Source organism: Streptomyces roseirectus (assembly GCF_014489635.1).
Lineage (GTDB): Bacteria > Actinomycetota > Actinomycetes > Streptomycetales > Streptomycetaceae > Streptomyces > Streptomyces roseirectus.
The window spans coordinates 6,136,524-6,193,455 of record NZ_CP060828.1; the positions used below are offsets into that span (position 1 = coordinate 6,136,524).

The 56,932-nt window shown below is 70.3% G+C and carries 56 protein-coding genes (1 of these 56 running past the window's edge); 22 read left to right on the forward strand and 34 right to left on the reverse strand.

Annotated features, from left to right (window positions below; all coding sequences use genetic code 11):
• From IAG44_RS26195 to IAG44_RS26215, 6 genes are all read right to left on the reverse strand, one after another.
• Positions 1–1,139 carry the 5' portion of an ABC transporter substrate-binding protein gene (locus IAG44_RS26195; RefSeq protein WP_187749523.1) on the reverse strand. Its footprint begins 163 nt before the window's first position, so only the first 1,139 of its 1,302 coding nucleotides appear in the window; its start codon is at positions 1,137–1,139; the stop codon falls past the left edge of the window.
• A 30-nt stretch (positions 1,140–1,169) separates the two neighbouring features.
• On the reverse strand, positions 1,170–2,261 hold the full coding sequence (locus IAG44_RS26200) for an LLM class flavin-dependent oxidoreductase (protein ID WP_187749524.1): 1,092 nt from the start codon (positions 2,259–2,261) through the stop codon (positions 1,170–1,172).
• A 140-nt stretch (positions 2,262–2,401) separates the two neighbouring features.
• Positions 2,402–2,476 carry a putative leader peptide gene (locus IAG44_RS44810; protein ID WP_355873567.1) on the reverse strand — a complete coding sequence of 25 codons (75 nt, stop codon included), beginning with the start codon at positions 2,474–2,476 and terminating at the stop codon, positions 2,402–2,404.
• Positions 2,477–2,616: 140 nt separating this feature from the next.
• Positions 2,617–4,035, reverse strand: coding sequence for a S28 family serine protease (locus IAG44_RS26205; protein ID WP_187749525.1), 1,419 nt, complete (start codon positions 4,033–4,035; stop codon positions 2,617–2,619).
• Between the two features lie 208 nt (positions 4,036–4,243).
• Positions 4,244–5,245 (reverse strand): LacI family DNA-binding transcriptional regulator, encoded by a 1,002-nt coding sequence (locus IAG44_RS26210; protein WP_187749526.1) that lies wholly within the window; start codon positions 5,243–5,245, stop codon positions 4,244–4,246.
• Between the two features lie 403 nt (positions 5,246–5,648).
• Positions 5,649–6,557 (reverse strand): LysR family transcriptional regulator, encoded by a 909-nt coding sequence (locus tag IAG44_RS26215; protein WP_187749527.1) that lies wholly within the window; start codon positions 6,555–6,557, stop codon positions 5,649–5,651.
• 90 nt (positions 6,558–6,647) lie between these two features.
• On the opposite strand from IAG44_RS26215, the gene IAG44_RS26220 reads away from it, so the two are divergent.
• The 3 genes from IAG44_RS26220 (at position 6,648) to IAG44_RS26230 (ending at position 9,692) form a co-directional block, all read left to right on the forward strand.
• Positions 6,648–7,616, forward strand: a complete 969-nt coding sequence (locus IAG44_RS26220) for an EamA family transporter (protein WP_187749528.1) — start codon at positions 6,648–6,650, stop codon at positions 7,614–7,616.
• Positions 7,617–7,722: 106 nt separating this feature from the next.
• Positions 7,723–9,036, forward strand: coding sequence for a 3-phosphoshikimate 1-carboxyvinyltransferase (locus IAG44_RS26225; protein ID WP_187749529.1), 1,314 nt, complete (start codon positions 7,723–7,725; stop codon positions 9,034–9,036).
• On the forward strand, positions 9,033–9,692 hold the full coding sequence (locus IAG44_RS26230; protein ID WP_187749530.1) for a GNAT family N-acetyltransferase: 660 nt from the start codon (positions 9,033–9,035) through the stop codon (positions 9,690–9,692). The genes IAG44_RS26225 and IAG44_RS26230 overlap by 4 nt, the downstream gene beginning before the upstream one ends.
• Here the strand turns inward: IAG44_RS26230 and IAG44_RS26235 are convergent.
• Both IAG44_RS26235 and IAG44_RS26240 read right to left on the reverse strand, forming a co-directional pair.
• Positions 9,647–10,024, reverse strand: coding sequence for a DUF6281 family protein (locus IAG44_RS26235; RefSeq protein ID WP_187749531.1), 378 nt, complete (start codon positions 10,022–10,024; stop codon positions 9,647–9,649). The genes IAG44_RS26230 and IAG44_RS26235 overlap by 46 nt on opposite strands.
• A 47-nt stretch (positions 10,025–10,071) precedes the next feature.
• Complete coding sequence (locus IAG44_RS26240; protein ID WP_187749532.1) at positions 10,072–11,007, reverse strand: LysR family transcriptional regulator; 936 nt, start codon at positions 11,005–11,007, stop codon at positions 10,072–10,074.
• A 50-nt stretch (positions 11,008–11,057) separates the two neighbouring features.
• On the opposite strand from IAG44_RS26240, the gene IAG44_RS26245 reads away from it, so the two are divergent.
• Complete coding sequence (locus IAG44_RS26245) at positions 11,058–11,624, forward strand: RBBP9/YdeN family alpha/beta hydrolase (RefSeq protein WP_187749533.1); 567 nt, start codon at positions 11,058–11,060, stop codon at positions 11,622–11,624.
• A 35-nt stretch (positions 11,625–11,659) separates the two neighbouring features.
• Here IAG44_RS26245 and IAG44_RS26250 read toward each other — a convergent pair whose 3' ends face one another.
• The 4 genes from IAG44_RS26250 to IAG44_RS26265 form a co-directional block, all read right to left on the reverse strand.
• Positions 11,660–12,964 carry an MFS transporter gene (locus tag IAG44_RS26250; RefSeq protein WP_187749534.1) on the reverse strand — a complete coding sequence of 435 codons (1,305 nt, stop codon included), beginning with the start codon at positions 12,962–12,964 and terminating at the stop codon, positions 11,660–11,662.
• Positions 12,965–13,247: 283 nt separating this feature from the next.
• The gene (locus IAG44_RS26255; protein ID WP_187749535.1) at positions 13,248–13,580 is read right to left on the reverse strand and encodes a hypothetical protein; all 333 of its coding nucleotides are present in this window, start codon (positions 13,578–13,580) and stop codon (positions 13,248–13,250) included.
• Complete coding sequence (locus IAG44_RS26260) at positions 13,577–14,116, reverse strand: DUF6232 family protein (protein WP_187749536.1); 540 nt, start codon at positions 14,114–14,116, stop codon at positions 13,577–13,579. The genes IAG44_RS26255 and IAG44_RS26260 overlap by 4 nt, the downstream gene beginning before the upstream one ends.
• 89 nt (positions 14,117–14,205) lie before the next feature.
• Positions 14,206–15,258, reverse strand: a complete 1,053-nt coding sequence (locus IAG44_RS26265) for a LacI family DNA-binding transcriptional regulator (RefSeq protein WP_187749537.1) — start codon at positions 15,256–15,258, stop codon at positions 14,206–14,208.
• Positions 15,259–15,534: 276 nt separating this feature from the next.
• On the opposite strand from IAG44_RS26265, the gene IAG44_RS26270 reads away from it, so the two are divergent.
• Genes IAG44_RS26270 through IAG44_RS26280 form a run of 3 tightly spaced genes read left to right on the forward strand, consistent with a single transcriptional unit; the run spans position 15,535 to position 18,670 of the window.
• The gene (locus IAG44_RS26270) at positions 15,535–16,686 is read left to right on the forward strand and encodes a Gfo/Idh/MocA family protein (protein ID WP_187749538.1); all 1,152 of its coding nucleotides are present in this window, start codon (positions 15,535–15,537) and stop codon (positions 16,684–16,686) included.
• Entirely contained in the window at positions 16,683–17,840 is a 1,158-nt protein-coding gene (locus IAG44_RS26275) for a dihydrodipicolinate synthase family protein (RefSeq protein ID WP_187749539.1), read from the forward strand. Before IAG44_RS26270 ends, IAG44_RS26275 begins: the two co-directional genes overlap by 4 nt.
• Positions 17,841–17,869: 29 nt before the next feature.
• Entirely contained in the window at positions 17,870–18,670 is an 801-nt protein-coding gene (locus IAG44_RS26280; protein ID WP_187752866.1) for a sugar phosphate isomerase/epimerase family protein, read from the forward strand.
• A 59-nt stretch (positions 18,671–18,729) separates the two neighbouring features.
• Here IAG44_RS26280 and IAG44_RS26285 read toward each other — a convergent pair whose 3' ends face one another.
• The 12 genes from IAG44_RS26285 to IAG44_RS26340 form a co-directional block, all read right to left on the reverse strand.
• A complete protein-coding gene (locus IAG44_RS26285) occupies positions 18,730–20,826 on the reverse strand; it encodes a M48 family metallopeptidase (protein WP_187749540.1) in 2,097 nt (698 codons plus the stop codon).
• A complete protein-coding gene (locus IAG44_RS26290) occupies positions 20,823–21,518 on the reverse strand; it encodes an RNA polymerase sigma factor (RefSeq protein ID WP_187749541.1) in 696 nt (231 codons plus the stop codon). Before IAG44_RS26290 ends, IAG44_RS26285 begins: the two co-directional genes overlap by 4 nt.
• Positions 21,515–21,784 carry a hypothetical protein gene (locus IAG44_RS26295; protein ID WP_187749542.1) on the reverse strand — a complete coding sequence of 90 codons (270 nt, stop codon included), beginning with the start codon at positions 21,782–21,784 and terminating at the stop codon, positions 21,515–21,517. Before IAG44_RS26295 ends, IAG44_RS26290 begins: the two co-directional genes overlap by 4 nt.
• A gap of 212 nt (positions 21,785–21,996) precedes the next feature.
• A complete protein-coding gene (gene rbsD / locus IAG44_RS26300) occupies positions 21,997–22,386 on the reverse strand; it encodes a D-ribose pyranase (RefSeq protein ID WP_187749543.1) in 390 nt (129 codons plus the stop codon).
• Positions 22,383–23,288, reverse strand: coding sequence for a ribokinase (locus tag IAG44_RS26305; RefSeq protein ID WP_187749544.1), 906 nt, complete (start codon positions 23,286–23,288; stop codon positions 22,383–22,385). Before IAG44_RS26305 ends, rbsD begins: the two co-directional genes overlap by 4 nt.
• A gap of 153 nt (positions 23,289–23,441) precedes the next feature.
• Entirely contained in the window at positions 23,442–25,391 is a 1,950-nt protein-coding gene (locus IAG44_RS26310) for an ABC transporter permease/substrate-binding protein (RefSeq protein WP_187749545.1), read from the reverse strand.
• On the reverse strand, positions 25,381–26,901 hold the full coding sequence (locus IAG44_RS26315) for a sugar ABC transporter ATP-binding protein (protein WP_187749546.1): 1,521 nt from the start codon (positions 26,899–26,901) through the stop codon (positions 25,381–25,383). Before IAG44_RS26315 ends, IAG44_RS26310 begins: the two co-directional genes overlap by 11 nt.
• Positions 26,898–27,914, reverse strand: coding sequence for a LacI family DNA-binding transcriptional regulator (locus tag IAG44_RS26320; RefSeq protein WP_187749547.1), 1,017 nt, complete (start codon positions 27,912–27,914; stop codon positions 26,898–26,900). Before IAG44_RS26320 ends, IAG44_RS26315 begins: the two co-directional genes overlap by 4 nt.
• A 119-nt stretch (positions 27,915–28,033) precedes the next feature.
• The gene (locus tag IAG44_RS26325; protein WP_187749548.1) at positions 28,034–28,504 is read right to left on the reverse strand and encodes a GNAT family N-acetyltransferase; all 471 of its coding nucleotides are present in this window, start codon (positions 28,502–28,504) and stop codon (positions 28,034–28,036) included.
• A 17-nt stretch (positions 28,505–28,521) separates the two neighbouring features.
• Positions 28,522–28,800, reverse strand: a complete 279-nt coding sequence (locus IAG44_RS26330) for a hypothetical protein (RefSeq protein ID WP_246562106.1) — start codon at positions 28,798–28,800, stop codon at positions 28,522–28,524.
• A gap of 595 nt (positions 28,801–29,395) precedes the next feature.
• On the reverse strand, positions 29,396–29,581 hold the full coding sequence (locus tag IAG44_RS26335; protein ID WP_187749549.1) for a hypothetical protein: 186 nt from the start codon (positions 29,579–29,581) through the stop codon (positions 29,396–29,398).
• A complete protein-coding gene (locus IAG44_RS26340; protein WP_187749550.1) occupies positions 29,578–30,000 on the reverse strand; it encodes a hypothetical protein in 423 nt (140 codons plus the stop codon). Before IAG44_RS26340 ends, IAG44_RS26335 begins: the two co-directional genes overlap by 4 nt.
• Before the next feature lie 165 nt (positions 30,001–30,165).
• Here IAG44_RS26340 and IAG44_RS26345 point away from each other — a divergent pair, with 165 nt between their 5' ends.
• The 3 genes from IAG44_RS26345 (at position 30,166) to IAG44_RS26355 (ending at position 31,855) form a co-directional block, all read left to right on the forward strand.
• Entirely contained in the window at positions 30,166–30,963 is a 798-nt protein-coding gene (locus IAG44_RS26345; RefSeq protein WP_187749551.1) for a helix-turn-helix domain-containing protein, read from the forward strand.
• Positions 30,960–31,121 carry a DUF397 domain-containing protein gene (locus tag IAG44_RS43785; protein WP_281404340.1) on the forward strand — a complete coding sequence of 54 codons (162 nt, stop codon included), beginning with the start codon at positions 30,960–30,962 and terminating at the stop codon, positions 31,119–31,121. The genes IAG44_RS26345 and IAG44_RS43785 overlap by 4 nt, the downstream gene beginning before the upstream one ends.
• 131 nt (positions 31,122–31,252) lie before the next feature.
• Entirely contained in the window at positions 31,253–31,855 is a 603-nt protein-coding gene (locus IAG44_RS26355; protein WP_187749552.1) for a 2'-5' RNA ligase family protein, read from the forward strand.
• 119 nt (positions 31,856–31,974) lie between these two features.
• Here the strand turns inward: IAG44_RS26355 and IAG44_RS26360 are convergent, their stop codons facing one another.
• Both IAG44_RS26360 and recD2 read right to left on the reverse strand, forming a co-directional pair.
• A complete protein-coding gene (locus IAG44_RS26360) occupies positions 31,975–33,264 on the reverse strand; it encodes a citrate synthase (protein WP_187749553.1) in 1,290 nt (429 codons plus the stop codon).
• 281 nt (positions 33,265–33,545) lie between these two features.
• Positions 33,546–35,798, reverse strand: a complete 2,253-nt coding sequence (gene recD2, locus IAG44_RS26365) for an SF1B family DNA helicase RecD2 (protein WP_187749554.1) — start codon at positions 35,796–35,798, stop codon at positions 33,546–33,548.
• Positions 35,799–36,358: 560 nt separating this feature from the next.
• On the opposite strand from recD2, the gene IAG44_RS26370 reads away from it, so the two are divergent.
• Both IAG44_RS26370 and IAG44_RS26375 read left to right on the forward strand, forming a co-directional pair.
• Entirely contained in the window at positions 36,359–37,588 is a 1,230-nt protein-coding gene (locus tag IAG44_RS26370) for a mannosyltransferase family protein (protein WP_187749555.1), read from the forward strand.
• Between the two features lie 76 nt (positions 37,589–37,664).
• Entirely contained in the window at positions 37,665–38,132 is a 468-nt protein-coding gene (locus IAG44_RS26375) for an NUDIX hydrolase (protein ID WP_187749556.1), read from the forward strand.
• Positions 38,133–38,836: 704 nt separating this feature from the next.
• On the opposite strand, the gene IAG44_RS26380 is transcribed toward IAG44_RS26375, so the two are convergent.
• From IAG44_RS26380 to IAG44_RS26390, 3 genes are all read right to left on the reverse strand, one after another.
• On the reverse strand, positions 38,837–41,071 hold the full coding sequence (locus IAG44_RS26380) for a heavy metal translocating P-type ATPase (protein ID WP_187749557.1): 2,235 nt from the start codon (positions 41,069–41,071) through the stop codon (positions 38,837–38,839).
• Between the two features lie 83 nt (positions 41,072–41,154).
• On the reverse strand, positions 41,155–41,385 hold the full coding sequence (locus IAG44_RS26385; RefSeq protein WP_187749558.1) for a heavy-metal-associated domain-containing protein: 231 nt from the start codon (positions 41,383–41,385) through the stop codon (positions 41,155–41,157).
• 90 nt (positions 41,386–41,475) lie between these two features.
• The gene (locus IAG44_RS26390) at positions 41,476–42,426 is read right to left on the reverse strand and encodes a PrsW family intramembrane metalloprotease (RefSeq protein WP_187749559.1); all 951 of its coding nucleotides are present in this window, start codon (positions 42,424–42,426) and stop codon (positions 41,476–41,478) included.
• Positions 42,427–42,569: 143 nt separating this feature from the next.
• Here IAG44_RS26390 and IAG44_RS26395 point away from each other — a divergent pair, with 143 nt between their 5' ends.
• On the forward strand, positions 42,570–43,613 hold the full coding sequence (locus IAG44_RS26395; protein ID WP_187749560.1) for a zinc-dependent alcohol dehydrogenase family protein: 1,044 nt from the start codon (positions 42,570–42,572) through the stop codon (positions 43,611–43,613).
• Here the strand turns inward: IAG44_RS26395 and IAG44_RS26400 are convergent.
• The 3 genes from IAG44_RS26400 to IAG44_RS26410 form a co-directional block, all read right to left on the reverse strand.
• Positions 43,594–44,184, reverse strand: coding sequence for a GNAT family N-acetyltransferase (locus tag IAG44_RS26400; RefSeq protein ID WP_187749561.1), 591 nt, complete (start codon positions 44,182–44,184; stop codon positions 43,594–43,596). The genes IAG44_RS26395 and IAG44_RS26400 overlap by 20 nt on opposite strands.
• Before the next feature lie 62 nt (positions 44,185–44,246).
• Positions 44,247–44,447, reverse strand: coding sequence for a helix-turn-helix transcriptional regulator (locus tag IAG44_RS26405; protein ID WP_187749562.1), 201 nt, complete (start codon positions 44,445–44,447; stop codon positions 44,247–44,249).
• A gap of 123 nt (positions 44,448–44,570) precedes the next feature.
• Positions 44,571–45,488 carry a sugar phosphate isomerase/epimerase family protein gene (locus tag IAG44_RS26410; protein ID WP_187749563.1) on the reverse strand — a complete coding sequence of 306 codons (918 nt, stop codon included), beginning with the start codon at positions 45,486–45,488 and terminating at the stop codon, positions 44,571–44,573.
• Between the two features lie 157 nt (positions 45,489–45,645).
• Between IAG44_RS26410 and iolC the strand changes: the two genes are divergently transcribed.
• The 5 genes from iolC to mmsA are packed head-to-tail and all read left to right on the forward strand — an operon-like array spanning position 45,646 to position 51,757.
• Entirely contained in the window at positions 45,646–46,647 is a 1,002-nt protein-coding gene (gene iolC, locus IAG44_RS26415; protein WP_187749564.1) for a 5-dehydro-2-deoxygluconokinase, read from the forward strand.
• Positions 46,644–47,534, forward strand: coding sequence for a Cgl0159 family (beta/alpha)8-fold protein (locus tag IAG44_RS26420; RefSeq protein WP_187749565.1), 891 nt, complete (start codon positions 46,644–46,646; stop codon positions 47,532–47,534). The genes iolC and IAG44_RS26420 overlap by 4 nt, the downstream gene beginning before the upstream one ends.
• 7 nt (positions 47,535–47,541) lie before the next feature.
• Positions 47,542–48,357: a 5-deoxy-glucuronate isomerase gene (iolB, locus tag IAG44_RS26425; protein WP_187749566.1), complete on the forward strand. Its 816-nt coding sequence runs from the start codon at positions 47,542–47,544 to the stop codon at positions 48,355–48,357.
• Positions 48,354–50,222: a 3D-(3,5/4)-trihydroxycyclohexane-1,2-dione acylhydrolase (decyclizing) gene (iolD, locus tag IAG44_RS26430; RefSeq protein ID WP_187749567.1), complete on the forward strand. Its 1,869-nt coding sequence runs from the start codon at positions 48,354–48,356 to the stop codon at positions 50,220–50,222. Before iolB ends, iolD begins: the two co-directional genes overlap by 4 nt.
• Before the next feature lie 32 nt (positions 50,223–50,254).
• Positions 50,255–51,757, forward strand: coding sequence for a CoA-acylating methylmalonate-semialdehyde dehydrogenase (mmsA, locus tag IAG44_RS26435; RefSeq protein ID WP_187749568.1), 1,503 nt, complete (start codon positions 50,255–50,257; stop codon positions 51,755–51,757).
• 69 nt (positions 51,758–51,826) lie between these two features.
• Here mmsA and IAG44_RS26440 read toward each other — a convergent pair whose 3' ends face one another.
• Entirely contained in the window at positions 51,827–52,135 is a 309-nt protein-coding gene (locus tag IAG44_RS26440) for a hypothetical protein (protein ID WP_187749569.1), read from the reverse strand.
• A 123-nt stretch (positions 52,136–52,258) separates the two neighbouring features.
• Here IAG44_RS26440 and IAG44_RS26445 point away from each other — a divergent pair, with 123 nt between their 5' ends.
• The gene (locus IAG44_RS26445; protein WP_187749570.1) at positions 52,259–53,107 is read left to right on the forward strand and encodes a DUF5753 domain-containing protein; all 849 of its coding nucleotides are present in this window, start codon (positions 52,259–52,261) and stop codon (positions 53,105–53,107) included.
• A complete protein-coding gene (locus IAG44_RS26450) occupies positions 53,086–53,295 on the forward strand; it encodes a DUF397 domain-containing protein (RefSeq protein WP_187749571.1) in 210 nt (69 codons plus the stop codon). Before IAG44_RS26445 ends, IAG44_RS26450 begins: the two co-directional genes overlap by 22 nt.
• A gap of 12 nt (positions 53,296–53,307) precedes the next feature.
• On the opposite strand, the gene IAG44_RS26455 is transcribed toward IAG44_RS26450, so the two are convergent.
• Positions 53,308–53,637, reverse strand: coding sequence for a helix-turn-helix domain-containing protein (locus tag IAG44_RS26455; RefSeq protein WP_187749572.1), 330 nt, complete (start codon positions 53,635–53,637; stop codon positions 53,308–53,310).
• 213 nt (positions 53,638–53,850) lie between these two features.
• Here IAG44_RS26455 and IAG44_RS26460 point away from each other — a divergent pair, with 213 nt between their 5' ends.
• Both IAG44_RS26460 and IAG44_RS26465 read left to right on the forward strand, forming a co-directional pair.
• Positions 53,851–56,583 carry a DNRLRE domain-containing protein gene (locus tag IAG44_RS26460; RefSeq protein WP_187749573.1) on the forward strand — a complete coding sequence of 911 codons (2,733 nt, stop codon included), beginning with the start codon at positions 53,851–53,853 and terminating at the stop codon, positions 56,581–56,583.
• A 31-nt stretch (positions 56,584–56,614) separates the two neighbouring features.
• Positions 56,615–56,779 (forward strand): hypothetical protein, encoded by a 165-nt coding sequence (locus IAG44_RS26465; protein ID WP_187749574.1) that lies wholly within the window; start codon positions 56,615–56,617, stop codon positions 56,777–56,779.
• Positions 56,780–56,932 lie beyond the last annotated feature (153 nt).

Consider the following 56,932-nt stretch of genomic DNA (forward strand, 5'->3'; position numbering starts at 1 on the left):
GACACGGCCTTCAGGTCGGCGTTGGTGTACTCGACGCCCTCGACGGTGACGTGCTGCCCGGTGCCGTTCGCGTAGACGGCCGCGTTCACCGGGTCGCTCAGGAACTCCAGGAACGCGTACGCCGCCGGCTGCGCCTTCGACGCGCTGTTCACGCCGAGGATGAACGTCGCGTTGAACACGCCCTCGTACTTCGCCTGTTGAGCCGTCGTCGTGATCGGCGCGACCAGGTCGAAGGGAAACTTCGCTCCCAGTGCCCGCACCCCGGCCATCTGGAAGGAGCCGGTCGCGAGCAGGCCCGCCTTGCCGGAGGCGAACAACTGCGTCACCGCGTCCGTCGTCGAACCGGTCGCGCGGTCCTGGAAGTACGGCGCCAACTGGGCGTACTGCTCAAGGGTCTTGAGGAACCAGTCGTCGGTCACCCGGTACACGCCCGACTCGATCTTCGTGAACATGTCGCCGCTCGGCGCGTTGTTCATGACCATCGTGTTGAGCAACTGCCCCGCGTTCGCGGTGTCCCCGCCCGGCCAGGCGATCGGCGTGAACCCCTTCGCCTTGAGGTCGTCGAGGAGTTGCAGGAAGCCGTTCCAGTCCTTCGGCGCGCTCGTGTGCCCCGCCCTGTCGAGCGCGTCGGTGTTGGCGAGCGGCATGTTGAACACCAACTGGTAGGGCAGGCCGTACTGTTGGCCCGCCTGCGCGCCCGGCGTCACCAGGCTCGCCCGGTACCTGCCGACCACGTCCGTGCCGGTGAGCGGCGCGTACACGCCCGCCTTCACGATCTGCTGGAACTGCGCTCCCCGGAACGCGGTGAACAGGTCACCCGTCTTCGAGCCCTGGATACGGCGCAGCGCCGTCGACTGGTAGTCGGCGGACGGGGAGATGTCCTGCTCGACAGCGGCGTCCGGATGCTTCTTCACGAACGCCTTCACCAGCTCGGCTATCACCGCCTTGTCCTCGGCCCGCCAGTGGGCGAAGGACACCGTGCCCTTGACGGCACCCGAAGTGGCCGGCGCCGAGGGGGAGTTGCCGGCCGCCGGCGAGGCGCCGCCCCCGCCCGGTCCGGCGCAGGCGGCGAGGCCCAGGCCCAGACCGGAGGCGGTGAACAGGCGCAGGGCGGCTCGTCTGTCGAGCGTACGGGACATGGCTCGGTTCTCTCTTCCGGTGAAGTCGGGTCAGGCAGTGGCGAGTTGGCGGGTGAGCAGCGGACGGACGCACTCCCCGAAGCGGATCGCCTCCTCCAGGTGCGGCTGCCCGGAGAGGATGAAGTGCTCGATGCCCAGCGCCGCGAACTCCTCGATGCGCTCGGCGACCTGCTCGTGGCTGCCGACCAGCGCGGTGCCCGCACCGGGCCGGACGAGCCCGAACCCGGCCCACAGGTTGGGGTGGATCTCCAGCCGGTCCGTGCGCCCGCCGCTGAGCGCGGCCATCGCCCGCTGCCCGGCCGACTCCGAGGCGCTGAACCGCTCGTGCGCGGCCCTGATCGCGGCCGGGTCGAGGCCGGCCAGGATCCGGTCGGCCTCCGCCCACGCCTCGGCGGCGGTGTCGCGGCTGATGACGTGCAGCCGGATGCCGTACGACAGCTCACGCCCCTCGGCCGCCGCCAACTCCCCCACCCGGGCGATCTTCTGGGCGACCGCCGCCGGAGGCTCACCCCAAGTGAGGTACGTGTCCGCGTACTTGGCGGCCACCGGGAGCGCCGCCTGCGACGATCCGCCGAAGAACACCGGGGGTCGCTGGGCCGGGGGCCTGCGCAGCTGTCCGCCCGCGACCCGGTAGTGGGCGCCCTCGTAGTCGTACACCTCGCCCGCCCAGGCCGTCCGCAGCAGGTCCAGGAACTCGGCGGTGCGGCCGTAGCGTTCGTCGTGCGAGAGGAAGTCGCCGTACGCGCGCTGCTCGTCGGCGTCGGAGCCGGTGACGACGTTGAGCAGCAGGCGTCCGCCGGACAGGCGCTGGTAGGTCGCCGTCATCTGGGCGGCCAGCGGGGGTGCGATGACGCCGGGGCGGAACGCGACCAGGAACTTGAGCCGGGTGGTCTGCGGGATCAGCGCGGCCGTGGTGAGCCACGCGTCCTCGCAGTCGCTCCCCGTAGGGGTCAGCACGGCCTCGAACCCGGCCGACTCGGCGGCGCGGGCGACCTGCGCGAGGTAGTCCAGCGTCGGCGGGCGGGTGGTCGTACGGGACTGGAGCGAGTCACGGGCGGTCACGCCGACCACGTCACGGTCGTCGCCCGTGGTGGGCAGGAACCAGTGCAGGCGCACGGTCATGGGGTCTCCAGGGGGGAGGGAGTTCACCAAAGCGGATGCAACGTTGAATCAACGCCCGGCGAAGGTGGCGCGCAAGGGTACGGAGCGGAAGAACCAGGGGAAATGGGCGTCAAGGAAGGACGCGGAAGGGATGTGCGGGGTCAGCTACACAGCGCGGTGGCGACCCTGAGCAGGTCGACGTGCGCGCGCTTCACGAGCTCGACACCGGAATCCATGGGCCGGGACTATACACACAGTCCGTACAGCGGACGACGGCCGACCGGAATGTGGGCCGGTCGGCCGTCGGGGTGGCTCTCAGGTACTACGGGTATGACGCGCGCCTGAGCCGCCTCAGGTACTACGGGTACTACGGGTACTACGGGCGCAGCGCCGGCTCCCGTTCGATGTCCCTGACATCCAGCTTCGCGTCGAACCTCGCCAGCGGCTTCGCCGCCGCCACGGCGCTCGCGGAGACACCGGCCCAGTCCAGGATGCGGGCGGTGGCGAACGCCTTCTCGTCGGGGACGAGACCGGCGACGTTCGCGCCGTGGTTCAGACCGGGGGCGGTCATCACGTACGAGTCCTTCGCGCCCTTGCCGACCCGGAACGGCTCCGCGCCCCAGGGGTCGTTCTGGCCGTACACGAACAGCATCCGGTGGGCGTGGTGGCGCACCCAGTTGTCCACGTCGGCCATCGCGTACCGGTCGAACCTCGGGATGCGGATGCTGTCCGGCACGAAGTTCGCCGGCGGCTGGTAGCCGTAGCGGATGTACTTCCGCTCGATGTGCGGGAAGTGGATGGTGGGCGCCCCGAGCTGCGAGGCCGCCTGGAAGTAGTACGGGGTGTACGGGGTGAGACCCTGGTCCGTGTAGAAGGAGAACCCGGAGATCGAGTCGACCGAGTTCCAGATCTCGTCGTCGGTCGCGTTCTTCGCGTCCGCCGGGACCGTGTCGCAGTCGGCGAGCAGGCTGTACTGCCAGAAGCCCCAGACGTAGTCGAGGACGACCGCCTCGTACGCCTTGTCGAGACTGCCGACGGTCGTGAAGGTGTAGCCGTTGTCGGCCGCGTACGCCGCGTACCGCTTCTCCAGCGTCTCCCGGCGCACCAGCGCCTCGCGCTGCACGCCGTTCAGCCGGTCGCGGCACTCCTTGGTGCCGACGGTCCGGAAGAACCGGTCGTACGCCGAATCCTCGTCGTTCACCACGTCGTTGGGCGCCACGTACGCGACGACGCCGTCCATGTCACGCGGGTAGAAACGCTCGTAGTAGGTGGCGGTCATGCCGCCCTTCGAACCGCCCGTGGAGATCCAGTTCTTGGGGTAGACCGGCTTCAACGCCTCGAAGATGCGGTGCTGGTCGCTGGCGGCCTGCCAGATCGTCAGCTTGCTCCAGTCGGCGGGCTCGGCCGGCCGGGACGGCGTGAAGTACCGGTATTCCATGGAGACTTGGTTGCCGTCCACGATCTGGGTGGGCTCGCGGCGGCCCGGGTTCGTGGAGACGTTGTAGCCGCCCGTGTAGAAGACGGTCGGCCGGCTCACGTCCTTGTGCAGCACCGTGATGCGCTGCTCGAAGGTGCCGGCGGAGGGGTGCCGGTGGTCGATCGGCTGGGTGTAGTTCAGCACGAAGAAGCGGTAACCGGGGTACGGCTTCTCCTGGACCAGACTCATGCCCGGGATCGACAGCAGCCGGTCCTTGATGTCGGTGGCCTCCGGTTCGGCGGCGGTCGCCGCCGTCGCCGTGCCCAGCGTGCTTATCAGCACCGTGAGCGCGAGCAGCCATCTGAGCGCCTTGCGCATGCGCGTGCACCCTTCCTGCGTACCTGTGAAGTTGATGTGTGCGGCGGAAGGTATCGGAGCAACGGCCTTGGCACCAGAGGGCCTAGGGGGAGCCACACCGTGAACTCGCGGCGAAAACAGGGGAGATGGGAGGGTTCGCGCCCACCGATTCCTGCCCGCCGCCCCTCACCCGCCCGCTCTCACCCGCCCGCTCGAACCCCGCCCGCCCTCACCCGCTCTCCCGCACCACCAGCCGGTACCCCGCCACCAGCAACGACGCCCGGTCCGCCCCCGCTATCCCGCTCAGCAGCGACGTCACGGCCAGCCGCGCCAGTTCGGACTTGTCGGGGGCGACGGTGGTCAGCGGGGGAGCGGTGTAGCGGGCCGCCTCGACGTCGTCGAAACCGATGACCGCGAGGTCTTCCGGAACCCGCACCCCCCGCTCCCGGGCCGCGTGCAGCGCCCCTTCGGCGAGCGCGTCCGCGAAACAGAAGACGGCGTCGGGGAGTTGGGGCAGCGCCAGCAGAGCGCGCAGCGCGGCGGCGCCCGACGCGCGGTCGTACGCGGGGACGGGCGGCGCCAGCGCCTCGTCGTACGGGACGGCGAACTCCGCCAACGCCCTTAGATAGCCCCGGAGTCGGGTCGCCGAGGTCGCCGCGTGCGGGGTGGTCTGGCGGCCGATGACGGCGATCCGGCGCCGCCCGCGCGCCAGCAGCCGGACGGTCGCCTCCCGCGCGGCGGCCGTGTTGTCGATGGTGACGTGCGGATGGGGAAGGTCGTGCAGCCGCTCGCCCAGCAGCACAAGCGGCTTGCTGCGCAAGGCCGTTGACGCCCGCACGTCGTCCAGTGCGAGCGGGCTGAGGATGACCCCGTCGACCATCGGGTCGGTGCGGCCCAGCGCGATCTCCAGCTCCGCCCCGGGCGCACCGCCCGTCGCCTCGACGAGGAGAGTGCAGCCGTGGGCCGCCGCCTCCCGCAGGACGTGCCCGGCGAGTTCGGCGAAGTACGGCATCGACAGATCGGGCACCGCCAGCAGCAGCACCCCGCTGCGGCCGGTGCGCAGCCGCCGGGCCGCGGTGTTGGGCCGGTACCCCAACTCCTCGACGGCGCGGGCGACTTTCTCCCGCGTCGCCTCCGAGAAACGGCCCGTGCCGCGGACCACGTTCGACACGGTCCGCATCGACACTCCGGCCCGCTCGGCCACCTCCCTCAGCCCGATCCCCGCGCGCATCGGCCCACCCTACGACCTCGCGTCCCACCAACGGCCTTGCTGACATGCGGCGTTCACACGCGATGCGCGCGGACTCCGGCGCAGACGGACCCCGAGGGCCGTCACCGGCGCTGTGGAGGGGGGCACGCCGGTGACGGCACGCTGCCGGGCGCGGTACGGCTGGAGAGGGGTGCGCCGACGATCACCGCCGACCGATCACCGCCGACCGATCACGGCTGACCGATCACGGCCGACCGCGAGAGCCGACACCGCACCGAGACGACTCGCCCGGCAGTCCGGCGCTTCGACGTACAGGGGAGGCGAACGGTTCCCGGAACGGGCGGGACGGCGAGAGGGCGCTCACAGCGCGACTCCTCATCGCGTGCCCCCTCACCAGGCCGTCACCCTCACCGCGCGCCCACCCTCACCGCGCCGTCACCCTCGGCCACTGCTCCCGCAGCGTCCGCACCGTCTCCGCGATCGCCGGCCGGCGCGCGGCCCCCGTACGCCACAAGGCGTACAACCTGCGTACGGGTACCGGGTCCAGGGCCACCTCGACGACGCCCGCCGGGAGAGGGCCCCGACCGAGGCGCGGGATCAGGGCCACCCCCAGCCCCGCCGCGACCAGCGCGACCAGCGTCGGGTTCTCGTCGGCCTGGTGGACGACGTCGGGCTCGTGGCCCGCCGAGCGCACGGTCCGCAGCAGCCAGTCGTGACAGACCCGCCCCGGCGGCTGGCAGATCCACCGCTCACCGCCCAGTTCCTCGCGCCGCACCGCCGTACGCCCCGCGAAGGGGTGGCTCTCAGGTACGAGGAGATCGCACAGGTCGTCCCCGAGGCGCACCTGCTCCAGACCCGTAGGGGACGGCAGCGGGGCGATGTCCCAGTCGTGGGCCACGGCGAGGTCGACCGCGCCCTTGGCCACCAGGTCCACCGAGAGGTGCGGGTCGATCTCGCTCAGCCGGGCGTCCAGCGCGGGATGCCGGCGGGCCAGGTCCGCGAGGACGGACGGCATCAGCCCCCGCGCCGCCGAGGCGAACGCGGCGACGGTGAGCCGGCCCGCGGGCAGCCCCCTGCGCTCTTCGAGCCCGGTCTCCGCACGCTCCACGATCGCCAGCAACTCCCGCGCGGTCTCCGCGAGTTGCCATGCCTCGTCGGTCAACCGCACGCCCCTGCCCTTGCGTTCGAGCAGGACCGTCCTCGTCTCCCTCTCCAGCTTGGCGATTTGCTGCGACACCGCCGAGGAGGTGTATCCGAGCGCGGCGGCAGCGGCGCCGACCGTGCCGTGGACGGAGACCGCGTGCAGGGCGCGCAGGCGCTGGAGGTCGAGCATGACGGGCTCCCGAGAAGTAAGCGTTGCTACATCCTGTCGTGCAGCAATCATCGCTGGTGCTACACGGTCCGTGCGGCCGATCCTCGACACATGCGCCCCGCACACCTCTTGCTCGCCGTCCTCGTCGCCGCCGTCTGGGGCGTCAACTTCACCGTCATAGAGGTCGGCCTCGACCACTTCCCGCCGCTGCTCTTCTCCGCCCTTCGCTTCCTGGCCGCCGCGCTGCCCGCCGTGTTCCTCGTGGGGCGGCCGACGGTGGCGTGGAAGTGGATCGTGGGCGTCGGACTCTCGCTGGGCGTCGCCAAGTTCGGGCTCGTCTTCGTCGGGATGGGCGCCGGGATGCCGGCCGGGCTGACCTCGCTCGTCCTGCAGATCCAGGCCGTGTTCACCGCGCTGATCGCGTTCGCGGTGCTGGGCGAACGACCCACGCGCGTACGGGTGTTGGGGATGGCGGTCGCCTTCTCCGGGATCGTCGTCGCCGCCGTGGACGAGGGCACCTCCGGGCCGCTCGGCGCGTTCGCGCTCGTCGTCGCCGGCGCCGCCTGCTGGGGCGTCGCCAACGTCCTGACCCGCAAGGCCGCGCCGCCCGACGCCCTCAACTTCATGGTCTGGGTGAGCACCGTCCCCGTCCTGCCGCTCCTCGGCCTCTCCCTCCTGACCGAAGGCCCCGCGCGCGACCTCGACGCCCTGCGCTCCCTCGACCTCGCCGGCGTCGTGACGGTCCTCTTCGTCGCCTGGGTCTCCACCGTCCTCGGCTTCGGCGCCTGGGGCTGGCTCCTGCGCCGCCACCCCGCCTCGACCGTCGCCCCCTTCACCCTCCTCGTCCCCGTCTTCGGCATGTCGACCGCCGCACTGTTCCTGGGCGAGCCGGTCAGCGGGCTCCGCTGGTGCGCTGCGGCCCTGCTGGTCGGAGGCGTGGCGTTGACGTCCCTGTCGCCGGGCCGGAGGGGCGCGGGTACTACGGGTACTACGGGTACGGGGACGGCGATACCTGAGGACGACGTGGTCCAGCACACGGCCGCCGCAGGACCCCCTACCCGTACGACCCTGACACGGTGACCCGTACGCCCCGTAATACCCGCACCCCCACAGACCTGACGAACCCCCCGTTCCATCCCCTGGACGCACCCGCCCTCACCGCCCCCGCCGCGAGATCATGCGGGGTATGCCCCACGTCGACATCCCCGGTTCCAAGTCCCTCACCGCCCGCGCCCTCTTCCTGGCGGCAGCGGCGAACGGTGTCACGACCCTCGTACGCCCCCTGCGCTCGGACGACACGGAAGGGTTCGCCGAGGGGCTGACGGGCCTCGGGTACCGGGTCGGCCGGGCGCCGGACGCCTGGCAGGTGGACGGCAGGCCCGAGGGCCCGGCGGTCACCGAGGCGGACGTCTACTGCCGGGACGGCGCGACGACCGCCCGCTTCCTGCCGACGCTGGCCGCGGCCGGCCACGGCACGTTCCGCTTCGACGCCTCGCCCCAGATGCGCCGCCGCCCCCTGCTCCCGCTCACCCGCGCCCTGCGCGACCTCGGCGTCGACCTGCGGCACGGCGAGGCGGAGGGCCACCACCCGCTGACCGTCCACGCGGCCGGGGTGGAGGGCGGCGAGGTCGTCCTGGACGCCGGGCAGTCCTCGCAGTACCTCACCGCGCTGCTCCTCCTCGGCCCCCTCACCCGCACCGGCCTGCGGATCCGCGTCACCGACCTGGTCTCCGTCCCGTACGTGGAGATCACGATCGCGATGATGCGGGCGTTCGGCGTGGAAGTCAGGGTGGAGACCACCGCCGGCGGGGACGCGGTCACAGCCGCCAACACCGGTTCGGCGCAGGCGAGTTCGGCTAACCCCGCCGCCGGTGAACGCGTCTACACCGTCCCGCCCGGCGGCTATCGCGCCACCACCTACTCCATCGAACCCGACGCCTCCACCGCCAGCTACTTCTTCGCCGCGGCGGCCCTCACCGGCGGCGAGGTCACCGTCCCCGGGCTCGGACAGGGCGCGCTCCAGGGCGACTTGGGCTTCGTCGAGGTGCTGCGGAAGATGGGCGCGCACGTCGAGATCGCCGCCGACCGCACCACGGTCAGGGGCACCGGCGCCCTGAACGGCGTGACGGTCAACATGCGTGACATCTCCGACACGATGCCCACCCTCGCCGCGATCGCCCCCTTCGCGGCGGGCCCGGTCCGTATCGAGGACGTCGCCAACACCCGTGTGAAGGAGTGCGATCGGCTCGACGCGTGCGCGGAGAACCTGCGCCGCCTCGGCATCGACGTCACCACGGGCCCCGACTGGATCGAGATCCACCCCGGCACCCCCGAACCCGCCGAGATCAAGACCTACGGCGACCACCGCATCGTCATGTCCTTCGCGGTCACCGGCCTGCGCACACACGGTATTTCGTTCGACGACCCCGGCTGTGTCCGCAAGACTTTCCCCGGTTTCCACGAAGCGTTCGCGCAGTTGAGGAAGGACATCACCGGGTGAGATTCGAGGCGGGCCAAAACAAGCCCCTGGACGGCGAGTTGGTGCGCCTGGAACCCCTGGAGCGGCGCCACGCCGCCGAGTTGGCGTCGGCGGCGCAGGAGGACCGGGCGTCGTACGCGTTCACCTGGGTGCCGACGCCCGCCGAGTTCGACGGCTACCTCGACCTCCAACTCGCCAGAGCCGCCGAGGGATCCATCGCCCCCTACGCCCAGATCTCGACCGCCACGGGCCGCGCGGTCGGCACGACGGCCTACTGCGAACCCCGCGCCTGGCTCGACCCCGCCCGCCTGGACGCCGTCGAGGTCGGCCACACCTGGCTCGCCGCCTCCGCCCAGGGCACCGGCATCAACGCCGAGGCCAAACTCCTCCTGTTCCGGCAGGCGTTCGAGGTGTGGGAGGTCTCCCGCATCGACCTCAAGACCGACGCCCGCAACAACCGCTCCCGCGCCGCCATCGCCGGCGTCGGCGCCACCTTCGAAGGCGTCCTGCGCAACTGGTCCCCCTCCAAGTACCCCGGCGAAGAAGGCCGATTGCGCGACACCGCGATCTTCTCGATCACAGCGGACGAATGGCCCCAGCGCAGAACATCCCTGGAGAACCGAGTAGCCCGCTACTCCCCCCGCCCCACCAACCGCACGACCTCAGGCGGAAGTTGACCCCGAGCCCCCTGCACCACCAGCAACGTGTCCGCGACCCCGCCCACCACGATCGCCACGGCCGGATCCACCCCGGCCACGGCGTACGCCGTCACCTCACGCGCACCGACCCCCGGATCCCCGTCCCCGCCGGTGTCGTCGCAGGCCGGCAGCACCGCCGTACCGACCGCCTCCCCGAGCGTGAACTCGGCCCCGTACAGGCCCGAATACCGCCGCCCGTCGTAATCGGCGACGAACGCGCAGGACGCCGCCCCCTCCCCGCCGCCACCGGCGAGAGAACAACCGGAGGCAAGACACAGCACCACGGCGACACAGCTCGCAACAATTCTCACGACGACACGACTCCTGGGCACGGACGGCACATCACGACCAGGACGCCTCAACCATCAAGAACGTTCGCCGCGTTGCGCAGCTCCTCCCGGACGGCGGCCAGTACCGGATCCCCCTCGGCCCCCGCCCGCACGGCCGCGAACACGTTCCGTGAGGGAGCGGAGCCCGTGACCGGACGCAGGGCCAACTCCCGCCCGGCGTAGACGGATCGCACGAGCCGGGGCACCAGCGCGACACCTGCTCCCGCCTCGACGAGTGCGGACAGCGCGGCCCAGTCGTCGACGGCGTGCCGCACGTCCGGGGTGAACCCGCTCGCCGCGCAGACGGAACGCGCCACCGCCCCGCAGCAACTCGACGCCCGGCCGATGATCCAGGGCTCGGCGGCGAGTTCCCGCAGCGGCACCGACGCGCGGCCCGCGATCCGGTGACCGCGCGGCAGGGCGACGTCCAGGACGTCGGTGAGCAGGTCCTCGCGGGTGTAGCGGACGTCGGTGTGCGGGGGAGCGGCGGCGAAGTCGACGGCGACCGCCACGTCCACCTGCCCGGCGTCCAACGCGGTGAACAGATCCGGCGGTTCGGCCTCCACGACGTCCACGCGCAGGTGCGGCAGCCGCTCCCGCAGAGCACGCAGCGCCGGGGGCAGCAGCCCCAGGATCCCGCTGGAGAAGCAGCCGACGACGACCGTCCCGCGCCCGCCCTCCGCGTACTCCGCCAAGTCGGTGCGGGCTCGCTCCAGTTGGGCGGCGATCACGTCCGCGTGCGCGAGCAGCACCCTGGCCTGCGCCGTCAACCGCAGCCCTCGACCTTCACGTTCGGTGAGCGGCACACCGAACTCGCGGGCCAGCCCCGTGAGTTGCTGGGACACCGCCGAGGGTGTCAGATGCAGCGCCTCGGCGGTCCGCGCGACGCTGCCCCGGCGCTGGAGTTCACGCAGGACGGCGAGACGACGCAGGTCGATGGTGAAGGCTGAGCTGAAGGGTTCCACCGGAAAACATTAACTGGACCTGACGCATCCCGGCTGGGGATGATCGGCGCATGACCTCCTCCTTCCTGATCCTCCATGGCTGGCAGAACCACCGCCCCCAGGGCCACTGGCAGCACTGGCTGGCCGACCGCCTCACCAGCCGCGGACACGACGTCGTCTACCCCCAGCTCCCGAACCCCGACCATCCCGAACTGGAGGTCTGGCTCGGCGAGTTCGAGCGGCACCTGACCGCGCCGGGCCGCCGGATCGTCATCGCGCACAGCCTCGCCACCGTCACCTGGCTCCACGCGCTGCACCGGCGCCTGCCCGGCCTCGACTCCGTCGACCGCGCCCTCCTCGTCTCCCCGGTCACGACCCTCGCCGCCCATCCCGAGATCGCCGGCTTCGCCCTGCCCCCGCTGACCGGCCTCACCCTCGCCTCCCCGACCCGCATCACCGCCGGCGACGACGACCCGTACTGCCCGGAGGGCGCCCAGCGCGCCTACGCCGACCCCCTCGCCCTCACCGCCGAAATCCTCCCCGGCGCAGGCCACTTGACCCCGGACGAGGGCTACGGCCCGTGGCCGTCGGTACTGGAGTGGTGCCTGGACGGGGAGACAGAGCTGACGGCGAGGTGAGGGCGACGTGAGGACGAGGGCCGAGGAACACCGGCTCAGGACCGAGGGGCACGCCCGTAGCGGCGCCTCTCACCGGGGCTGACGTCACCGTCGCCGCCCCGCCTCCCGACCACACCCCCCACCAAAGCCACCCCCGCCAACCCCGCACTCACCCACACCGCATCCCGGTAATCCCCACTCACCTCAGTGACACCCCCGGCCACCAACGGCCCTACGAACGCCCCCAAGTTGAGCGCGACAGTAGCGAACGCCCCCGCCAACACCGGCGCTTCACCACCCCCGACGCTCAACACCCGCCCCACCAACGCCGACCCGGCCCCGAACGACAACGCCCCGAGCATCAGCGCCCCACCGAACAGCACCACCGCCCACTCCCCGGCGAGCGCCAACACCCCCCAGGCGAACGGCAACACCACCAGCACCGCCCCCACCCACCCCTCGCCCCTGCGCCCGGCCACGGTCACCCCGAAGAACGCCCCCACCCCGAACACCGCGAGCAGCACCGGCACGAGGGCAGAGGGCACCCCGGCAACGTCCGTACCGATCACGGCGAGATACGAGAACCCGGCGAAGGTGGCCCCATTCACAGCGGCCCCCATGACCAGCGCACGCCGCAACACAGGCCGCCCCAACACCCGAAGCTCCGCCCGCACCCCGAAGCCACCCGCCGGGACCTTGTCCGCGCCCCCTAGGGACTCCCCAACCTTCGACCTCAGGGTTTCCCCGCCTCCCGACCCCAGAGACTCCCCACCGGACTCGCCCCCCGACGAACCCCGTACCCCCAAAGAGCCACGAGACCCCCCGCCCGAAGCCCGCACCACCCACCCCAACGCCGGCACACACAACCCCGCCACCGCCCAGAACGCCGCCCGCCACCCGAACCACTCTCCGAGCAACGCCCCCGCAGGCACCCCCACCGCACACGACAACGTCACCCCGGCCAGCAACACGGACGCCGCCCGAGCGGCCGACTCCGGCGCGACAAGGGACGTCGCCGTCGACAACGCCACCGCCAGGAACCCGGCGTTGACGACCGCCGCCACCACCCGCGCCCCGAACAGCACCGCGAAGTCGGACGTCACCGCCCCCACGACATGCACGACGACGAACGCCCCCAGGAACCCGCCCAACGCGGCCCGCCGAGGCAACCGGGCCCCGACGACGGCCATGACCGGCGCCCCGACGACCATCCCGACCGCATAGGCGGACGTGAGGCTCGCGGCGGCCCCGACCGACACGGACAACTCCCGCGCGATCCCGGGGATCAGCCCCGACAGCATGAACTCGGATGTGCCCTGCGCGAAGACGGCAAGGCCAAGGACGTACAGGAAGACAGGCACGGCAACGCACTCCAGCGAGAAGGAGGTTCACAGACGGAGACCACAAGTCCCGCACGCTGAAACGGCGTTGAAGCCGACACGAAAAGCGCCCACAGCCGCACGGAACACACATCCGTCAGCCGCGGGCGAAGCCCCTCCGACCCCGAAGAACCCCAGGGCTCAGAGCACGACGACCCGCCGCCGGCTGACCGGCGGCTCCGCTCTGTCCGACTCGGGGCTCGACATGCCCGGCACGCTACCGCCCACCCACCCGTCGATCAACTCCCCCACCCGACCGACAGGTTCACCCCCCGAGCACCCGCCGCACCGCCTCCACGACAGGCACCCCCACCTCTCCCACCACAGCGGCCACCCCCACGATCGCCGTCAACGCCCGCCGCACCACCCCGGGCTCGGCACCCTCTTCCCCGATCACCCGCAACGACGCGTCGATCGTCTCCCGGTCCTCGGACGAAACCCGCTCCCGCAACACCTGAACAGCCGCCAGCATTTCCCGGAACGCCGCCTGAGGATCACCGGCCGACTGATATGTGTTCTGGATCTTCCCCACGTTCCCGGAACCGCCGTACACATTGACGACGTCCCCCACCTGAAACCCGCGCTCTTCGGTACTCAATTCGCCTGCTTCCCGATGTTGTTGTGCCCGCCGACCATATTGATCTTGTCGCCGATGTGATAGTTCTCGACCGACACCTGGAATTCGGCCTCGGGATTGTCGATCGCGTCCATGATCTGGAAGACGAGCCGCGAGACGATCGTCTTGTCCGTGCTGACGAGCGCGGTGTACGGCGTCCCGGCGGTCTCGATGACCAGCGCGTGATAGACGGGCGTGACCAGCACGGACACCAGTCGGATCACCAGGATGCCGCCGATCACGGCATCGAGCAGAAGCACGAGATCTGTGACGGCCCCGCTGTCCGCGTTGTTCAGTTCCCCATGGCGCGCGGCCTCCGTGATCACACCCGAGACGACCACCAGAAGCAGCGCGTACGCGAGGAATTGCCCGAGCGCGGCCATCCGCCGGGGCCGGATCCGTACCGTCGTCGCCCGAGCGATGTTGTGCAGCGGATATGCCTCCGCCCCCACCCAGAGGATCCACCCTCGGGAAACACCGGCACGGCAAGCGAAATGCTGGAAATCAAATTCCGTCAATTTATTCGATTATCGCACCAGCATCCTCACGCCGACTCGCCCACCCCTCACACCGACTCACCCACCCCTACCTCCGAGGTACCCCCTGACTACCCCCGGGGTACCCCCGAAGACCCCCGCACCATCAACTCCCCCCGGATCACGGCGATCCCCCCGGGCGGCGGCTCCTCCCGCCCCATCGCGATCCGCCCGGCCCGAGCCCCCGCCTCCGCCAACGGCAACCGCACGGTCGTCAGCGACGGCACCGCGTCGATGCTGAACGGCAGATCGTCGAACCCGGCGACGGAGACGTCGTCCGGAATCCGCAGCCCGGAGTCCCGCAGCGCGGCGCAGGCTCCCAGCGCCACGGAGTCGTTCGCGGCCACCACGGCCGTCAACGAGGGGTCCCTGCGCAGCAGTTCGAGCGTGGCCTCGTACCCGGCCCGCCGGTCGTAGGGCCCGTGCACGGTCCAGCCCCCCAACTCCTCGATCCCGGCGGCCTCCAGAGCCGCCCGGTGCCCTTCGAGCCGGTGCCGGGTGGTCGTCCGCTCCTCGGGCCCGGCGATGTAGCCGAGCCGCCGGTGCCCGAGCCCGATGAGGTGTTCGGTCAACTCCCGCCCCCCGCCCCGGTTGTCGAAGGCGAGCGCGATCGCCTTGGTGTCCTGCACGGGCGGCCGTCCGCACAGCACGACCCGCGTCCCCGCGCTCTCCAGCCGCCTCAACTTCGCGGCGACGGCGATCGCGTGGGCCTCGTTCTCGATGGCGCCGCCGGTGAGGATCACGGCGGCGGCCCGCTGCCGCTGGAGCAGCGTGAGGTACGTCAGCTCCCGTTCGGGATCGCCTCCGGTGTTGCACACGACCGCGAGCCGTTCCCCGCCGGCCCGCCCCCCGGACCCGGATCCCCCGATCTCGGACTGCACGGCGCCGGCCATGATCCCGAAGAACGGGTCGGCGATGTCGTTGACGAGGATGCCGACCAGGTCGGAGGTGGACGCGGCGAGCGCGCTCGCGGGCCCGTTGAGGACGTAGTCCAGCTCGTCCACCGCCCGAAGTACTCGCTCTCGGGTAGTAGCCGCCACGGGGTAGTTCCCGTTGAGTACGCGCGAAACCGTCGCGGGGGAGACCTGTGCGCGGGCCGCCACGTCCGCCAGGGTCACCGTCATCTCGTAGTCCTCCGGTCGCGCGTCATGTGTACGCCGTCGCACTCGTACGCCGTCGTACGTCCCCAAACCTGCCGGATCAGACCCTACGGCCGAAGCCCCGCCCTGTTCGCCCCCTCGAACAACCCGATTATCTCGAACTGGACACGGTCTTGTCCGGACCACTGGTCAGAGGCTAGCTTGCCAGAAGTAATAGAAAGCGCTTGCTGTGACGCTGATCAGGTAGAGGCGTGCGTGCGGCGCACACCCACCGCGTACGACTTCTCCGAAGGGAACGACGTGACACGCAAAACGGTGCGTATCGCCATGAACGGCGTCACCGGACGTATGGGCTACCGCCAGCACCTCGTCCGCTCCATCCTGGCGATCCGCGAACAGGGCGGCCTCGACCTCGGCGACGGCACCGTGCTGTGGCCCGAGCCGATCCTGGTCGGCCGCCGCGAGCACGCCCTGCGCGCGATGGCCGAGGAGCACGGCCTGGAGCACATCTCGACGGACGTCGACGCGGTCCTCGCCGACCCGACCGTCGACATCTACTTCGACGCCCAGGTCACCTCCGCCCGCGAGGACGCGATCAAGAAAGCGATTGCCGCCGGCAAGCACATCTACACCGAGAAGCCGACCGCGACCGGCCTCGCCGGCGCCCTCGACCTCGCCCGCCTCGCGAACGAGAAGGGCATCAAGCACGGCGTCGTCCAGGACAAGATCTTCCTCCCCGGCCTGCTCAAGCTGAAGCGCCTGATCGACGGCGGCTTCTTCGGCCGCATCCTGTCCATCCGGGGCGAGTTCGGCTACTGGGTCTTCGAGGGCGACTGGCAGCCCGCCCAGCGCCCGTCGTGGAACTACCGCGCCGAGGACGGCGGCGGCATCGTCGTCGACATGTTCCCGCACTGGGAGTACGTCCTGCACGAGCTGTTCGGCCGCGTGAAGTCCGTCCAGGCCCTCGCCACCACCCACATCCCGCAGCGCTGGGACGAGAACGACAAGCCGTACGACGCGACGGCGGACGACGCCGCGTACGGGATCTTCGAGCTCGACGGCGGCGCGATCGCCCAGATCAACTCGTCCTGGGCCGTGCGCGTCAACCGCGACGAGCTCGTCGAGTTCCAGGTCGACGGCACCGAGGGCTCCGCCGTCGCGGGCCTGCGCAACTGTCGTGCCCAGCACCGCAGTTCGACCCCGAAGCCGGTCTGGAACCCGGACATCCCCGCCACCGAGGTCTTCCGCGACCAGTGGCAGGAGGTCCCGGACAACGGCGAGTTCGACAACGGCTTCAAGGCACAGTGGGAACTCTTCCTCAAGCACGTCTACGCCGACGCCCCCTACCACTGGGACCTCCTCGCCGGCGCCCGCGGCGTCCAACTCGCCGAGCTGGGGCTGAAGTCGTCCACCGAGGGCCGCCGCCTCGACGTCCCGGAGATCTCCCTGTGACCATCCAACTCCCCACCCCGGACGGCGGGTTGCAGGCGTACGAGCCGCGCGCCGAACCCCTCGCCGTCACCCCCGGCGTCCCCTTCACCTCCCGGACGGTCTTCTCGGCGGCCCACGTCGTCGCGGACCCCTTCGCCGACGTCTCCCCGGACTCCCCGGCCGCCGTCGACTGGGACGCCACCCTCGCCTTCCGCCGCCACCTGTGGTCCCACGGCCTCGGGGTCGCCGAGGCGATGGACACCGCCCAGCGCGGCATGGGCCTCGACTGGGCCGGCGCCGCCGAACTGATCCGCCGAAGTGCCGCCGAGGCCAAGGCCGTTGGCGGACGCATCGCCTGCGGCGTCGGCACCGACCAGCTCCCCACGACCGGCGGATCCCTCGCGGCGATCCGAGCGGCCTACGAGGAGCAGCTGACCCTCGTCGAGGAGTCCGGCGCCCAGGCCATCCTGATGGCGTCCAGGGCCCTCGCGGCCACCGCCACCGGACCTGAGGACTACCTGGAGGTGTACGGCCACCTCCTGCGCCAAGCCACCGAACCGGTCGTCCTGCACTGGCTGGGCCCCATGTTCGACCCGGCACTCGAGGGCTACTGGGGCTCCTCCGACCTCGACGCGGCGACGGACACGTTCCTCGACGTCATCGCCGCCCACCCCGACAAGGTCGACGGCATCAAGGTCTCCCTCCTCGACGCCCAGCGCGAGGTCGACCTGCGCCGCCGCCTCCCGCAGGGCGTGCGCTGCTACACCGGCGACGACTTCAACTACCCCGAGCTGATCGCGGGCGACGAAAAGGGCTTCAGCCACGCCCTGTTGGGCATCTTCGACCCCCTGGGCCCGCTCGCGGCCGAGGCGGTACGCGTCCTCGACACCGGCAACACGGACGGCTTCCGCGCCCTGCTCGACCCGACGGTGGAGCTCTCCCGCCACCTCTTCCAGACGCCGACCCGCTTCTACAAGACGGGAGTTGTGTTCCTGGCCTGGCTCGCGGGCCACCAGTCGCACTTCACGATGGTCGGCGGCCTCCAGTCCGCCCGCTCCCTCCCGCACTTCGCCCGCGCCTACCGACTCGCCGACGGACTGGGCCTGTTCCCCGACCCGAAGCTCGCCGAGGAGCGCATGAAGAGCCTGCTGGCGGTCTACGGGGTGAACCAGTGAGCGGGCTGGCGCGGTTCTCCATCAACCAGATGACGGTCAAGCAGCTGTCGATCCCCGAACTCGTCGCGGACTGCGTCGAGTTGGGCATCCCCGGCATCGGCCTGTGGCGCGACCCGGTCCAGCAGTACGGCCTCGACGCCACCGCCAAACTCGTCCGCGACGCGGGCCTGACGGTCACCACCCTGTGCCGGGGCGGCTTCTTCACGGCCATCGAACCGGCCGAGCGCGCGGCAGCCCTCGACGACAACCGCCGCGCGATCGACGAGGCCGCGACGCTGGGCACCGACACCCTCGTCCTGGTCTCCGGCGGCCTCCCGGCGGGCTCCAAGGACCTGCACGGCGCCCGCGAACGCATCGCCGACGCCCTGTCCGAGCTGGGCCCCTACGCCGAACAGCACGGCGTCCGCCTCGCCATCGAACCCCTCCACCCGATGTTCGCCTCGGACCGCTGCGTGGTCTCCACCCTCGCCCAGGCCCTCGACATCGCCGAACGCTTCCCGGCGCACCAGGTCGGCGTCACCGTCGACACGTACCACATCTGGTGGGACGACACCGCCCCCGCCCAGATCGCCCGCGCCGGCGCCTCGGGCCGCATCCACACCTTCCAACTCGCCGACTGGATCACCCCGTTGCCCGAGGGCGTCCTCAACGGCCGCGGCCAGATCGGCGACGGCGCCATCGACATGCGCGAGTGGAGGCGCTACGTCGAGGACGCCGGCTACACCGGCCCCATCGAGGTCGAACTCTTCAACGACGACCTCTGGGCCCGCGACGGCCACGAACTCCTCAAGGAGACGGCGGACCGCTTCGTGGAACACGCGATCCGCTGACCGCCCCGCACCCCAACGGCCGCCCCGCACCGGAGAGTTCCGGCACGGGGCGGCCGTCCTCAACTGTTCCAGGCGTCCGCGACGGTCCACGCCGCCAGGATCACCGCCGCCACCGCCCGGACCCCGCCCACCCGCGCACGCGGGTCGAAGAGGGGATACGCCACGGCGACCATCACGATCACGATCACCCACGGCACCACCTCACCCCTCGCGAGCTGACCGAACCGGCCGACGGCCCCGAAGGTGACGAAGACGGCGGCGGCCGGGTTCAGCCACCGCCGCAGTCTCCTCGGCCGCTCCGCCCCGTACCTCGCAGGTCTGACAACCTGGAGTACCGCCGTGAGGGCGAGGGAGATCATGGTGACGAGGGCGGCCCACTTGATCAGACCCGGGAGCCACATCCCACCGAAGATCGCGCCGAAGATCAGGGCACTGGTGCAGACCAGCAGGACAGCCGGAATGTCCCGGCCGGGCGTCCCGGTGTCCTCGGCCCCTCCGTGAACGGGCGGCGGCGCGAGGCGGGGGAGCGGCTGGTCCAGACCGACAGCGAACGCCGCCCGGCCCCACGAATCCCTGGAAAGCCCCGCCGAACGTTCCGCGAAAACCAACGCCTCGGCACCCCTTGGATCAGTCGCGCTCTTATTCAGCACACGCAGCAGACCACCGAACGTCGGAACACAGAACCGACGGCTCCCCTCCCGCGCGCGGTACGCGTTGTACGCGTCGATCACGATCCGGAGTTTCGCCGGATGCGCCTCCGTCTGCCACGGCTCCACGGAGTCGAGCCACACCTTCCACGGAATAGGCTCGACAGCCCGAGCCAAAGGTGTGGTGGGCTGATCCCGGCGTTCAGGAGAATTCCTGCCCTGCCAGAACAGAATCAAGGCCGACACCAGAGCGAGAATACCGCCGGACCACAGAACCGGACGAGCCACAGCAGCACCCAGATAAGCCCACAAAGGCCACACGAAGAACGTGAACGCACTCACCGCAAGCATCCCCCTGACCACCCGGGAACCCCCGCGATACAGCGAGCTTCCCGTGGGCGGCGGCGCGAGGAACACGGCCTGACGGCTACGGCTGTACGCCGCCGAATCCATCACCGCCAGCTCTTTCACCGCAGGCACACCGACGGACTCCACCGCCCCTGACCAGCCAAGAGCCGCGAGCCGTCGGTCCAGGGGAGGGTGCGAATCCCACCACGAACCCCGCCACGAGCCCTGTTGTGAACCCCGCCCCGGCGGCACAACCCGAGGCAACCGTCCGCCCCCACTCACCAGCACCCCGAACGCCTCGTACGGATCATCCGGAGTACGCCCATACGCATGCAGCGGATCAAGAACCCCAGTCCGATACGCATCCCAGAAACCCGCAACGGCATGCGAGGAAATAAGAGCACGGCCCATCACATCGGCACCGACAACCTCCGCCGCGACACGATCCGCCTCGAACTCCTGACGCCGCCGAATAGCCAACGTCACCAGATTGTAGAAGGACAGACAGAGCAAGAAAAACCGACGCTGAACGGAAGCAAGAGAACGCATGGAAACATCAACGGCGGACACATCGCTCACCGGCAGAACGGCATGGTCGAGTTCCCCCACCAACTCACCGAGAAGCGAGGACCCCCGATAGATCGCATTGCTGAACGGCGAATGCCGCCGCGCATGATGCCCCAGCTCATGACAGAGCACCGCCCGCAACTCCTCGGTCGTCAGCCCCACGAGCAACGGAACCCCGACACACATGTGCCGAACACGCCTCGGACGACGGAATATCCGGCGCACCTCGTGCACGGACGCGTTGGCGTACGGCGTCAGCCACACATGGTCCGGCGCGGCAGTCCCCACCGCGTCCGCGACGTCCGCCACCACTTTCCGCAGCCGCCGGGCATCGGCGGGGGAGACGAGTTCCGCCGGCGCGGGCAGACCCCCGGTACGGCGGACACCGCGCACGGCACGGACGTCCGCCGAGAGGAGCGGGAAGACCACCACGCCCAGAAAGATGAACGCGGGCGGCGCCCAGAAGAAGGCCAGTACCGTGAAGCCGCCGATGACGAAGAGCCAGTAGGCGACGAGCACGGCGAGCAGCAGCGAGCCCGCCACCAACAACCCGATGACGAGGAGGGCCAGAGCCGCGCGCGGCACATGTCTCACCGGCTCTCAGCGCTCCCGTCCGGCCCGCAGGCCGCCGTCAGCCAGACCTCCATGTGCCGCAGGACGCCGCTCAGCGGATCACCGGACGGCGTCGGCGTGACGGACACCGGCCGCGCGCCGACACCCCCGGCCATCAACGAGTCGCCGCCACCGGGCAGTTCGTCCACCGGCAGCCCCATCGCCCTGCCGAGCTTGCCCCGCGCCTTGTGCAGACTCGCCGCGACACCGCCACGGCTGATCTCCAGCAGGTCGGCGATCTCCTGCTGCGGCATCCCCTGGAGGCAGTGCAGCACCAGGACTTGACGCTGCCGGTCCGGCAACGTCCGTAACGCCGCGAGCACTTGACGGGCCTCGGCGGTCTCCTCCACGCCCGCCGCGGGCGCCGGCCGGACCTCCAGCGCCTGCGCGCGGAACCACCTCCGCCGGGCCCGGTTGAGCCGCTGCGTCATGACCCGGTACGCCCACGCCTCCGGCGCCTCGTAACCCGACACCCGGTCCCAGTGCCGCAGCAGTTCGACGTACGCCTCCTGCACGGCGTCCTCCGCCTCCTCGCGGTGCCACCACAACAGCAGGGCCCGCGCCCGCAGTTGGGGATACGTCCGCTGAAAGAACGCGTCGAACTCCTCGCGCCCGCCCCCTCCGACGCCGCCCCCTCCGACGTCGCGCCCACCCCCATCGACGCTGCCCGTCACCGCTCCCCCTCGACCTCGACGGAGTCCTCACGCACGGACCGGTACCGGTACTCGACGACGGTTCCGGCACGGCGGAAGCGAAATGTGCGCGCCACGATACGACGACGCGACCACCTCCCGGACGCCGACCACAGAATCCGCACCACCGCTTCAAGGCCCGCCCCGACAACCGCGATCACGGCGGGATCGACCAGGAACTGCTCCACGCTGCTCACCTGTCCCAGGAGTTGCACGTACACCTGGAAACAGCCCGAAGCCCCCGACATGTTTACCGGCCCCTGCCCCCTCCCCAAAAAATCTTCGGCGACCCGTACAACCCTTTCCCACCCTCCCCGGTCGTACTGTGCGTCGGACCCCGGGAGGGGGATCTGGGGGGATCGCGAAGGGTTCCGGCACTGTGGGGGGAAACACCGAGGGGCCCGGTCGACGGACGGGGCCCCTCGAAACATGTCCGGCGGTCTCGCCAGAAGAACGCCCCTTAGAAGAACACCCCGCACCGCAACAGCACGTTCGCATACGGCCGAGCCTCCCCGGTCCGCACCACCAACCGCGCCCCGGCAGACAGCTCCTTCAACTTCTCGTGCGACACGTACGAGAGATCACCGAAACTCCCGGCCAGCAACTCAGCCGCACCGGGGTTGACTTCACGCACCTCCTCCGCCGCGACGGCCGACTCGACCACCAACTCGTCGAGGAGCCCGGCGAGTACGTCGGAGAACGACGGCACACCGGCCCGGAACGCGAGGTCCACCACCCGGGGCCCGTCCGGAATCGGCATCCCCACGTCACACACGAGCACCCCGTCCCCGTGCCCCAACTCGGCGACGGCACCGGCGAGATGACGGTTCAGAATCCCGCCCTTCTTCACAGCGCCTCGACCTCCTCGGCGGTGGGGAACGACTCCTGGGCCCCGCGCCGAGTCACGGCGACGGCCCCGACGCGAGCGGCATAGGCGGCGGCCTCCGCCAGCGAGGCCCCGCCCCCCAACTTCCAGGCCAGCGCGGCGGTGAACGAGTCCCCGGCCCCGGTCGTGTCGACGGCGTCGACCTTCACGGACGCGACCCGCGCGACCCCCTCGGCGGCGGAGGCGACCAACGCCCCCTCCGAACCGAGCGTCACCACAACCGACTTGGGCCCACCGGCCAGCAACTCCCGCGCCCACGCGGCGGGATCGTCCCCGAGCTCCCCGCCGCCCAGGATCACCCGGGCCTCGTGCTCGTTGACGATCAGCGGATCACAGGCGGCCAGCACCTCGGCGGGCAGCTCCCGCGGAGGCGACGGATTGAGCACGAACCGTGTCCCGGACGGCAGTTGCCGCACCACCTCGACGACCGACTCCAGCGGAATCTCCAACTGCGCCGACACCACCCGCGACGCGTGGAACAGCGACCCGGCGGCCCGGACGTCCTCGGGCGTGAGCCGCCCGTTCGCCCCGGGCGACACGACGATGCTGTTGTCGCCCGACGGGTCGACGGTGATCAGCGCGACCCCGGTCGGCGCCCCGCCCACCAGCACGCCGACCGTGTCGACCCCGGCGTCCCGCTGCGAGTCCAGCAGCAGCCGCCCGTTCGCGTCGTCCCCGACCCGCGCGAGCAACGCCGTCCGCGCGCCCAACTTGGCAGCCGCGACAGCCTGGTTGGCCCCCTTGCCGCCGGGATGGACCGCGAGGTCCGACCCCAGCACCGTCTCCCCGGCACCGGGCCTGCGCTCGACCCCGATCACGAGATCGGCGTTCGCCGACCCGACGACCAGCAAGTCGTAGTCGTACATGAAATTCCCCTATCAAGCGGTCCGATCAAGCGAGTTGGACGAGCACCGCCCCCAGCAGGCCGCCCTCAGCAGGCAGCCCCCAGCCGGCAACCCTCAGCCGACAACCGGCGCAGCCGGAGCCCCCGTCCCCGAGAGCCCCGGCCACCCCTCACCTCACCCGCTGAACCCGGCCACGTTCTCCTTGGTGACCACCTTCACCGGAACCTTGATGGTCTCCTCGACCGACTTCCCCTCGATCGCCCGCAGCGCGTTGTCCACGGCGATCCTCCCGAGCTGCGACGGCTGCTGCGCGACGGACGCGTACAGCGTCCCCTGCTCAACCGCCTTGAGCCCGTCGGGAGTTCCGTCGAACCCGACGACCTGGACGGACTTGCCGGCCTTCGACCCGAGCGCCTTGATCGCGCCGAGCGCCATCTCGTCGTTCGCGGCGATGACCCCCTGCACGTCCGGGTGCGCCTGGAGCAGGTTCGACATGACGTCGAGCCCCTTGGTCCGGTCGAAGTCGGCGGGCTGCTGCGCGACGACCTGGATCCCGGGGTACGCCTTGAGCCCCTTGGCGAAGCCCTCGGCCCGCTCGCGCGCCGCCGACGTACCCGCCTGCCCCTGAAGGATGACGATCTTCCCGCTGCCGCCCAGCTTCTCGGCGATGCTCTTGGCCGCCTGCTCACCACCGGCGACGTTGTCGGAGGCGACCAGCGCTTCCACGTCCGCCTTGTTGACGCCGCGGTCGACGGCGATGACCGGGATCTTCGCCTTGTCCGCGGCCTTCACGGAGTTGCCGGCCGCGTCCGAGTCCACGGGGTTGACGATGATCGCGCCCAGGTTCGAACTGGTGAAGTTCTGCAGCTGGTTGGCCTGCTGGTTGGCGTCGTTCTGCGCGTCGGTGACGGTCAGGTCGACGCCCAGCTTCTTGGCCTCGGCCTGCGCGCCCGACCGGATCTGCACGAAGAACGGGTTGTTGAGCGTGGAGAGCGAAAGGCCGATCTTCTTCTCGGAGGACCCGGAACTCCCGTTGTGCAGGAACGACGTCGCACCGACGACCGCCACCGTCGCCACCGCCGCGATCCCGTACGTGGCGACCTGCTTCCCCTTGCTCCCGCCGGGCGCCCCGAACGCCGTCGGCGTCGCCCCGGCCTTGCGCCGCACCGTGTCGAGCAGCACCGCCAGCGCGATGACGACACCGATGACGACCTGCTGCCAGAACGCGGAGACGTTCAGCAGGTTCAGCCCGTTGCGCAGCACCGCGAGGATCAGCGCGCCGATCAGCGTCCCCGACGCCTTACCCGTACCCCCCGCGAGGGAGGCGCCACCGATGACGACGGCGGCGATGGCGTCCAGCTCGTACCCGCTCGCGGCCTGCGGCTGCGCGGAGGAGAGCCGGGAGGCGAGGACGACACCGGCGACGGCGGCGAAGACACCGGACAGCGCGTAGATCGCGAGCTTCTGCCGGTGCACCCGCAGGCCCGACAGCCGTGCCGCTTCCTCGTTACCACCGATGGCGTACATCGAACGGCCGATGTACGTACGGCCGAGGACGAACGCGGCGATCAGCCCCATGGCGACCATCACGAGCACCGGCACCGGCAGCCACCCGCCGAGCGTGTCACCGAGGTGCGAGACCGAGTCGGGGAACGCGATCGGCGACCCGTCAGAGATCACCAGCGCGAGCCCGCGCCCCACCGACAGCATCGCGAGCGTCGCGATGAACGGCGGCAGCTTCCCGTACGAGATCAGGAAGCCGTTTATCAGACCGGCGGCGACACCCGTCGCGAGCGCCAGCAGCACCGCGAGGAACACCGGCACCCCGTGCGACGTGGCGCTCCACGCCAGCACGGTCGCCGACAGCGCGGCCACCGAACCCACCGACAGGTCGATGCCCGCCGAGACGATCACGAAGGTCACACCGAAGGCGAGGATGGCGGTCACGGCCGCCTGGACGCCGACGTTGAGCAGGTTGTCGGTGGTCAGGAAGTCACCCGACAGCGCCGACATGGCGACGACGAGAACGATCAGCGCGGTCAGCGCGCCGTTGTCGAGCAGCAGACGGCGCACCGCCGCGGCGCCACCGGCGCCCGTACCGCTCTTGAGCGTTTCAGCGGCCACGGGGGGCCTCCAGTTCGGTAGTGGGGTTGCTCACGGCCAGCGACATGACCGCGTCCTGCGTGGCCTCGTCGGCGGACAGCTCGCCCGCGATCCGGCCCTGAGCCATCACCAGCACCCGGTCGCTCATGCCGAGCACCTCGGGCAGATCGCTGGAGATCATCAGGACGGCGGCCCCGGCCGCCGTCAGCTCGTTGATCAGCTGGTAGATCTCGACCTTGGCGCCGACGTCGATGCCGCGCGTCGGCTCGTCGAGGATCAGCACCTTCGTGTCGGCCAGGAGCCACTTGCCGATGACGACCTTCTGCTGGTTGCCGCCGGACAGCGTGCGCACCTGCTGGCCGAGCCCGGCCATCCGCACCCCGAGCTGCCCGGCGATCCGCCCGGCCGCCTCGTGCTGGCCCCTGAGGTCGACGATGCCGCCCTTGGTGGCGGCCTTCAACGTCACCAGTCCCAGGTTCTCCTCGACCGACTGATCGAGCACGAGCCCCTGACCCTTGCGGTCCTCAGGTACGAGACCGATGCCCGCGGCCATGGCGGCGACGACGTCGTGCCGCTTCAGCGAGGCCCCGGAGACCCGGACCGTACCGTGGTCGTACGGGTCCGCCCCGAACACGGCCCGTACTACTTCAGTACGACCCGCGCCCACCAGACCCGCGATGCCCACGACCTCACCCGCGCGCACCTCGAAGCTGACGTCGTGGAAGACACCGTCCCGGGTCAGCCCCTCGACGGACAGCAGCGCCGCACCCGTCTCGGCCCGCTCGCGCGGGTACTGCTGCTCGATGGACCGGCCGACCATCAGCCGCACCAGCTCGTCCTCCGGAGTGGAGGCGGGCACCTGGCCGACCGACCTGCCGTCCCGGATGACCGTGACCCGGTCCCCGAGGGCGGCGATCTCCTCCAGGTGGTGCGTGATGAAGACGATCCCGACGCCGTCCTCGCGCAGCTTCCGCACGATCACGAACAGCTTCTCGACCTCCTCGGAGGTCAGCACGGCCGTCGGCTCGTCCATGATCAGAACCCGCGCGTCCAGGCTCAGCGCCTTCGCGATCTCGACCATCTGGAGCCGGGCGATGCCCAGTTCACGCACCCGCGCGCGAGGCGACACGTTCACGCCGACCCGCTCCAGCAGGACCTCGGCGTCCGCCTCCATCTTCTTCCGGTCGATCATCCCGTACCGGCGCGGCTGGCGCCCCAGGAAGATGTTCTCGGCGACCGTCAGATCGGGGACGAGGTTGAACTCCTGGTAGATGGTGGCGATCCCCAGCCGCTCGGAGTCCTGCGCGCCATGGATGCGCACCTCCTCACCACCGGCCAGGATGCGGCCCTCGTCGGGTGTGTAGGCGCCGGAGAGCATCTTGATCAGCGTGCTCTTGCCCGCGCCGTTCTCACCGAGCAGCACATGGACCTCGCCCCGCTTCAGGTCGAAGTCGACGCGGTCCAGCGCGACCACCCCGGGGAAGGTCTTCCGTATGCCCTCGATGCGCAGCAACTCGTCCGCGTTGCTCACGACTGGCTCCTGTTCGTTACGGGGTCCTCGCCGCAGGAGCGGCGAACGACGAGACGGGCGGGCAGCGTCACGGAGTGCGGCGCCCGCCCCTCGATGCGGTCCACGAGAGCGCGCACGGCGGCCCGCCCCAGCTCGCCCGTGGGCTGGGCGATCGCGGTGATCGGCGGGTCCGTGTGCACGAACCACCGGATGTCGTCGAACGCGGCGAGCGCGATGTCGTCCGGCACCCGCAGCCCACGCGCGCGGACGGCGTCCAGGGCGCCCAGTGCCATCAGGTTGTCCGCCGCGAACACGACCTGCGGGGGCTCGGCGAGATCGAGGAACCCCTCGGTCACCCGCCGCCCGCTGTCGGCCTGGAAGTCGCCCTGACCGATGTACCGGTCCGGCAGCTCCAGGCCGCACTCCTCAAGGGCCTCCCGGAACGCCTCGACCCGCTCCTGGCCGGTGGTGGTCGCCGCCGGGCCCGCGATGATCGCGAGCCGCCGGTGGCCCAGCCGGTGCAGGTGCGCGACGAGATCCCGGACGGCCGTCCGCCCGTCCGCCCGCACGACGGGGACGTCGACGCCGGGGATCCAGCGGTCCACGAACACCATCGGCGTCCCGCCCCGCGCGGCCTCCAGCATCAGCGGCGAACCGCCGTCCGTGGGCGACACCAGCAGGCCGTCGATCCGCCGGTCCAGCAGCGTCCGCACATGGTGATCCTGCAGGTCAGGCCGCTCATCGGCGTTCCCGATGATCACGCTGTACCCCAGCGCCCGCGCCTCTTCCTCCACGGACCGCGCCAGCTCCGTGAAGTACGGGTTCAGCACGTCGCTGATGACGAGGCCCAGGGTGCGCGTCTCGTCCGTCCGCAACGACCGCGCGACGGCGTTCGGCCGGTACCCCAGCGCCGCGACGGCGGCCAGCACCCGCGCCCGCGCGTCCGCGCTCACCGACGGGTGCTCGTTCAGGACACGCGACACCGTGGCGACGGACACCCCCGCCTCAGCCGCGACATCCTTGATGCTCGCCATAGCCGTCCCACCTCCTCGTGGAATCGATTACATCGACGTGTCAACACGATTGGAATCGATTACATGCCCGCAGGCAAGCCTTCAGCCACTGGCCGAAACCTGATCGTGATGAACCCCGCTCAGATGAGCGCAATCTCGTACCGCACCCCGCCCCGCCCGTCGTCCCCCCTCCCCACGAACCCGTTCCGCTCCAACACGGCCCGCGACGCCAGATTCCCGACGGCCGTCCCGGCGAAAAGCCCCCGCAGCCCATACGCCCCCCTCGCCAGCCGGCACACCTCACCCACCCCCCACGTGGCCACCCCCCTCCCACCCCACCGCTCCCCGACCCGGTACCCCACCTCCGCGACCCCCTCCACCACATCCACGAGATTGACCCGCCCCACCACCTCCCCCTCGCTCACGACGACATGAAAGTGACACACCCCCGCTTCCTGCTCGGCCAGCAACCCCGCAAGCCGCTCCTCGAACTCCCGGAAGTAGTCGTCACCCCGGTCGGGGATGGTGCGGGCGAAGTAGGCACGGTTCTCGATCTCGAAGGTGAGCAGGGCAGCGGCATGATCGGCCCGAAGTCGCTCCAAACGCATCATGGGGCGACGCTACTCAGTCATGCGGCCAGGCCCGGGGTGGTGGGGAAGGAATCGGCGGCGAAGGGGGCGCCGTCGTAGGTGTACGGGTAGTCGATGCCCAGGGACGCGTAGGCCGCGGCTCGGCGGCGTTCCTCCTGGAGTTCCCGGACCGCGTCCGCCTTGCCGGGACTGGTCCACGGACGGGACCAAGGGCTGACGTACGGCTCCGGCTGGGCGGGAGGCGTTACGGGGCTCGGGGATCGGCGCTTGCCCGTGGCGGGCAGAACGAGATCGAGCAGGGTATGCAGGCACGCCAAGATGGCGCGCGCGGTAGACGGAAATGTCCCGCCCGTCCGCCCCGGGGGACGACGAACAGGCGGGATGTTCAAGGGTGTTCGGGGTGACTTACTTGCCGCATTGTCCGCACGGGTAGCTGGCGACGCGGCCGATGATGTTGTTGTTCTCGTCGACCTCATACACGTCCGCGCGGGACCCATTGCAACCGGGGGTCGGGCATGGGACGTTCTGCGTGATCTGCGCCATTGACCTCACCTTTGGGTCGAGTTGACTGACACTGGGGGCAGGGCAGCCGAGTGACACGCGCCAGCCGCCCCTTGCTGTCGTAGACGTACTGGTCCGCGACCTGCCCCCCACAATTGGGTGTCGAGCACCAAGTGGCGGCGACCAGCCGACCCCGTGGGGTACCCACGTTCGTCCCTCCCCGCTCGCAGAACAGGCAGGGGAACGGGTGCAGGCCCTGGTCGTTCTCCACGTAGGCGATCGCCTGGGCCTGAAAGCACCAAGGGCAGATGAAAGCCATGCGGGCGGTCCTCTCTCAGACATGTACGGCCACGTCCTTCAACGAGGGAATTCGTCGCGCGCCACCTCGAACATCCGTCTCGACGGGAATCTTCAGAGGGTGAGGAACTTCGTCGCCGTCGCGATGGTCATGGAGACGAGGCTCGCGACGCTCAGGACGGCGAGGAGAGTGTCGCCGAACTGGCGGTCGGGGGAAGGGGGTTGGGGGATGCGGGGTGGGGGTGTCACGTAGGTCGGGGGGACTTCCGTGATCTGGTGGGGGCTGGGGCGGTAGGTCACTCGGCGGGGTCCTCGGTGGTGCGCTGGGGGTGGGCCTGGGCGTGGTGCCTGCGCAGCAGGACGTTCGCGTCGGTGGCGGCGCTGTAGTCGTGCTCCTTCGCGGCGGCCCTGCGGAGGGTGGCGAGTTCGTCGCAGGTGGCGCAGTTGGGGTAGGGGCGCGGGGGGACGTTGAGATCGATGGCAGGTTCCAACGGGGGCAACTGGCAGTTGTTCCCGGGGGTGTTGAGGCTCTGCCGGTTGGCCGCGCGGACGCCGGCGCGGACGCGCTCGCTGTCCGTCGGGGGCCGGAGGGTCTTGGGGTCGGCGGACCACTCCGTCCCGCCGCCGACGGGGCGCAGCATGGCGTACTTGCCGAGGTGGTCCTGGTACTCACCGACCTTGACGGTGGCGGGGTCGTAGAGGAGGGTTCCCGGTTCCATCGGTTATCAGTCCTTTCACCCAAGTCATGTACGGAATGCGGCAGTTGTCATACTCTGCGTATCCCTGGGTAAGAAGAGGATGGCCCAGGCCGGGGGTCGCCGCAGCCGGAACAGGCGTTGGTTCCGGATCGGGCGACCAAATTCCATGAACGCCGGGAGGACGAGGTGCCACAGCGGCTTGCGGTCACAGGGCTCAGCCAGGAGCCGAGGAAGAGGTTCGCGCAGGAGCTGAGGAGACTGCGGGAGGAGAGGAAGGAGACTCTGCAGCAGCTTGCGGCTCAACTCGGTTGGGATGCCTCGACGTTCGGGAAACTGGAGAGCGGACGCAATCTGGGGAGTCCGGACATCGTGGAGGCGCTGGACCACCACTACGGGACGACGCCCTGGATCCTGATCCTGTGGGAGTTGGCGCTCGGAGACGAGAGGCGGCGCGGGAAGCTTTACCGGCAGCCGATGGCGCACGAGCGTCAGTCGGTCAGCCTGTGTTACTTCTCGTCCAGTATTCTGCCCGGCCTGCTCCAAACCCCTGGCTACACACGCGAACTGTTCGCCGTGGGCGGGATTCCTAGCGATCGGCTGGAGGCTGAGGTCGCCTTCCGCATGGCTCGGCAAGAAATCCTGCTAGGAGACGACGCGCCATTGTTCCGGGCCGAGTGGCACAAGCAGTTGGAACACCTGCTGCACATGTCAGAGCACAGCAACATCGCCATCCAGGTACTCCCGTTTTCCACGAGACTCCACCCTCTGACGAACACTGAAGTCTTCATCATTCACGACGGAGACGGGAAGGCCATCGTCTGGGTGGAGAGCGGATACTTCGGCGCACCGTTCAATGACACCAAGGAAGTCAAGCAATACCAGCTCCGATACGACCAAGTGCGCGATCTGGCCTACTCTCCGAGCGCATCGCGGGAGTTCATCAAGCAACTGCTGGAGGAAACCCCACAAAGCTTCTCAACCTGAGCTCCGTCTCTTGGCGCAGGTGCAGCCACAGCAACCTGTCCACCGGCAGGTGCCTCGAATTCGCCCCCAACCTCCCCACCCTCGGCGCCCTCCTCTTCACCACCGCCTCCTGGAACACCTTCGTCGACTCGGTCAAGGAACCCGCGCCCACGCGCTGACGCCACATCGTCGCGGCCGTCTGCGCGGGAGCGTTCAGTCGAGGCGTACTGCCGGGAGCCGCGCCCCCACGCCCTCTCGTCAAGCGCGCCCGGCAGTGCTTGGATCACGGACCATGACTGACCCTCAGAACATGGCTGATCACTGGTGGTGGCGGCCCGGTTGGCGGCAGGGCACCCGCTTCCTCACCTGGCACCTGACCTTCGACGGCCAGCCGGAGGTCAGGTGCCTGGCCGGGCAATGGCGTGAACATCTTGCCCTTCTTCCCGGCCTCGACCTCGTCCCCGACCAGTGGCTCCACCTGACCATGCAGGGTGTCGGCTTCGCCGACCAGGTCAGTGACGCCGACACCGCCGCCATTGTCACCGCCGCGGGGAAACGTCTTGCCACCGTCAGCTCCTTCGAGATCACCATCGACAGGCCCGCCGTCACCCCGGAAGCCATCCGATGGGAAGCGGAGCCCGGACAGCCGGTCGCCGCCGTCCGCGATGCCCTCCGCGCCGCCATAGGGGACGTCTGGAGCGACGTCCCCGAACAGGCCGACGGCTTCGCCCCTCACATCTCCATCGCCTACAGCAACAGCGATGGCCCGGCGGCTCCCGTCCTCGACACCGTCGCCACCGCACCTTCCGCCCCCGCACGCGCCCGCATCACCAGCGCCGAACTCATCCTCCTCAACCGCGACCACCGCATGTACGAATGGGAGCCCGTAGCGAGCGTGCCACTCGACGGCTGACGTCCGGCACAACGCCGAACCACTGCACATCCCCCAACGGCGAAGGGTCCCCCCGCCAACAAGCGGAAGGACCCTGAACCCACGTACGTTCACCGCACCCGGCGCAACCGCCGGAGGCGTCAGCGCTCCTCGACCGGCACGAAGTCCCGCTCGACGACACCGGTGTAGATCTGACGGGGACGCCCGATACGAGAACCGGGCTCCTTGATCATCTCGTGCCACTGGGCGATCCACCCCGGCAGGCGACCGAGCGCGAAGAGGACCGTGAACATCTCGGTCGGGAAGCCCATGGCCCGGTAGATGAGCCCGGTGTAGAAGTCGACGTTGGGGTACAGGCTGCGCGACACGAAGTAGTCGTCGGACAGCGCGTGCTCCTCCAGCTTGAGCGCGATGTCCAGCAGCTCGTCGGACTTGCCGAGCGCCGAGAGGACGTCGTGCGCGGCGGCCTTGATGATCTTCGCGCGGGGGTCGAAGTTCTTGTAGACCCGGTGCCCGAAGCCCATGAGCCGGACGCCGTCCTCCTTGTTCTTCACCTTGCGGATGAAGGAGTCGACGTCACCACCGCTCGCCTGGATGCCCTCCAGCATCTCCAGCACGGACTGGTTGGCGCCACCGTGCAGCGGCCCCCAGAGCGCGTTGATGCCGGCGGAGATGGAGGCGAACATGTTCGCCTGCGAGGAGCCCACCAGACGGACCGTCGAGGTCGAACAGTTCTGCTCGTGGTCCGCGTGCAGGATGAGCAGCTTGTCGAGCGCGGCGACGACGACGGGGTCGAGGTCGTAGTCCTGCGCGGGGACGGAGAACGTCATCCGCAGGAAGTTCTCGACGTACCCGAGGTCGTTGCGGGGGTAGACGAAGGGGTGCCCGACGGACTTCTTGTACGCGTACGCCGCGATCGTCGGCAGCTTCGCGAGCAGCCGGATCGTCGAGAGGTTGCGCTGCTTCTCGTCGAACGGGTTGTGGCTGTCCTGGTAGAACGTGGACAGCGCGGAGACGACCGACGACAGCATCGCCATCGGGTGGGCGTCGCGCGGGAACCCCTTGTAGAAGTTCTTGACGTCCTCGTGCAGCAGGGTGTGCTGCGTGATCTCGCTCTTGAACGCGGAGAGCTCGTCGACGGTCGGCAGCTCCCCGTTGATCAGCAGGTAGGCGACCTCCAGGAACGTGGAGCGCTCGGCCAGCTGCTCGATCGGGTAGCCCCGGTAGCGGAGGATGCCCGCCTCGCCGTCGAGGTAGGTGATCGCGGATTTATAGGCGGCGGTGTTGCCGTAGCCGCTGTCGAGCGTTACGAGACCGGTCTGGGCGCGGAGCTTCCCGATGTCGAAGCCCGTGTCACCGACGGTGCTGTTGATCACCGGGTAGGTGTACTCGCCGTCGCCGAACCGCAGTACTACAGAGTTGTCGCTCACGTCTTCCCTCACCGACGTTGTGCCTCATCTTCGAGGTTGCCCTGACTGTCTCTACCATCCCCCATTCGGCGCAGGAGAGTGCACTCGGGGTCGGCCATCGGGCGTGTCGGCGGCACTCAGTGCCGCCAACTTGCTCATCCTGCCGCCTTTGTTCCGCTTCCGGAAGTGCTCTGTGACCTTCGTGACTCATTTGATCGATCATTTTTTCCGACCGCCGCACGGGGCATACGGACAAGGAGCCCTGCCCACCGGAGCCTGCCGGAGCCCGCCCCCGCGGCACCTCACCCGCCTGCCAGTCTGAAGGCCAGCGCCGTGCACCGCCTGCCCGCGGAGACCGTCCGGACGGCCTGCCCGATCGCCTTGCGTGACCCCACGAGCACGACCAGCCGCTTCGCGCGCGTGACGGCCGTATACAGCAGGTTCCGCTGGAGCATCATCCATGCTCCCGTCGTGACGGGAATCACCACCGCGGGATATTCACTGCCCTGCGAGCGGTGAATGGTGACGGCGTACGCGTGCGCCAGCTCGTCCAGCTCGTCGAACCCGTATGCCACCTCCTCGTCCTCGTCCGTCAGCACGGTGAGGCTCTGCTCCACCGGGTCGAGTGAGGTGATGACGCCGACCGTCCCGTTGAAGACCCCGTTCGCGCCCTTGTCGTAGTTGTTGCGGATCTGCGTGACCTTGTCGCCGACCCGGAACACCCGCCCGCCCACCCGCCGCTCCGGCACGTCGGGCCGCCCCGGCGTGATGACCTGCTGGAGCAGCCCGTTGAGGTTCCCCGCGCCCGCGGGCCCCCGGTGCATCGGCGCGAGCACCTGGACGTCGCGCCGCGGGTCCAGCCCGAACTTCGCCGGGACGCGCCGCGCGGCCACGTCCACCGCGAGTCTGCCCGCCTCCTCGGTGTCGTCCTCGACGAACAGGAAGAAGTCCTTCATCCCGTCGGTCACCGGATGCTGCCCGGCGTTGATCCGGTGCGCGTTGGTGACCACGCCCGACTGCTGGGCCTGCCGGAACACGCGCGTGAGCCGCACCGCCGGCACCGGCCCGCCCTCGGCGAGCAGATCCCGCAGCACCTCGCCCGCGCCCACGCTGGGCAACTGGTCGACGTCCCCCACGAACAGCAGGTGCGCGCCCGGCGGCACCGCCTTGACCAGCTTGTTGGCGAGCAGCAGGTCCAGCATCGACGCCTCGTCGACGACGACCAGGTCCGCGTCCAGCGGCCGCTCCCGGTCGTAGGCCGCGTCCCCGCCCGGCTTCAGCTCCAGCAGGCGGTGGACGGTCGACGCCTCCGCGCCGGTCAGCTCCGCGAGCCGCTTCGCCGCGCGCCCGGTCGGCGCGGCCAGCACCACCTTCGCCTTCTTCGCGCGCGCCAGCTCCACGACCGACCGCACGGTGAACGACTTCCCGCACCCCGGCCCGCCCGTCAGCACCGCGACCTTCTCGCTCAGCGCGAGCCTGACGGCCGCCTCCTGCTCGGGTGCCAGCTCCGCCCCCGTCCGCCGCCCCAGCCACGCCAGCGCCTTGTCCCAGTCGACGTCCCGGAAGCCCGGCATGCGGTCCTCCTCGGTGCGCAGAAGGCGCAGCACCTGCCCCGACAGCGACAGCTCGGCGCGGTGGAACGGCACCAGGTAGACGGCCGTCACCGGCTCCCCGTCGGGCCCGGGGACCTTCTCGCGGACGACGCCCGGCTCGCCGTCGCCCTCGGGGTCCGGCTCGGCGAGTTCGGCCAGGCACTCGATGACGAGCCCGGTGTCGACCTGGAGGAGCTTCACCGCGTCGGCGATCAGGCGCTCCTCGGGGAGGTAGCAGTGGCCCTGGTCGGCCGACTGGGACAGCGCGTACTGCAGGCCCGCCTTCACGCGCTCGGGGCTGTCGTGCGGGATGCCCACGGACTGGGCGATCTTGTCGGCGGTGAGGAATCCGATGCCCCAGACGTCGGCGGCGAGCCGGTAGGGCTGGTTCTTGACGACCGAGATCGAGGCGTCGCCGTACTTCTTGTAGATCCGCACCGCGATCGACGTCGACACCTCGACGGTCTGGAGGAAGAGCATGACCTCCTTGATCGCCTTCTGCTCCTCCCAGGCGTCGGCGATCTTGCGCGTGCGCTTGGGGCCGAGGCCCGGCACCTCGATCAGCCTCTTGGGCTCCTCCTCGATGATCCGCAGGGTGTCGGTCCCGAAGTGCTGCGTGATCCGGTCGGCGAAGACCGGCCCGATCCCCTTGACCAGCCCGGAGCCCAGGTAACGCCGGATGCCCTGCACGGTCGCGGGCAGGACGGTCGTGTAGTTCTCGACGGTGAACTGCTTGCCGTACTGCGGGTGCGAGCCCCAGCGGCCCTCCATCCGCAGCGACTCCCCGACCTGCGCGCCGAGCAGCGCCCCGACGACCGTGAGGAGGTCACCGGCGCCCCTGCCGGTGTCGACGCGCGCGACCGTGTAGCCGTTGTCCTCGTTGGCGTACGTGATCCGCTCCAGCACGCCTTCGAGGACGCTGAGCCGCCGCTCACCCGTGGGATTCCCCGCCTGACTGGACATGATCCGACCGTACCGCCCGGGTCTGACAGCGGGGTGTGAACGGGCGATTCCAGGCCGTCCGGAAAAGCGACCGATCAGTATCCGAACGACGCTCACCTTTCACCACGGATTCACAACCGAGATCGAAGCTTTACACTTCAAGGAACCTGACGGACTATTTCCTCTATCGCCCACGTGAGAGGATCGAACCGGTAATCGCGAGGCCGCGAAAGAATGTCCACGCGACCGCGTGATATCCGGCTCCTGGGGACCCCCCACCGTTCCACTCCCGGAGAACCGTCATGCCGTCGCACCCGTACAGGGCCCTTCTCCTCGGCTCGTGCGCCGCCGCCTCCCTGGCGTTCATCGCCGTCGCCCTGCTGTTTCCGACCGGTCACGTGAGCGTGCCCCACCGTTATTCACCGGTGAATGCGAGCCCGCTCGGAGTTCCGCCCGAACACCGACTTCCGCCCCCGGATTCCCGCCCCTATCCGAGCCCCGGTCCGGGCTGACCGTCCCTCACATTCCCTGCCAGGCACCGCAGTACCGCATTCCCGAAGAAAGAATCGCGAACTCCCCTCATGCCGCCCACGCCCCTTCCCCTGCCGGCCCGCGGACCCCTCCCGCCCGAGGTGCGCGTCCCCGCCGCGCCCCCGCGCCAGGACCCCTGGAACACCCGCCCGCGCCTCACCCGCCTGCACCGGGCCCTGCGCGCGGCACGCTTCCCGCTGGCCGTCTACGGCGTCGCCGCGGTCCTCCACCTCGTCCTGCTCGCCCTGCTCAACCCGCCCGGCGACCAGAGCGTGCACGACCGGCTGATCTCCTGGGACGGGCAGTGGTTCCTGGACATCGCCCAGCACGGCTACCCCCACGAGTTCGCGGTCACCAAGGACGGCCTCCAGGGCGGCACCCTGGCCTTCTTCCCCGCCTACCCCCTCCTGGTCCGCACGGTCCACACGGTGACCTTCCTGGACTACGACACCGCCGGGCTCGTGGCCGCGCACCTCGCGCTCATAGCCGCGCTCATATGCGTGCACCGCCTCCTCCTCGACCTCTACGGCCGCCGCACCGCCCACATCGCGACGTTCCTGGTCGCCTGCGCCCAGCCCATGGCGCTCGTCTTCCTGATGTCCTACAGCGAGTCCCTGTTCCTCGCGTTCGCCGCGGGCGCCCTCCTCGCGATCCACCGCAAGGCGTGGCTGACGGCCGGCACCCTGATCCTCCTCGCGGGCCTCACCCGCCCCGTCGCGGTCGCCCTCATGGCCGCCCTGGGCGTCGCCGTAGCCCTCCACTACCGCCGCGAGGGCCGCATCACCTGGCGCCCGCTCACGGGCCTCCTGCTCTCCTACTGCGGGGTCCTCGGCTACGTCGTCTGGGTCGCCCTGCGCACCGGCGAGGCGGACGCCTGGTTCCGGATCCAGGAGGCCGGCTGGGGCACCCGCTGGGACAACGGCAGCGCCTTCCTCAGCTTCTTGGGCGACACCTTCACCGCGTCCGACGGCTGGGTCCCGGTCAGTACCGCGCTCCTGCTGCTCGCCCTGATCGCCGGCACGGCCGCCGCCTGGCGCGACCGCGTCTGGCCCCCGCTCGCCGTCTACGGCACGGTCGTCCTGGTCATCACCCTCGGGCAGAGCAACTTCTACCACTCCAAGCTCCGCCTCCTGATCCCCGCGCTCGTCTTCGTCGTCCCCGTCGCCCGCGCGCTCGCGCGCGTACGCACGAGCACGGCGATCATCACCCTGGCCGCCGCCGCCCTCTTCGGTTCCTGGTACGGCGCGTACATGGTCACGGTCTGGCACTTCGCGATCTGAGCCCGCCCCGAAAACCCGAGCCCGCTCCAGAAAAACGGAACGACGCCGCCCCGCGCGCGCCGCGACAATGCCCGGCATGAGCTTCCGCCTGGCCGCGTACGCGGTGTGCGTAGACGACGCCCGAGTCCTGCTCGCCCGATGCGTACCGCAGCGGGGCGAGCCCCTTTGGACGCTGCCCGGCGGCGGCGTCGAACACGGCGAGGACCCGTACGACGCGGTGATCCGCGAGGTCGCCGAGGAGACGGGCTGCGACGCGGTCGTCGAGTACCTGCTGGGCGTCGACTCCCGCGTGATCCCCGCCTCGCAGGCACGCGCGGGCGTGCCGCACCAGAACGTCGGCGTCTTCTACGCGGTCCGCATCACCGGCGGACGCCTGCGCCCGGAGCCCGGGGGAGAGGTGGCCGAGTCGGTCTGGACGCCGCTGCCCGCCGTCACCGGCCTGCGCCGCTCATCCCTGGTCGACGTCGGCCTCGCGCTCGCGCGCACGCGCCCGGCGACGGGACACGTCCCCGGCGTCCCGGTGGGCGGCCTGATCCAGCACTGAGCCCTGATCCAGCACTGAGAGCGGAAAAGTTTTTTCATTCACGGATTTCCGGAAAAGACTTTCCGCGCGGTCGGTGATGCGGGCCGGTGAAATGCCTCACGCGTGCGGACGCGCGAAAGCGCCCCGGATAAGCAGAAGGCGCCCTGGCGCCGGTCCCCCCACGGGCCGACGTCCAGGGCGCCTTCCCATGTCCCGGTGCGGATTCCCCCCACGGGATCCGGCCGGGCGTTTCGGAGGACAGCGCCTGAATCGCTGTGCTGTGTACTGCCTATGCGGTTGTGCGTGAGCGGAACGAGCGAAACTCGCCGTACCGCCAGGTCTGCGATCTGCCGGGACGCGCACGCTGGGAGGGCCGCTCAAAGCTTCCCGTTGTACGTGTCCCGGCAACGCATCTCCGGGGAGGTCCCCCAAGACATCCCCAGATGCCAGTCCGCGCCCCCCAAGACGCTTCCTGACACCGTCAACTTAGACCTTCGAACCCCTTCGATGGTTACGTTCACATCACTGTGATCTGTGTCTCTCGCGCATGTCCCGTTTGGTGTGCAAGTGACCGGATACGGCGATCGGGGCCCTTGCGTGGTGGAGATGCGCGAGCCTTGTGAAGAGCTTATGTGAGGTGCTGCCCGGACTCCAGGGGGATTGTCATATCCGGTGGTATCAAATTGAACCAACTCATCGTAACCTCCGGTAACTTACGCCCGTTCTCAGCGGAACGTGCGCAAGCGGAGGCTGTTCGTGACGACGAACACCGACGAGAAGGCCATCGCCGCCCCCGCGATCATCGGGTTGAGCAGTCCGGCGGCGGCCAGCGGCAGCCCGGCGACGTTGTAGCCGAACGCCCACACGAGGTTGCCCTTGATCGTCGAGAGGGTCCTGCGCGAGAGCCGGATCGCGTCGGCGGCGACCCGCAGGTCCCCGCGCACCAGCGTCAGGTCGCCGGCCTCGATGGCCGCGTCCGTCCCGGTGCCCATCGCGAGCCCGAGGTCGGCCTGCGCGAGCGCGGCGGCGTCGTTGACCCCGTCCCCGACCATCGCGACGACCCGCCCCTCGCCCTGGAGCCGTTTGACGGCGGCCACCTTGTCCTCGGGCAGCACCTCCGCGATCACCTCGTCGATCCCGACGGCCGCGGCGACGGACTCCGCGACGACCCGGTTGTCCCCGGTCAGCAGCACCGGCGTCAGCCCGAGCGCCCGAAGCGCCCGCACGGCCTCCGCGCTGCTCTCCTTCACCGCGTCCGCGACGGCCAGCACCCCGCGCGCACGCCCGTCCCACCCGACGACGACAGCGGTCCGCCCACTCCGCTCGGCCTCGTCCCGGACCCGGGCGAGGTCGTCGGGCAGCACCTCGAAGAGCCGTCCCACGGCCACCTCCAGGCCGTCCACGCGGCCGCGTACGCCCCTCCCGGGCACGTTCTCGAACTCCGAGACCTCCGGCAGCTCCCCGACCCGCTCAGCGGCGCCTGCGGCCACGGCACGGGCGACCGGGTGCTCGGAGGCGTGCTCCAGCGCCCCGGCGAGCCGCAGCAGCTCCTCCTCGTCGGTCCCCTCGGCGGCGTGCACCTCCTGGAGCGTCATCCGCCCCGTCGTCACCGTCCCCGTCTTGTCGAGGACGACCGTGTCGACCCGGCGCGTCGACTCCAGCACCTCGGGCCCCTTGATCAGGATCCCGAGCTGCGCCCCGCGCCCGGTCCCCACCAGCAGCGCGGTCGGCGTCGCGAGCCCCAGCGCGCACGGGCACGCGATGATCAGGACGGCGACGGCGGCGGTGAACGCGGCCACCGTGTCACCGGTCGCTCCGAGCCACCCCCCGAACGTCGCGGCGGCGATCAGCAGCACGACCGGCACGAACACCCCGGAGATCCGGTCGGCCAGCCGCTGCACCTGCGCCTTCCCGCTCTGCGCGTCCTCCACGAGCCGCGCCATCCGCGCGAGCTGCGTGTCGGCGCCCACGCGCGTGGCCTCGACGACCAGCCGTCCCCCGGCGTTGACGGTCGCCCCGGTGACGGCGTCCCCGGGCCCGACGTCCACCGGCACCGACTCACCCGTCAGCATCGACGCGTCCACGGCGGACGCCCCCTCGACGACCACCCCGTCCGTCGCGACCTTCTCACCGGGCCGCACCACGAACCGGTCACCGGTCTTCAGGTCCCCGATCGGCACCCGTATCTCGCGCCCGTCCCGCAGGACGGCGACGTCCTTGGCGCCCAGCTCCATCAGCGCCCGCAGCGCTGCCCCGGACCGCCGCTTCGCGCGCGCCTCCAGGTACCGGCCGAGCAGCAGGAACGTGGTCACCCCGGCGGCCACTTCGAGGTACAGCGCGGACGACGCGCCCGCGCGCGAGACGGTGAACTCGAAACCGTGCCGCATGCCGGGCATCCCGGCGTCCCCGAAGAACAGCGCCCACAGGGACCACCCGAACGCGGCGGCCGTCCCGACGGACACCAGCGTGTCCATCGTCGACGCGCCGTGCCGCAGGTTCGTCCAGGCGGCCTTGTGGAAGGGCCAGCCGCCCCAGACGACGACCGGCGAGGCGAGCGTCAGGGAGAGCCACTGCCAGTTGTCGAACTGGAACGAGGGGACCATCGCCAGGAGGATCACCGGGACCGCCAAGGCGACCGACACCAGCAGGCGCTGCCGCAGGGCGTCGAGCTCCGGATCGGCGTCCGTAGGGGCGTCGTCGTCGGAGGCGGGCTCCACGCGCGCGGGTTCCTCAGCGGTGTACCCGGTCTTGACGACCGTCTCGATCAGATCGCTCACGGCTACCCCCTGGGGGTAGCTGACCCTGGCTTTCTCGGTGGCGTAGTTGACGGTCGCCGCGACGCCGTCCATCCGGTTGAGCTTCTTCTCGATCCGGGCGGCGCAGGAGGCGCAGGTCATGCCGCCGATGATCAGTTCGACCTCGGCGGTCTGCGGTGCCGCCGGCGCGTGGGTGCTGGACATCTCCGTACTCCTGGAAACGCGACGGGCCGTACGCGACCGGTGGGTCGGTCGTACGGCCCGTCGGGGGGATGGGGGAACGGGTCTCAGGCCCGGCCGACCAGCTCGAAGCCGGCCTCGTCGACGGCGGCGCGGACGGCCTCCTCGTCCAGCGGGGCGGCCGAGACGACCGTGACCTCACCGCTGGAGGCGATGGCCTTCACCGAGCTGACGCCGTCCAGCTGGGAGATCTCGCCGGAGACGGCGCCCTCGCAGTGGCCGCAGCTCATGCCGCTGACCTTGTAGACGGCGGTGACGGTGTCGGTAGGGGCGGTCATGTCGTTACTCCTCGTGGAGACGTGCGGGGCGTGGGGGAGCGGGGGCCGGTTGAGGCCCACGGTGCTTCCCTCACCTCCGACTGTATACCCCTAGGGGGTATTTCTCCAAGGGGGGTCCCGGCGGGCCAGCGACCGCGCCCACGCCACTCCGAGCAGCGCGACGCAGACCGTCCCGCCGACCGAGAACAGCGTGAACAGGTGCGCCTGCTGCCGGGTCGGATCCGCCAGGTACCCCACCTCGAACAGTTCACGCTCCAGGTCGACGCTCGTCAGCCGCGTCACCAGCCACACCGCGATCCCGTGCGTCGAGTCCCACAGGGCGTGCAGCAGCGACACGCCGACGAACGTCCAGACGACGGGCCCGGTGAGCCGGAACCGCCCGCCGGCCGCCCGGTACGACAGCAGCACGCCGCCCGCGACGGCCGTCCACAGCCCGTGCCCGAACGGCGCGAGCACCCCGCGCAGCACCTCCGTCTCCACCAGCGCCCGCAGGTCGATCCCCTCGGCCGTCACCGCCGCGTTGAACGCGTACCCCGCGCTCTCCAGCGCCGCGAACCCGAACCCGACGGCCGCCCCCAGCACCAGCCCCGCCCGCATCCCCCGCAGCCGCACCTGCCGCCGCACCACGAGCATCAGCGCCCCCAGCTTCGCGGCCTCCTCGATCACCCCCACCCCGACGAACACCCAGGCGGACGGCCGCAGCAGGTACGTCTCCATCAGGGACGCCCCCAGCACCCCGAGCGTCCCGCCGGTCAGGAAGCACCCCAGCAGCACGCTCACGCCCAGATCCCGCCCGTGCCGCTCGTACGCCCACAGCACGAACGTGACGGGCACCAGGAAGCTCCCCAGCAGGATCAGCGTCGGCAGCAGCGTCGTGTTCCCCGTCACGTACGTCACCGCCGCGGTCAGCGCCCACAGCGCGAGCCCGCCCCCGAACGCGTGCTTCCAGAGCCCCGCCCGGATCCGCGGATAGCCGGGCGGCGGCTGCTGCGGACCGGGGATACGCGCGCGAGGAGCGCCGGGCGGCGGCGAATACGTCACAGGGGCCCCTCAGGCGACAGGGAGGGTGGCTTTCGTCGCACTTTATGGGCGTACGCGGGGAACCGCAGTCCGGACGGGGCGCACGGGCTACCCGCACCGCGCCCGCGTCCTGCATGATCACCGTCACCGAAGGGAGTTACGACATGCGGGCAGTGGTCTTCGAGCGGTACGGCGAGCGCGCGCACGTGCGGGACGTGCCGGATCCGCGCCCCGCGCCGCACGGCGTGGTCGTCCGCGTGGAGTCCACCGGCCTGTGCCGCAGCGACTGGCACGGCTGGGCGGGCCACGACCCGGACATCACCCTCCCGCACGTCCCGGGCCACGAACTGGCGGGCGTGATCGAGGAGACGGGCCCGGCGGTGACGAGGTGGCGCGCGGGCGACCGGGTCACCGTCCCCTTTGTCTGCGGTTGCGGCACCTGCCCGTCCTGCCGGTCCGGCGACCACCAGGTGTGCGAGCGCCAGACCCAGCCCGGCTTCACCCACTGGGGCTCGTTCGCGCAGTACGTCGCCCTGGACCACGCGGACGTCAACCTCGTGGCCGTCCCGGACGACCTCTCGTACGCCACGGCCGCCTCCCTCGGCTGCCGCTTCGCGACGGCGTTCCGCGCGGTGGTCCAGCAGGGCCGCGTCCGGGCCGGCGAGTGGGCCGTCGTCCACGGCTGCGGCGGTGTGGGCCTGTCGGCGGTGATGATCGCGGCGGCCTCCGGCGCGCGCGTGATAGCCGTCGACGTCTCCCCGCGCGCGCTGGCCCTCGCGCGCGCGTTCGGCGCGGTGGAGTGCGTGGACGCGGGCGAGGTGGACGACACGGCGGCCCGCGTCCGTGACCTGACGGGCGGCGGCGCCCACCTCTCGATGGACGCCCTGGGCTCCCCGGCGACCTGCGCCGCGTCCGTGAACTCCCTGCGCCGCAGGGGCCGCCACCTCCAGGTCGGCCTGCTCCCCTCGGACTGCGGCACGACCCCCGTCCCGATGGCCCGCGCGATCGCCCTGGAGCTTCAACTGATCGGCAGCCACGGCATGGCCGCCCACACCTACCCGGAGATGCTGGAGGCGGTCCGCGCGGGCGTCCTGCGCCCCGACCGGCTCGTCACGTCGACGATCGCGCTGGACGACGTCCCGGGGGCCCTGGAGGCGATGGGGACGGCGCCCGGCGCGGGCGTGACGGTCATCGAGCCGTGGCGGTGACCTCCACGGCAGCGGGGTGTCCCCGGTGGACGGCCCACTCGTCCTCCAGGACCGCCATGACCACCTCGTCCACCCACGCGCCGTCCCGCAGCTCGATCTCCCGCTGCAGCCCCTCCCGCACGAAACCGACCTTCTCGTAGACCCGTAGGGCGCGAGGATTGAACGCGTACGCCGCCAGTTCGATCCGATGCAGTCCGAGTTGATCGAAACCGTGCCCGACGATCAGCCGCGTCGCCTCCGTACCGAGCCCCCGCCCGCGCCCGCGCGGCCCGAGGAACGTCCGGAACACACAACTGCGCGCGTCCGGGTCCCACGTGTTGAGGACGACCTCGCCGACGACCTCCCCGCTGAACCGGTCGGTGACGGCGAGGTCGAGCCGGTCGGCCTGCGCGCTGCGCGAGCCGTACCAGGAGCGCAGGAACTCGGGGCTGAGGGGTTCGGGCGAGCCCCCGGTGAACCGGATGACCTCCGGGTCCTCCATGAGCGCGCCCATGACCTCGGCGTCGGCCTCGGTGAAGGGCCGCAGCACGGTCAGCGGGCCGGTGAGAACGGGTTTCACGGAGAAGTCCATGGACGGCACTGTGCCCCACCCGAAGGCGGGGCACAGAACGATTTTCCGATCTTCGGGGCGCCTCACTCCTCCCGGCGCGTCTGGCTCCGGGGTCTCGACGCGGCCCACGCCCGGACCGTGTCGGCGTACCAGAACGGCTTGCCCCCTTCGACGTGGTCGGGCGGCGGCAGGAGCCCGTGCTTGCGGTAGGAGCGGACGGTGTCCGGCTGGACGCGGATATGGGCGGCGATGTCCTTGTAGGACCAGAGCTGACGGTCTGTCATGTGCTGCTGAACGACACCGGCCGACCGGAGGGAAGCGCCGGTCGATCACGCGTGACCGAAGACCCGCGTACACGCGACACACGTGACACAAAGGTGTCGTTCGTTACACAGCCGACAAAACCCTCAGGCCCCGCAGGACCTCAGGAACGCCCGCGTGCGCTGCGCGATCGGCAGCGGCTTGTCCGGCTCGCACGGGTACATGTCCTGCTCGACGATCGCGAACAGGTCGACGTCCAGCTTCCCGGCCGCCTCAAGGACGGGACCCAGCTCCGGCACCCCCTTCGGCGGCTCGCACATGACCCCCTGCGCGACGGCCGGCCCGAACGGCGTCCCCTTCGCGCGGACGTCGGCCAGGATCTCGGGGTCGACCTGCTTGAGGTGCAGGTACCCGATCCGCTCCCCGTACGTCTCGATCAGCTTGACGCTGTCGCCGCCGCAGTACGCGTAGTGCCCGGTGTCGAGGCAGAGCGAGACCAGCGAGGAGTCGGTGCCGTCCAGGAACCGGACGACGTTGTCCTCGCTGTCGATGTGCGTGTCGGCGTGCGGGTGGACGACGATCTTGAGCCCGTACTCGTCCCGCACCCGCTGCCCCAGCCGCTCGGTGAGGGTGTTGAGGTTGCGCCACTGCTCGGGCGTCAGTGTGTCCGGCTCAAGGACCTCGCCGGTCTTGTCGTCGCGCCAGAACGACGGGATGACGACGAGGTGCTTCGCGCCCATCGCCTGCGCGAGGACCGCGTTGTCCGCGACGTGCGCCCAGGTCTTCTCCCAGACGGACTCGCCGTGGTGCAGCCCCGTGAAGACCGTCCCGGCCGACACCTTGAGGTTGCGGCGTGCGATCTCCTCCGTGAGTACTACGGGGTCGGTCGGGAGGTACCCGTAGGGGCCCAGCTCGATCCACTCGTACCCGGACGCGGAGACCTCGTCGAGGAACCGCTGCCAGGGCACCTGGGCGGGGTCGTCCGGGAACCAGACGCCCCAGCTGTCGGGGGCCGAACCGATCCGGATGCGGGAGAGTGAGGGAGATGAGGACAACGTCGTCATGAGCGCCAGCGTGGGGTCTCCCCGGGGAGGTGTCAAGAGCTGGTCCGAATGTCTGGACAAAGTATTGACAGGGCCCGGAGAACGGGACTAGAACCCTTGCAGTGACTTCGTCATGCCGCCGCCGCATGCCGTGGAGAACCGATGTGAAGGGAACCCGATGGCGTACGACCTGATCACCATGGGACGGATCGGGGTGGACCTCTATCCGCTCCAGACGGGCGTCCCGCTCCCGCAGGTCACCTCGTTCGGGAAGTTCCTGGGCGGCTCGGCGACCAATGTCGCGGTCGCGGCCGCCCGCCTCGGCCGCTCCACCGCCGTCATCACCCGCACCGGCGACGACCCCTTCGGCACCTACCTCCACGAGGAGCTGCGCCGCTTCGGCGTCGACGACCGCTGGGTCACCCCGGTCGCCGGGCTCCCGACCCCGGTCACCTTCTGCGAGGTCTTCCCGCCGGACGACTTCCCGCTCTACTTCTACCGCCGCCCCAAGGCCCCGGACCTCGAGATCGACGCCCACGAACTGGACCTGACGGCCCTTCAGGAGGCCCGCCTGTTCTGGGTCACCGGCACCGGCCTCAGCGAGGAGCCCAGCCGCACGGCGACCCTCGCGGCCCTCGCCCACCGCGCGAAGGCGGGCACGACCGTCTTCGACCTCGACTGGCGCCCGATGTTCTGGTCCGACCCCGAGACCGCCCGCCCCTTCTACACCGAGGCGTTGAAGCACACGACCGTCGCCGTCGGCAACCTCGACGAGGTCGAGGTCGCCACCGGCGTGCGCGAACCCCGCGCCGCCGCACGGGCGTTGCTGGACGCGGGCGTCGAACTCGCCGTCGTCAAGCAGGGACCCAAGGGCGTCCTCGCGGTCAACAGTGAGGGCGAGGAGGCCGAGGTGCCGCCGCTGCCGGTGAGCGTCCTCAACGGCCTCGGCGCCGGCGACGCCTTCGGCGGCTCCCTCTGCCACGGCCTCCTCGAAGGCTGGGACCTGGAGAAGACCATGCGCCACGCCAACGCCGCCGGGGCGATCGTCGCCTCGCGCCTGGAGTGCAGCTCGGCGATGCCGACAACTGCCGAGATCGAAGCGGCCGTTGAAGCGGGCGAGGTCACGCCCGAGATCTCCGGCGCCGCCGGGGCCGTCACCGAAGCGGGGGCCGGCCGATGAGCCCGGTCGCCGTGGACGTCGGCGAGATCGTCCGCCTGCGCACCGAGCGCCCCGAGGCGGTCGCCGAGGCCGCCGCGCACCGCAAGCGCCGCCCCCTCGTGGGCGACACCGGCCGCCTCATGATCGTCGCGGCCGACCACCCCGCGCGCGGCGCCCTCGGCGTCGGCGGCGACAGGCTCGCCATGGCCAACCGCGCCGACCTCCTCGAACGCCTCTGCCTCGCGCTCAGCCGCCCCGGCGTGGACGGCGTCCTCGCGACCGCCGACATCCTCGACGACCTGCTGCTGCTCGGCGCCCTCGACGGCAAGGTCGTCATGGGCTCGATGAACCGCGGCGGCCTCCAGGGCTCCGTCTTCGAGATGGACGACCGCTTCACCGGCCACCGCGCCGAGGACATCGAGCGGCTGAACTTCGACGCCGGGAAACTGCTCCTGCGCATCGACTACGACGACCCCGGCTCCCTCGCCACCCTGGAGACCACCGCGCGGGCCATCGACGACATGGCGGCCCGTCAACTCCCGCTGTTCGTCGAGCCGTTCATCAGCCGCCGGACCCCCGAGGGCAAGGTCAAGAACGACCTCTCCGCCGAGGCCGTCACCCGCTCGATCGCCATCGCCTCGGGGCTGGGCGGGACTTCGGCCTACACCTGGCTGAAACTCCCCGTCACCGACAACCCCGACGACATGGCCGAGGTCATGGAGACGTCGACACTCCCCGCCGTGCTGCTCGGCGGCGAGGTCGGCGGGGACCAGGACGGGGCGTACGAGAAGTGGCGCGGCGCGCTCCAACTCCCCACCGTCCGGGGCCTGGTGGTCGGCCGCTCGCTGCTGTACCCGGCGGACGGGGACGTCACCGCCGCCGTGGACACCGCCGTCGGACTGCTGTGAGGGCCGCATGAGCACCGTAGAACTCCACGTACCCAAGGGCGCGTCCGCGCAAGGCGATTACGCGCTCGACATCGACCCGAAGACGGCGGGCTGGGGCTACAGCGCCCTGCGTATCGTCGAGTTGGGGGCGGACGGCTCCCACACCTTCGACGCCGGCGAGAGCGAGTGGATCGTCCTCCCGCTCGAAGGCGGATGTACCGTGCGAACCGACGGAAAACAGTTCCAACTCCTGGGCAGGGAAAGCGTGTTCGCGGGTGTCTCCGACTTCGCGTACGTTCCCCGGGACGCCCAGGCAACGATCGCCTCCGGTGCGGGAGGCCGCTTCGCCCTGGCAGGAGCGAAGTGCGAGCGACGACTCCCCGCCCGCTACGGCCCCGCACCGGAGGTCCCCGTCGAGGACAGGGGCAGCGAGAACCGTCTGCGCCATGTCCGCAACTTCGCCTCGGCCGACGCGTTCGACTGCGACCGGCTGATCGCCGTCGAGGTCATCACCCCGGGCGGCAACTGGTCCTCGTACCCGCCGCACAAGCACGACGAGCACCGGCCGGGCGAGGAAGCCGAGTTGGAGGAGATCTACTACTTCGAGATCGACGGCGAGAACGGCTTCGGCTACCAGCGCGTGTCCCCCTCCCGCGAGGGCGGCGCGGACGTGCTCGCCGAGGTCCGCTCGGGTGACGCCGTTCTCGTCCCCGACGGCTGGCACGGCCCGTCGATCGCGCAGCCCGGCCACGACATGTACTACCTGAACGTCATGGCCGGACCGGGGGACACCCGGGAATGGCGGATCTGCTTCCACCCGGACCACACGGAGGGGTACCGATGACCACCAGGCTCACAGTGGCCCAGGCGCTCGTGCGCTTCCTCGCCGCGCAGTACACCGAGCGCGACGGGCAGCGGCAGCGGCTCATCAGCGCGACCTGGGGCATCTTCGGCCACGGCAACGTGGCCGGCCTCGGCCAGGCGCTCGTGGAGTACGGCGATGAGATGCCCTACCTCCAGGGCCGCAACGAACAGTCGATGGTCCACGCGGCCGTCGGCTACGCCCGCCAGTCGAACCGGCTCTCCGCCCAGGCGGTGACGACGTCCATCGGCCCCGGCGCCACCAACCTCGTGACCGGCGCCGCCCTCGCGACGGTCAACCACATCCCGGTCCTCCTCCTCCCGGGCGACATCTTCGCCACCCGCGTCGCCGACCCGGTGCTTCAGCAGCTCGAAGTCCCGTACGCGGGCGACGTGTCGGTGAACGACGCGCTGCGCCCCGTCTCGCGCTACTTCGACCGCGTCACCCGCCCCGAGGCCCTGATCCCGGCCGCCCTCCAGGCGATGCGTGTCCTCACCGACCCCGTCGAGACCGGCGCCGTCACCCTCGCCCTCCCGCAGGACGTCCAGGCCGAGGCGTACGACTGGCCGGACGAGTTCTTCGCGGAGCGGACCTGGACGGTACGCAGGCCCGGCGCGGACCCGGTCGAGCTGGCGGCGGCCGTCGAGGCGATCCGGGCGGCCCGGCGCCCCCTGATCGTCGCGGGCGGCGGCGTCCACCACAGCCGTGCGGAGGAAACCCTCGCGTCCCTCGTGAGTACTACGGGTATCCCCGTCGCCTCCACCCAGGCCGGCAAGGGCTCCCTCCCGTACGACCACCCCCAGGATGTAGGGGGCGTGGGCCACACCGGCACGGCGACCGCCGACGAACTCGCCCGCACGGCGGACCTGATCATCGGCGTCGGCACCCGCTACACCGACTTCACCACCGCCTCCAACACCCTGTTCAACGCGGACGCCCGCTTCCTCAACCTCAACATCGCCGGCTACGACGCCCACAAGCTGGCCGGCCTCCCGCTGGTCGCGGACGCCCGCAGCGCGCTGGAACAACTGGCGGGGGAGCTGGCGGACCACCGCGTCGCCGCCCCCTACATCGCCGAGTACACCGAGGACAAGGAGCGCTGGGAGCAGCGCGTCGACGCCGCGTACGAGGCGACCGAGCAGGACGTACGGCCCACTCAGACCCAGGTACTAGGGGTACTGGACGCCCTCGCCGACGAGTCCGACATCGTCATCAACGCGGCCGGCTCCCTCCCCGGTGACCTGCACAAGCTGTGGCGGGCCCGCTCCCGGGACGGCTACCACCTGGAGTACGGGTACTCCTGCATGGGTTACGAGATCCCGGCCGCGATCGGCGTGAAGATGGCGTCCCCCGAGCGGAACGTCTGGGCGCTGGTCGGCGACGGCACCTACCTGATGATGCCGACCGAGATCGTGACGGCCGTCCAGGAGGGCGTCGCGATCAAGATGCTCCTCATCCAGAACCACGGCTACGCGTCCATCGGCGGCCTCTCCGAGGAGACCGGCGCCGAGCGCTACGGAACGGCCTACCGCTTCCGTACCCCCGAGGGCACCTTCTCCGGCGCCCCCCTGCCCGTGGACCTCGCGACGAACGTCGAGAGCCTGGGCATGCGGGTACTACGGGCCAGGACCGTAGGGGACCTGCGCGCCGCCCTCACCGAGGCGCGCGCCGCCGACACCGCCACTTGTGTCTATGTCGAGACCGAAACGGCAGACACAGTGTCGGGGGCGCCCCCGGCGCAGGCCTGGTGGGATGTTCCCGTGGCCGAGACCGCGACCCGCCCGTCCGCCGTCAAGGCCCGCGAGCAGTACGAACGGCACGTCGCCACCCGTCGCCGCCACCTCTAGAAGCCGCCGAAAGCACAAAGGAGCACCTGGGCATGACGAAGATCGTCAACCACTGGATCGGCGGCAAGACCGTCGACGGCGCGTCGGGCACGTTCGGTCCGGTCACGGACCCGGCGACCGGCGCGGTCACCACGAAGGTCGCGTTCGCGACGGTCGACGAGGTCGACGCCGCCGTCGCCGCGGCCAAGGACGCGTACGTCACCTGGGGCCAGTCCTCCCTGGCCAAGCGCACCGAGATCCTGTTCAAGTTCCGCGCGCTGCTCGACGCCAACCGCGACGCCATCGCCGAACTCATCACCGCCGAGCACGGCAAGGTCCACTCCGACGCGCTCGGTGAGGTCGCCCGTGGCCTGGAGATCGTCGACCTCGCCTGCGGGATCAACGTCCAGCTGAAGGGCGAGCTGTCGACGCAGGTCGCCAGCCGGGTCGACGTCGCCTCGATCCGCCAGCCGCTCGGTGTCGTCGCCGGGATCACGCCGTTCAACTTCCCTGCCATGGTGCCGATGTGGATGTTCCCCATCGCCATCGCGACCGGCAACACGTTCGTCCTCAAGCCGTCCGAGAAGGACCCGTCGGCGTCGATCAAGCTCGCCGAGCTGCTGGCCGAGGCGGGCCTGCCGGACGGCGTCTTCAACGTCGTCCACGGCGACAAGGTGGCCGTCGACCGCCTCCTTGAGCACCCCGACGTCAAGGCCGTCTCCTTCGTCGGCTCGACCCCGATCGCGCGCTACATCCACACCACCGCCTCCGCAAATGGCAAGCGGGTCCAGGCACTTGGCGGCGCGAAGAACCACATGCTGGTCCTGCCCGACGCGGACCTCGACGCGGCGGCGGACGCGGCGGTGAGCGCGGCGTACGGCTCCGCCGGCGAGCGCTGCATGGCCATCTCCGCTGTCGTGGCCGTCGGTTCGATCGGTGACGAGCTGGTCGAGAAGATCCGCGAGCGCGCCGAGAAGATCAAGATCGGCCCCGGCAACGACCCGACGTCCGAGATGGGCCCCCTCATCACCGCCGCGCACCGCGACAAGGTCGCGTCCTACGTCAAGGGTGCCGCCGCCGAGGGCGCCGAAGTCGTCCTGGACGGCAGCGACTTCACCGTCGAGGGCTTCGAGGACGGCCACTGGATCGGCATCTCGCTGCTCGACAAGGTCCCGACGACGGCCAAGGCGTACCAGGACGAGATCTTCGGCCCCGTCCTGACTGTCCTCCGCGTAGACACGTACGACGAGGGCATCGCCCTGATCAACGCGTCCCCCTTCGGCAACGGCACCGCCATCTTCACCCGCGACGGCGGCGCCGCCCGCCGCTTCCAACTGGAGGTCGAGGCAGGCATGGTGGGCGTCAACGTCCCCATCCCGGTGCCGGTCGGCTACCACAGCTTCGGCGGCTGGAAGGACTCGTTGTTCGGCGACCACCACATCTACGGCAACGACGGCACGCACTTCTACACGCGCGGCAAGGTCATCACCACCCGCTGGCCGGACCCCTCCGAGGGTCCGTCGGGCGTCGACCTGGGCTTCCCCCGCAACCACTGAGTGACGTCAACGAAGCCCTGTTCACCCCGACTTGGGGGCGAGCAGGGCTTCGCCGTTTCGCGCGCACGCCTACTCGTCGTCCCCGTCCCCGTCCTCCTCAACTCCCAACCGCCGCCCCCGCGACTCCGCCACCCTCACCGTGTCCCGCAGACACTCCGACAACCGCTTCCCCGCGAACAGCACTTCCCTGGGCGGCGAGTCGGGGTCGTCCAACACCTTGACCGCATGCCCCAGCACTTTGACGGCCGTCTCCATCTGCATCGCCTCCACATCATCGGCGAGCCGACTGACGTGCCCCTTCTTGTCGGGGTCGGCGGAGAGGTAACAGGGTCGGCCATCGGGGGTGGTCCAGGGGAGCAGACGGAGTGTGGGGTCCATGGGGGCCTCCGGAGTTGGGGGGTTTAACCGTTTGTGCCTCCATGGTTGCGGTCTGTCGCTAGCCTCGGCAGGGGGAGACCGTTTCCGGCCGCCGTAGAAACGAGGACAAAGGAGTCCGGCGACATGACCATCGACGCGAACGGCATCGAAGTTCCGTGCACGGCAAGGGAGTTGTACTCAAGGGAACTCCATCGCCAGCGCACCGCGGCGGGCCTGTCGTACCAAGGGCTGGCGGACATCGTCAACTACAGCAAGCCTCATGTGTACGGCGTCGAGATCGGAACCCGCATGCCGCTGCCGCCGATCTCGGCGAAGTTCGACGTCGCGTTCGGCACGGGGGTGCTGTTTCAGGGCATCTACGAAACGATCCTCAAGGAGCAGCCTCAGAAGAGGTTCGACCACTGTCTGGAACTGGAGGCGAAGGCGGTCCGCATCCAGGAGTTCAGCTCGAACCTGGTGCCGGGCCTGTTGCAGACGGAGGCGTACATGCGGGCGCTGTTCCACCGCAGCAACCCGGAGGCGAGCCCCGAAGAGATCGAGGACCTGGTCGCGAAACGCCTGAGCCGCCAGGAAGCCCTCCGTGGAGACAACCCGCCCGACTACTGGGCCATCCTGGACGAGGCGATCCTCCACCGTGCCGTGGGCGGCCCGTCGGTCATGCGGGACCAACTCGCGGCGTTCTTGCCCCGGGTGAACTCGGGGCGCTCGACCATCCAGATCATGCCGTTCTCGGCGGGGTCGTACGCCTTCATGAACGGCTTCCTCGTGCTGCTCACCTCGCCGGACAACTCGACCACCGTCTATCAGGAAGCCTGCGGTGTCGGGGAGGCGTTCGACGACCGTGCCACCGTGAGTCGCCGCATCCGCCAGTACGATCTCATGAAAGCCCACGCTCTCTCGCCGGAGGCGTCTGCGGCCTCGATCGAAGCGGCGATGGAAAGGTTCAACGCATGCGAGTCACCCCGGACCTGAGCGGCGCCCAGTGGCGCAAGTCCACCTACACCGGTGGCGAAGCGGGCGACAACTGCGTCGAGGTAGCCCACAACATCCCCCACCTCATTCCCGTCCGCGACAGCAAAACCCCCCACACCACCCCCCTCACCTTCACCCCCCACGCCTGGCAGACCTTCATCACCGCCACCCGCGACTCACGCCACTGACGGCCGCCCACCCTACCCCTCCCCCTCACGCGGAGTGAACACGAACGCCGAAGCGTCACCGTCCAGATCGATGCTCAGCGACGCTTCCAACGCCTTGGCCAAACGCGTGAGCAACGGCAGGGTCGGCACCGAATCACCCCCCTCGATATTCGAGATCTGCGGCTGACTCATCCCCGCCCGCCGAGCCAACTCGCTCTGCGGCAACCCGAGTTCCGTGCGCCGGTCGTACACAGCCTGCCCCAGGGCAAACGCGTACCCGGCCTCTACGTAAGCGGCCGACTCCTCCACCCGTTCCCCCAGAAGCTTCCGGGTCCGACGCGTTTTCCACTCAGAGTGGTTCACGACTTCTCCTCCTCCGCTCGGTCGTATCTGTGCTCGGCCTTGTCGTACTACTGGTCCGAGGGAGCGCCAGCCGCTGACGTGCCGATCACCCGCCCACGCCCTCATAAATGATCTGTGACGTACGCCATTGATCAGGATCGCCCGATTCAACCCCTGCGCGGCGATATGGCGTAAATTTGCTCCCCCTTTGCTTAGGGTAACGTCACCGCTCTCATGAAACCTTCACAAACGGACCTGACTACTCCGCCCACCCGCACTCGCCGCACGACCAGCACCGCTGTCACCACAATCGCGGCCCTAACCTCCCTTACCCTCCTCGCCGCAGCCGCCCCCGCGACCGCCGAGGAACCCCCCGCCCCCGCCCCCCAGGCCCCCGCGATCACAGAAGCGAACACCCCGGAAGCCGCCATAGCCGCGGCCCAGTCGGGCCACCGCAGGGTCGAGGTGCTGGAACGCCGGACGGAGTCCTCCACCACCTGGGCCGCCCCGGACGGACACCTCGTCACGGAACTCACCTCGGGCCCCACCCGCATGCTGCGCAACGGCAACTGGGTAGACGTGGACGCGACACTGACCCGGCGACCCGATGGGAGCGTCGCCGCCAAGGCGCACCCCCAGGAACTCAGGCTCGCCGGGGGCGGCGGCGTGAGGGCCAGTTCGGTCGCCGCCGCAGCCACCGCCCCGGACTCCGCCAATCGCGACCTCGTCACGCTCGGCATGGGAAGCCGCCGCATGGCGGTGCAGTGGAAGGGCGGGCTGCCCGCACCGGCCGTCAGCGGACACAAGGCCGTCTACCAGCAGGCGGTACCCGGCGCCGACCTCGTCGTAGATGCAACGCGCGACGGATTCGAGCAGTTCCTCGTACTCAAGGACCGCCCAGCTCAGGACAAGGCACCGTGGACCGTGCCGCTGACGCTGCCGGGACTCGACGCGACGCAGCAGGACGACGGTTCGGTGTCGTTCAAGGACCGGAAGTCGGGCGAGGAGGTGGGCCTCATGCCCGCCCCGGTGATGTGGGACGCGCAGACGGACCCGCGTTCGGGCGAGCACACCCACTCCGCGCGCGTGCCGATGACGCTGTCCCAGAACGGCGACACCGTCGAACTCACCCTCGCTCCGGACCCGGCCTTCCTGTCCGCCGAGGACACCGTGTACCCGGTGACGATCGACCCGGCGACGGACGCTCTCGGCACGCTGTTCGACACGTTCGTCCAGGACGGCGACACCACCGACCAGTCCTCGTCGACGGACCTGAAACTCGGCTGGCCCGGCGACTACGCCGACACCGCCAAGACCCGTAAGCGCATTGCCCGTTCGTACATGACCTGGGACACCTCAGTCTTCGCGGACGCCCTCGTCAGCAGCGCGAAACTGTCGCTGTACAACTACCACTCGTGGTCGTGCGAAGCGCGCCCCTGGGAGGTGTGGGCCGCGAACGGCGCCGACGCCGACACCCGTTGGGGCAACCAGCCCGCACGCACGCAGAAGATCGCCACCTCGACCGAGACACGCGGCGCCTCCTGCAAGAACGCGGGCTGGGTGAGCGCGGACGTCACCTCACTCGCCCAGACCTGGGCGAGCGCGAAGGCCGACGAGGGGCACATCGCGCTCAAGGCGGCGGACGAGTCCGACACCTTCGCCTGGAAGCGCTTCTACTCGTCCGAATCGACCGCCGAGCAGATCCCCCAGCTGACGGTCAGCTACAACTACCGCCCCCGGACGGGCACCAACCTCCAGGCCGGGCCCCCCTTCTACTCCCAGGGAGGCATCTACCGGGTCAACACCACCACGCCCACCCTGCGCTTCACCCCGGAGGACTCCAACAACGACGACCAGGTGCGCGGCACCTACCAGATCACCGACACGGCCACGGGCAAGGTCGTCACGAGCGTGGTCGCCGACCCCGTACCCACGGGTGAGACGTCCAAGGTCCAGGTACCGGCAGGCAAGTTGACCAACGGCCGCACCTACTCCTTCCGGACTACCACGGACGACGGCACCCACTGGGCCAACGGCTGGTCCGACCCCGTCACCTTCACCGTCGACACCGCCCTGCGCATGACCCCGGAACTGACGTCCCTGTCCGCCGTCAACACCGCTCTGGACGCCGCCGACGTCACCCCGGCCACCACCAGCGACAGCGCCTACGCGGCCGTCGCCGCCACCGGCACCACGACGGTCGGCGTCCCCTGGGGCACCTCGGACGCCATCAGCGTCAAGTCCGCCGAACGCGGCAGCATGACGATGGGACTGCCGACGGCGGTACAACCGCGCGGCGTCGCCCTCAATGGCAGCGTCGTGTACGTCAGCCCCGACGGCCCTGTCGACACGGTGGCCCAGCCGACGCTGGAGGGCGGCGTCCGCACCTTCCAGGTCATCAAGAACGCCACCGCGCCGCACGAGTACACCTCCGCGATGAAGCTGCCGGCCGGCGCGACCCTCACCCCGTTCGACGGCGGAACCGTCCTGGTCTCCTCCGGCACGGACGAGAACACGGTGGTCCACGGCCTCATCGACGCGCCGTGGGCCCGGGACGCCGACGGCAAGGCGGTGCCCACGTCGTACCGCGTCGAAGGGGACAAGCTCGTCCAGACCGTCGACTTCAGCGCGGCCACGGCCTTCCCTGTGGTGGTCGACCCCAAACTGACCTTCGGCCTGAACATCTACTTCAACGCCACGAGCGTCGAATGGAAGGCGTACAGCATGGCCGCGACCACGGCCGGCTGGGGCGGCTGGCTGTACGGCTGCACCGTCGCCAAGCTGCCCGCCAAGCTCGCGGGGATCGGCAAGATGGTCTGCGGTGCCGCAGGGCTCAACGCCTGGAAGAACCTCGTCAACTGGCTCAAGCAGATCAAGAACTGGAATCTGGCGGCGGGCGGCTGTTACCAGATCAAGCTCTGGGGGTCGAGCAAACTGACCAAGGTCAGCAAGAAGAACTGCCGATGACGACCGCTGCCGAAGAGGTTCCCTCATGATCATGCGCACTCCGTGGTGGCTGAACCTGCTCGCCCTCGCCGCCGCGATCGCCTTCTGCGTCGTCCTCCACCTCCCCTGGTACGCCGCGGCCGTGGCCGCCCTCGTCACGGGAACCGTCGCCGACCGCGCCTGGCAGGCGGTGCTCCGCCGCCGCGAACGGGGCTGAACCGGCACTGACGTGCCCCGGTGTACCGCGCCTGCGGTACACCGGGGAAACGTCGTACGCCCCAAGGATGGCCCCACCTCGCCCTCCGGTCGACAGCTCATTGTCAGACTCACCCCGTACCGTTGACGCATGGATCTTCGAGTGTCCGGGCAG

Bases quoted from the DNA above. Each gene is read 5' to 3' on its own strand.
- IAG44_RS26375 (WP_187749556.1), top strand. From the start codon at position 37,665: ATGAGCTTCCGCCTGGCCGCGTACGCGGTGTGCGTAGACGACGCCCGA.
- iolD (WP_187749567.1), top strand. From the start codon at position 48,354: ATGACCACCAGGCTCACAGTGGCCCAGGCGCTCGTGCGCTTCCTCGCC.
- recD2 (WP_187749554.1), bottom strand. From the start codon at position 35,798: ATGTCCAGTCAGGCGGGGAATCCCACGGGTGAGCGGCGGCTCAGCGTC.
- iolB (WP_187749566.1), top strand. From the start codon at position 47,542: ATGAGCACCGTAGAACTCCACGTACCCAAGGGCGCGTCCGCGCAAGGC.
- IAG44_RS26265 (WP_187749537.1), bottom strand. From the start codon at position 15,258: ATGACGGTGACCCTGGCGGACGTGGCGGCCCGCGCACAGGTCTCCCCC.
- IAG44_RS26465 (WP_187749574.1), top strand. From the start codon at position 56,615: ATGCGCACTCCGTGGTGGCTGAACCTGCTCGCCCTCGCCGCCGCGATC.
- IAG44_RS26450 (WP_187749571.1), top strand. From the start codon at position 53,086: ATGCGAGTCACCCCGGACCTGAGCGGCGCCCAGTGGCGCAAGTCCACC.
- IAG44_RS26205 (WP_187749525.1), bottom strand. From the start codon at position 4,035: ATGCGCAAGGCGCTCAGATGGCTGCTCGCGCTCACGGTGCTGATAAGC.
- IAG44_RS26340 (WP_187749550.1), bottom strand. From the start codon at position 30,000: ATGGAACCGGGAACCCTCCTCTACGACCCCGCCACCGTCAAGGTCGGT.
- IAG44_RS26405 (WP_187749562.1), bottom strand. From the start codon at position 44,447: ATGACAGACCGTCAGCTCTGGTCCTACAAGGACATCGCCGCCCATATC.
- IAG44_RS26305 (WP_187749544.1), bottom strand. From the start codon at position 23,288: ATGTACGACTACGACTTGCTGGTCGTCGGGTCGGCGAACGCCGATCTC.
- IAG44_RS26280 (WP_187752866.1), top strand. From the start codon at position 17,870: ATGACGGTCAAGCAGCTGTCGATCCCCGAACTCGTCGCGGACTGCGTC.
- IAG44_RS26370 (WP_187749555.1), top strand. From the start codon at position 36,359: ATGCCGCCCACGCCCCTTCCCCTGCCGGCCCGCGGACCCCTCCCGCCC.
- iolC (WP_187749564.1), top strand. From the start codon at position 45,646: ATGGCGTACGACCTGATCACCATGGGACGGATCGGGGTGGACCTCTAT.
- IAG44_RS26440 (WP_187749569.1), bottom strand. From the start codon at position 52,135: ATGGACCCCACACTCCGTCTGCTCCCCTGGACCACCCCCGATGGCCGA.
- IAG44_RS26215 (WP_187749527.1), bottom strand. From the start codon at position 6,557: ATGCTCGACCTCCAGCGCCTGCGCGCCCTGCACGCGGTCTCCGTCCAC.
- IAG44_RS26385 (WP_187749558.1), bottom strand. From the start codon at position 41,385: ATGACCGCCCCTACCGACACCGTCACCGCCGTCTACAAGGTCAGCGGC.
- IAG44_RS26325 (WP_187749548.1), bottom strand. From the start codon at position 28,504: ATGATGCGTTTGGAGCGACTTCGGGCCGATCATGCCGCTGCCCTGCTC.
- IAG44_RS26460 (WP_187749573.1), top strand. From the start codon at position 53,851: ATGAAACCTTCACAAACGGACCTGACTACTCCGCCCACCCGCACTCGC.
- IAG44_RS26400 (WP_187749561.1), bottom strand. From the start codon at position 44,184: ATGGACTTCTCCGTGAAACCCGTTCTCACCGGCCCGCTGACCGTGCTG.
- IAG44_RS26420 (WP_187749565.1), top strand. From the start codon at position 46,644: ATGAGCCCGGTCGCCGTGGACGTCGGCGAGATCGTCCGCCTGCGCACC.
- IAG44_RS26245 (WP_187749533.1), top strand. From the start codon at position 11,058: ATGACCTCCTCCTTCCTGATCCTCCATGGCTGGCAGAACCACCGCCCC.
- IAG44_RS26210 (WP_187749526.1), bottom strand. From the start codon at position 5,245: ATGCGCGCGGGGATCGGGCTGAGGGAGGTGGCCGAGCGGGCCGGAGTG.
- IAG44_RS26200 (WP_187749524.1), bottom strand. From the start codon at position 2,261: ATGACCGTGCGCCTGCACTGGTTCCTGCCCACCACGGGCGACGACCGT.
- mmsA (WP_187749568.1), top strand. From the start codon at position 50,255: ATGACGAAGATCGTCAACCACTGGATCGGCGGCAAGACCGTCGACGGC.
- IAG44_RS26395 (WP_187749560.1), top strand. From the start codon at position 42,570: ATGCGGGCAGTGGTCTTCGAGCGGTACGGCGAGCGCGCGCACGTGCGG.
- IAG44_RS26355 (WP_187749552.1), top strand. From the start codon at position 31,253: ATGGCTGATCACTGGTGGTGGCGGCCCGGTTGGCGGCAGGGCACCCGC.
- IAG44_RS26320 (WP_187749547.1), bottom strand. From the start codon at position 27,914: ATGGCGAGCATCAAGGATGTCGCGGCTGAGGCGGGGGTGTCCGTCGCC.
- IAG44_RS26295 (WP_187749542.1), bottom strand. From the start codon at position 21,784: ATGTCGGGGGCTTCGGGCTGTTTCCAGGTGTACGTGCAACTCCTGGGA.
- IAG44_RS26220 (WP_187749528.1), top strand. From the start codon at position 6,648: ATGCGCCCCGCACACCTCTTGCTCGCCGTCCTCGTCGCCGCCGTCTGG.
- IAG44_RS26445 (WP_187749570.1), top strand. From the start codon at position 52,259: ATGACCATCGACGCGAACGGCATCGAAGTTCCGTGCACGGCAAGGGAG.
- IAG44_RS26380 (WP_187749557.1), bottom strand. From the start codon at position 41,071: ATGTCCAGCACCCACGCGCCGGCGGCACCGCAGACCGCCGAGGTCGAA.
- IAG44_RS26225 (WP_187749529.1), top strand. From the start codon at position 7,723: ATGCCCCACGTCGACATCCCCGGTTCCAAGTCCCTCACCGCCCGCGCC.
- IAG44_RS26410 (WP_187749563.1), bottom strand. From the start codon at position 45,488: ATGACGACGTTGTCCTCATCTCCCTCACTCTCCCGCATCCGGATCGGT.